The organism is Salinivibrio sp. EAGSL (genome assembly GCF_013366455.1).
GTDB lineage: Bacteria > Pseudomonadota > Gammaproteobacteria > Enterobacterales > Vibrionaceae > Salinivibrio > Salinivibrio costicola.
This window is the reverse complement of the sequence record NZ_JABWMG010000012.1, coordinates 62,102-111,175: the sequence shown is the minus strand read 5'-3', so window position 1 is coordinate 111,175 and position 49,074 is coordinate 62,102. Positions and strand designations below refer to the sequence as shown.

Below are 49,074 nucleotides of genomic sequence, written 5' to 3'. Positions count from 1 at the left end.
ATCAACCGGCCAGGATAATTGTCGGAAAACCGGCCAAGATAATTGACGCTACATAGGTTTTGATATGACCATTGATAAACGGTTATGTAGCGGAGAACAACGGTATTTTGAGATCACAGACTCGCTTATAAACGCAATTAAAGAATGCGGTATCCATATAGCTTTACAGCCGATCGTTGAGGTAAAAAGCGGAGAAATATTTAGTTTTGAAGCCCTCGCCAGGTGGACGCATCCTATCATAGGGCCAATATCTCCTGATGAGTTTATCCCTATTGCTGAACATTTGGGTCATATCCATGCACTCGGTCTAGAGGTGCTCAGTCAAGCCTGCCAATTCCTCACTGATTACGATAAGTTGTTTGAGACTCGACCAATGATTAACATTAATATCTCAGTTCAACAACTCACTTATCCTAATGTCGTTGAAGATATTCTCAATATTGTCAAAATGTACCACTTATCCCCTGAACGCATCGTATTGGAGGTCACTGAGTCTTATCCATTGGACGGAGGGATGAAAGTTAACGCAGTGCTCGAAAAGCTTAATCAATTTGGATTTAAGCTTTCGATTGATGATTTTGGTGCAGGAATGAGTGCAATCACCAGTTTGTTTAACCTTCCTCTTTATCAGGTCAAACTAGACAAAAAGCTAGTGAGTGAATCCATTGTCTCACAACCCTGTCTGGACTTTTTAACCTACCTATGTGGCTATGGTAGAAAAGAAGGGGTACAGATCGTGGCAGAAGGGGTAGAAGATGAGATGACAGTGAGTAAATTAAAAGAAATAACGATCCCCTATGTGCAAGGGTATTATATGTATCGACCACAACTCCCGCATTGGTGGTTAACGGAAGAAAATATGTAAATGTATTTTGTATTAGTAATCACAGTGTAGAAATTAGCCCCTAAGTACTATGTTTTTTGTCGTGTGTTTATGACACTTTGTATAGATATAAGGTGATAGAGAAAGCACATGACTAGCCCACTTAAAGTTTTTGAATATCATAGTGATGCTTTTAATGAAGTGGAACGCTTTTTTGATTCGTTGTTTAAAAAGAGGACGGTAGATGCTTGCTGGCACCCGAGCCGGTTTGTATATGCGCGATATTTGGTTAAACCATTATTCGAGAAGAGAGGGATTACTGACTGGGAAGACCATGTGTCGTTGTGGCGAGATAGTGATGGCAAGCTAGTGGGCATCGCTCTGTCTGAGGCTGCCGATTTCAACAGCTTTTTCTTTACAGCTTCAGAGCATCGATATGCTTCACTTAAGCAAATGCTGGGCTGGGCAATGGAGACGAATTATTGCCTAGAAGGTGGACGAAAAAGGATGACATGTTGGGCGGATCAAGATGATAACCTGCTAATAACGTTACTTAAAGAGCATGGTTTCGATCAGGATATCGGGCAGGAGTATTTACTTGTCTGTGACTTAAATCAACATACGCAGTCTTCGGCAACCAGTCATTATCTACTTAGCACCCTCGTCGATCCCTGCTTGTATGAAAGCCGGATGGAATGTGTTGCTTCGGCGTTTCAGATTCGTTCGCATTATGATTTATTATCAAGTTATACAATGACGGAAAACGCACCTAATTATCGTCAGGATTTAGATTTTTGTTTAGTCGACCCACTCTATCCAAACACAGTGATTGCCGCGTGTACTGGATGGCAAAATCATTCCGATAATAGTGTGTATCTGGAACCGTTTGCTGTCGCACCTCAATATCAAGGAAAAGGCATAGGAACGATTCTGCTGCGTTTTGTCATGACCTCGCTGAAGCATCAAGGCTTCAGGCATGTATATGTGGCAACCTATGGTGATGGGCTCAAATATTTCTATTGGCAAGCTGGGTTTTCGCATTTTAGGACGTTAAATCATTACTCGCAAAGCGAGCTTGCTTAACCGTGTTTTCATACACGCTGGTAGCAGCGGGACAAATATCTACGAATTATCAAACAGAGAGATAATTAATCGCACAATCCCGTATGCCTTCATAGCTAGACAGAGTGTTGCGCTTTATTTGAGTAATATTAATATAACTTATTGATGTTAGTTATAATTTATTGAATACTATCACTTCCATTCACGCAGATTCATATGCCTAGGAGGTAAATGCCATGACTTATTTTCCGATGAAAAAACTCGATGTCATTTTTGCCTCTGCGCGTCACTGTGCCAACGATTCGGCTCAGGATACCCGCTCACGCATCTGACTCTGCGTCCAACTGTAATTGGCCGCAGGTATAACGCGGCTAATTTGCAGTACCACCTCGCTTTATGCCTGTGGCCTCCTATAACCCAAAAGGAGAGCCATCATGACTCAACTATCTTTATTACCGTTAGCCCAAGCACTGGTTCGTTTGGATGCGATTCGTCAGCGTCGTGCGAGCACACACCGTTATCGCTACACAAATGTGGCGTTAAATCGTCACCTACAGCGTGATATTGGTATTGTGCCTGACAAGCAAGATGCCTTGCCCATTAGCACACAATTTGCGGCAAAACGTTATCTGGTGACATGGCGACGACGATGGCGGTGGCTATAATGGGCCCCAGAAAGCGGCGTATCGGTTGATACGCCGCCCCATCCTCGCATAAAACACTGCGCGGCAGCCAAGTTGGTTGCCGTTTTGCGATCTAAGGGCAGGGGTTAGGGTAGCGGTTAGCGATCTCATCAATACCGGCAAGCACATTATCACTCAGTGTCAGATCCAAGCTGTCGAGATTGCTCTCTAGCTGTTTGAGTGTGGTGGCGCCAATAATGTTAGAGGCGACAAAGGGACGCGTATTCACAAACGCCAGCGCCATTTGCGCCGGATCAAGACCATGACGCTGAGCCAGATCGACGTATTCTTGTGTGGCCTTTTGCCCTGATTCAGTAAAATAACGGGCGAAGCGTTGATGCAGTGTACAGCGTGCGCCTTTTGGACGTGCACCTTGCAAATATTTACCGCTCAGTGCGCCAAAGGCAAGCGGTGAGTAAGCCAATAACTCCACCCCTTCTTGGTGGCTGATCTCAGAGAGCCCCACCTCAAACGTCCGGTTAAGCAGGTTATACGGATTCTGAATAGAGACAATACGTGTGAGGCTGTGCTTCTCTGCCAGATGCAAATAGCGCATCACGCCCCAAGGGGTTTCATTAGAAACGCCGATATAACGGATTTTTCCCGCTTGTACTAGCTCGTTCAGTGCATCCAAGGTATCCAAAATCGTCACCCCAGAATGCTCGTCTTGATAAGGATAATTGAGCTTACCAAAACAGTTATTATGCCGTTGCGGCCAATGGACTTGATACAAATCGATATAGTCGGTTTTCAGTCGCGTCAGACTATCTTCAACGGCTTGATGCACATGACGTCGGTTGAGCGACATGTTGTCACGGATGTAAGGAACATTGCGCGGGCCAGCCACTTTAGTGGCGAGGATCACACGATCGCGCTTTCCCGACTTTTCCAGCCAGTTACCGATATATTGCTCGGTTAAACCTTGTGTCGGTTGGCTTGGGGGGACGGGGTACATCTCTGCGGTGTCGATAAAATTAACACCGCGCTCAAAAGCAAGATCGAGCTGAGCATGCGCGTCGGCTTCACTATTTTGCTCACCAAATGTCATTGTGCCAAGACACACTTTACTCACGTCTAGCGAGGAATGGGGCAAACGGTGGTATTGCATCCTGTCTCCTTGTCTGCAATCGACCTATGGCAGTCCATAGTAGAGAATTTTGCCTTTAATCGAAAGCGGTTTAACCGCACCGCTCGGCTTGACAGGTGTGCAAACTTTAACCATTACTTGTATGGGTGACGCCATGAATTGCCGGGCGATGGGGTGTATTGGGTCAGGTAGCAACAGGCGCCAAAGAAAGCGACAAGAGGAAAGTCAAATGAACTATGCACAACTCAAGGCGTGGATGCGCGCGGATCCCCAGTCATGTCCGCAATGCTACATCATGGCTCATGCGGGAGGCGCCAAGTATTCGGTAGAAGTCGAAATCAAGAAGCAGCTCGAGCCTTTACGTTCCGATCAAACCGGCGAGGTGATGCAGTTTGATCATGTGGGACAAGTGGGGGATAAGCTCAAGGCGCTTGGCATTGAACAGGGCGTGTTACGCTTAATGGATCCCTATGATGAGTTCGCGACCGGTGGGGAGCCTGGGTGTCGCGAAGACATGCCGATTCGATTTTAAGGCGCTATTATTGTGGATCGAGGAAGTAACGGGTCAGGATCTGGTGGGTAAATTGTGTCCGTAAATAAAACCCACGTGGTAGCGTTCGAATTGGCTCGCCATGAGGCCCAAAGGCGTCGGTGAGTACGCTGCCATTAGCAGCCTTGGGCCGCAATTGTAAGTATTGGCCTTGACGTGCCGTGATTTCGGTCACGCGTCCCAATGCCACCCAATCCATTAATTCTTCCCAGTCGGCGCGTAAGCATGCGTCTTCTTCTGAGCTAGGAGACCACAGCAGGGGGGTCCCTATCCGTCGCTTCGCCACGGGAATATCACGCTCGCCTTCCACTGGGACCCATAACACGCGTGATAGTTTTTGTCTTACATGGCTGGTTTCCCAACGTACCCCCGCAATCCCAGTGAGTGGTGCGACACAGACAAAGGTTGTTTCTAGAGGCTTACCGTTTTGGTTGACGGGAATGGTTTTTAGCTCAATCCCCAAATGTGCGAAGTCTTGTTCAGGCTTACTCCCCGCATTGGCACCTAAACAGGTCTCGAGTAACATACCGATCCAGCCTTTTTCCCGAGAGAGTGTTTCCGGACAGCTTATCGCTTGTGACTGGCTCACTTCACCCAGCGTCAGACCTGCAAGCTCTAGTGCTCGGTCCATCAGTATCTGTTCAGACTCAGGAGGATGTATCACAGTGGCTCGATCCTGTTTATGGGCATAACGGTCGTGCATTATCGAGAACTGTCATCAGTGCTGCAAGTGGATCCTTGGGGAGAGAATGTCATGACTGTCCTTTAGTTATCCACATGGGCATCATTTTATGCGCGTAAATGAGGCACATGATCATATATACAGTAATAAAAATCAGAGAAAAATGGATAAAAGAGCTGATCTGTCGTTTTTTTGAGCTATCGATGTGGATAATTCACTAACTGGTGGATCTTTGAGCGATCTGTGCGTATTTAATGATCGTCGGATCTTGTCAAGGATCCTATCTTAACGAATTACTTTTAAGTTTATGAATTTAAGGTCTTATTTTGTTTGTATGACAATATTTCCTTCCGTTAGATGATCGATACCTGATGCTTTAATGCACTTTTTCTAGGCTTCTTCACAAATCTATCCACAGAAAGCGTGAATAAATGTGCGCAAACTCTCATTGCTATGTTTATAACTTCCTGTTAGAGAGTGAGTTATCCTCAGATGACGACGAGAGCGCAAAAAAGAAGGTCAATCCACAATGTTTGTTTACCCTCAGCCGCTTTTTGTGAAAAAATCAGGTTCAGTAGAGATTTATCATTGAGGTTGTCCAGTGATTGATGGCGATGGCTATCGTCCCAATGTGGGGATAGTAATTTGTAACGGCCACGGTCAAGTACTCTGGGCTCGTCGATATGGTCAGCATTCATGGCAGTTTCCACAAGGTGGTATTGATGAAGGAGAAAGTCCTGAGCAAGCCATGTATCGTGAATTGTATGAAGAAGTTGGACTGACCAAAAAAGATGTGCGCATCTTGGGGACTAGTCGACATTGGTTACGTTATAAATTACCGAAACGCTTGGTGCGGTGGGATTCTAAACCCGTATGTATTGGGCAAAAGCAAAAATGGTTTTTGCTTAAGCTTGAGTGTGATGAGTCACACGTGAACGTTTTGCGTGGCGGGACACCGGAATTTGATGGCTGGCGTTGGGTCAGTTATTGGTATCCTGTGCGTCAAGTCGTGGCATTTAAGCGTGAAGTCTATCGGCGTGCAATGAAAGAGTTTGCGCCGCTTGCGATGCCTTTTAAAGAACGCAAACCTCGACGTAAAAATAAGCGAGGGTAAAGGAGAAACTCGGTGCTCACGCAGTTAAGGAATATTGTGCAAAGCGTTGCAGTGTCAGCCGATCTCGATCAGGCGCTGCATACGTTGGTGCAACAAACCTGCTTGGCAATGCGTACCGAGTGCTGCTCTGTCTATCTCGCCAACCTTGAGCAACAAAGCTTTGATTTGATGGCAACGCAGGGGCTCGATCCGTCGGCGCAAGTGTCGATGTCGTTTGGTGACGGGTTAGTTGGCGTGGTTGGTCAACGAGCTGAGCCTTTAAACCTCGCTTATGCACGACGACATCCTGCGTTTAAACCTTTTCCAGCGACAGGAGAAGATGCGTTTCAATCTTTTTTGGGTACGCCCATTATTTATCGCAAAAAGGTGCTGGGCGTATTAGTCGTTCAGCAACACCAACCGCGTCAATTTGATGAAAGTGAAGAGTCGTTTCTTGTCACCTTAGCCGCGCAGTTGGCGGTGGTATTTGCCCATGCGGATGCGCAAGGGGGGTGGCAAGGTACCCGATCGCCTATTTTACTTGAAGGGATGCCGGCGTCACCGGGGATCGGTATTGCTCAAGCTTGGTGCGACGAGTCGCAACCAAGGCTAGAGGACGTTGCTCCGGCAAGCAGTCTCGATGTGTCGCGAGAGCTCGACCGCTTAGACGCCGCGATTGATGAGGCCAGTACCGAGTTCCGGCGTTTGCGTAAGCGCTTTGATAAGGAGCTACAAAAAGACGCATTAGCGATTTTTGATCTGTTTGTACATCTGCTCAATGATCCCATGTTGCGAGAAGACATAACGGTCAGGATCCAGCAAGGTGATGAAGCGACGTGGGCCGTGCGACAAACTGTGGAGGCCTTTTCCGCGCGCTTTTCCCTGATGGACGATCCTTATCTCAAAGCGCGCGCAGACGATGTAAAAGAACTGGGTCAGCGATTACTTTATTTTTTGATGGCCCCGGCAGGCAGTGCTCCAGCGATTTCATCACCGGTTGTGTTACTGGCTCACGAGCTGACAGCCGGTATGCTGGCTTCGATTCCTCGTACCTTACTGGCAGGCGTTGTCGCCGAACAGGGAGCGGCTAATTCTCATGCTGCCATTCTCGCGCGGGCATTGGGGATCCCTGCGATCATGGGGGTCAGCTTTTCTCCCTCACGCTTGCACCACAAAACCGTTATCCTCGATGGACACAAAGGGATATTAATGATCGAGCCTGCCGAGGCCTTGATCAACGAATACCAGCAATTGGTTCAAGAAGAAGCCAGCTTACAATCGACCTTTGAGACAGCACTGGCCAGCCCGGGACAAACCCAAGACGGCACCCGGGTTGAGGTCCATTTAAATGCCGGTCTTAGTGCCGATAGTCAAATTGCGATTAATCAAGGGGTGGATGGGGTAGGACTTTTTCGCACTGAAGTCCCTTTTTTAATGTTACGCCGGTTCCCCTCTGAAGACGAACAAGTGAAACAGTATCGCGCCATTCTTGCCAGTTACCCTGATAAGCCTGTGGTGATGCGTACGTTGGATATCGGTGGAGATAAGCCGCTTCCTTACCTAAGTGTGGAAGAAGATAATCCTTTTCTGGGGTGGCGCGGTATTCGCTTCAGCTTGGATCATCCGGATATCTTTTTGATCCAAGTCCGTGCCATGTTACGCGCGAGCATAGGTTTAAATAACCTTAAGTTACTACTGCCAATGATCTCTGGCCGCAATGAGTTATTGGAAGCGAAAACCTTGGTCAGCCGCGCGTATCAAGAGGTCAGCCAAGAGGCCGAGAGCACGGGTGAGAGCGTTAATATCCCTATGCTCGGGATCATGGTCGAAGTCCCCTCTATTTTGTATCAGTTGGATAATATCGCGCGTGATATCGATTTTTTATCGGTAGGGACCAATGACTTGACCCAATATTTACTCGCCGTTGATCGCAATAATGCGCGGGTCGCGGATATTTTTGATGCCCTGCATCCTTCAGTACTCCATGCCTTATCATCCATTGCAACCATGGGTGCGCGCCATCAATTACTGGTAAGTGTCTGCGGTGAGTTGGCCGGCGATCCTGTGGGTGCAGCATTATTAGTGGGATTGGGTTACCAGCAACTGAGTATGAACACTCGGAATGTCGCCAAAATCAAATATCTGTTAAGTCGATTACCGCATGAGGCGCTAGTGGTGCAGGCGAATACTATGCTGACATTAGACGACCCTGATGCGATTCGAGCATCGACCGAAGCCTTTCTGGCCGAACATGGGCTTGAAGCGTTAGTCAAAATCGGACAAATGCGATGATCACTGGCCTAACACTGTTGTTGTTTGTGGTCTGCATGCTAGTCGGTGCGTGCGTAGGTACCTTATCAGGGCTGCTTGGCATTGGCGGTGGACTGGTGGTGGTACCCGCTTTAACGTTTCTATTGCCGGTTTTTGGCATTTCACCGACGGTGGTGATGCCCATTGCTCTGGCGACGTCGTTAGCAACGATCGTTTTGACCTCAAGTGCGTCGGCATGGCGGCATTTTCGCTTAGGTAATGTGCATGTCGAGGCGGTCAAAGCTCTTGTTCCTGGCATGCTGTTAGGCGGTAGTCTTGGGGCCGGATTTGCTGACTTGCTGCCTCCTGATTGGCTACCCCGTTTATTTGGTGTGATTGTGCTTGCGATGGCACTGCAAATGTTACTTAATCGCCGCGTCTATCAAGCGCGCCCATTGCCGCATTGGTGGCGGCTTTCTGCGGCTGGAACCTTGATTGGGACGCTTTCTAGCTTGGCAGGCATTGGTGGCGGATCCTTTACTGTTCCATATTTACACTGGCGTGGGGTCAGCATGCATCAAGCAATAGGTAGTGCATCAGCGGGGGGAGCGGTATTAGCGTTCGGTGGCATGATTAGCTTTGTGTGGTTGGGCTGGCGACAGACGGAACCCTTACCGCCACTCAGTGTCGGATACTTGTATTTACCCGCGTTGCTCGGGGTGGTTTCCACGTCTGTGTGGATGACACGGGTAGGCGCGCAGCTTGCGGTGAAGTTACCTACTGAGCAAATAAAACGTATTTTTGCCGTCTTTCTTGTTATTGTCGGCGCTAGCATGTTGTTGAAATAAAGGATCAAATTCATGGCTGAAGGTTATTTCACCTTTCCGTCAATCGACCCGGTATTAATCGAGTTAGGCCCCATAGCGGTACGCTGGTACGGGTTGATGTATTTGTTAGGGTTTGTGTTTGCTCTTTGGCTGGCAAACCATCGTGCGACAAAACCCAACAGTGGTTGGAACAAAGAAGAAGTCAGCGATCTGCTGTTTGCCGGCTTTCTTGGCGTGGTATTGGGTGGACGCATTGGCTATGTGCTTTTTTACCAATTGGATGCTTTTATCGCCGACCCCTTGTTTTTGTTCAAAGTATGGACAGGAGGCATGTCGTTCCATGGTGGTCTGTTGGGTGTGATCACCGCCATGGCATGGTATGCACGTAAAACGCAGCGTCACTTTTTTACCGTGGCTGACTTTATTGCGCCGTTAGTACCATTTGGCCTTGGCGCTGGCCGGTTGGGCAACTTTATGAACGGTGAGCTATGGGGGCGCGTCACGGATGTGCCTTGGGCAATGGTCTTTCCAACCGGGGGCCCGTGGCCACGCCATCCCTCGCAGCTTTATGAGTTTGCATTAGAAGGCGTCGCGTTATTTGTGATCCTCAATATGTACATTAAAAAGCCACGCCCAATGGGGGCGGTCTCGGGGCTTTTCTTGGCCGGTTACGGCACATTCCGCTTTACCGTGGAGTATTTCCGCGAGCCAGATGCACATCTTGGACTGTTTGGTGATCTGTTAAGCATGGGGCAGCTACTCTCGTTGCCAATGATTGTGGCAGGCGCATTGATGATTCTATGGGCTTACAAGCGCAGGCCTGCACCATGATTAATGTCGCGTAATCAGATATACTGTTTATCACACCAAGGCACCCTATGCGGTGCCTTTTGTTTGTTCGGTCAATGATAGGAAACACTATGAAGCAGTATCAGGCGTTGATGCAGGATATTCTCGATAATGGGACAGATAGGGGAGATCGCACTGGTGTCGGAACGCGATCGATATTTGGACGCCAACTACGGTTCGACCTTGCTGAAGGCTTTCCACTGTTAACGACCAAAAAACTCTATACCCGAGCGATTATCCACGAGCTTTTGTGGTTTCTTAACGGCGAGACTAACATCCAGTACTTACAAGACAACAAGGTACGTATTTGGGATGAATGGGCCACCGAGCAAGGTGATCTCGGTCCCGTCTATGGTGCTCAGTGGCGCTCTTGGGCGTGTCCAGATGGTTCAACCGTGGATCAGATTGCGCAATTGATCGAGCAAATTAAAACCAAACCCAACTCGCGTCGCCATATTATCACAGCGTGGAACCCTGCCGATTTGCCGGATGAGTCCATCAGCCCGTCAGAGAACGCGGAGCAAGGCAAAATGGCCTTGGCCCCTTGCCATTGTTTGTTTCAGTTCTACGTGGCGGATGGCAAGCTCTCATGCCAGCTTTATCAGCGTAGTGCAGACTACTTCTTGGGTGTGCCGTTTAATATTGCCAGCTATGCGCTGTTCACCCATATGGTGGCGCAACAGTGCGACCTAGCGGTCGGTGATTTTGTCCATACTTTCGGTGATGTTCACCTTTATCATAACCATCTGACCGATGATATTGTCCATGAACAGCTAAAGCGTGAACCGCGTGCGTTGCCGACATTGACTATTAAACGCAAGCCTGCCTCTATCTTTGAATATAAAATCGATGACTTTGAGATTGCAGGCTACGATCCGCATCCGACCATTAAAGCGCCGATTGCGGTTTAACACATAGCTGTTTAACGCATTGCTGTTTGATAGGCAGTAACGTTAACGAGGCGATACGACTTGGTGTCATCTTGAGCCAATTTTCAATAAAAAAACGCAGCCAGCTGGCTGCGTTTTTTGTGTGTGACCTAAATCTCAGGCTTATTGGGATAAGAAGACAATGCTGCCTGGAATCACAACAAAGACTAAACTGATATAAACGAGGACGGCCATTTTTGATTTGGCGGCCATTTTGCCCAACAAGTCTGCACCTTTGAGCGGTAATTCGCGTAAAAACGGCACACCAAAGATAAGCGCGGTGGCTAGGATATTAAAACTAAGGTGTACTAATGCAATTTGCAGCGCAAAGACGGCGAACTCGCCCGTGACGGCTGTGGCGGCAAGTAACGCGGTAATGCAGGTACCAATGTTTGCGCCCAATGTGAATGGATAAATATCACGCACCTTTAACACGCCTGAGCCGACCAATGGCACCATCAAGCTAGTGGTCGTTGATGAAGATTGCACCAACACAGTGACGATTGAGCCTGAGAAAATACCGTGCAATGGACCGCGACCGATAGCATTTTTAAGCATGTCTTTTGCCCGACCCACCATCAGTTTTTTCATCACGCGACCCATCACGGTGATGGCAACGACAATAGTAACAATCCCCATGGCAATCATCACGAAGCCACCAATGTTGCCCGGAAAGATAGCATCCAAGGGCGATTGCACAGCATTAACGACGGGTTTGGTCAATGGCTTAATAAAGTTTAACCCCTTGATACTCATATCGTTCGCTTGTGCCAGTGGAGACACCAACCAGCCAGAAATTTTATTCAGTATTCCAAACGCCATTTCGAGTGGGAGAAAAATAGCTACGGCAAAGAGATTAAAGAAGTCATGAACAGTGGCACAACTAAAGGCACGACTAAACTCTACTTTACAGCGGGCATGGCCTAAACTGACGATAGTATTAGTCACTGAGGTACCCACGTTGGCTCCCATTACCATGGGAATCGCCGCTTCAACCGGCAAGCCACCCGCGACCAGGCCGACGATAATAGACGTCACGGTACTTGAAGACTGAATCAATGCAGTGGCAACAATACCAATCATTAAGCCAGCTACGGGATGAGACGCAAACGCAAAGAGCGTCTTCGCTTCGTCGCCTACGGCCCATTTAAAGCCGCTTCCTACCATGGCAACGGCCACGAGCAGGAGGTAAAGCATGACGGCAAGCTTGGTCCAACGGAACCAATTTGAGGAGCTCTGAGTTGCCTCTACTGCTGTAGCATGGGGAGTCATAAGATATCTCCGTGACAATTCGATGTCAGTTTAGTGTCAAAGCAAAATCTGAGGCGATAGTAAAAAGGGAATATTTCAGAAATATGACATAAATACTGCAGTGAGTTGAAAATACGATCTTGGCACGGATATGCCGCAGTAAAAGCGCTGTTACCCCCCTGATTCCTAGCGTTATTTGTCTCTAAATACACGGCTGGAAAAAACAGAGATAAAAATGTAACAACAAGGTTGAAATCGACACTATGCTAGAGAGAAAGCGTTAAGCTATAAATCGGTAAACAGGATATAAAAGCGTTAGACTACGAATAAATCAATGGTAAGTTAGTTTTAACATCGGTTTTCCCGATGTTTACTATCAGAACAAACGATTTTTCTAAAAGTGGTCTGACTGTCTAGACTACTGAAATCCACTTTTATTGTATGGAGTGCTCTAAATGACTGATGTCATTCGTCAGTTTCTGAAAATGGAATCCGCAGGAGGTATTGTGCTGATTGTAGCGGCGGTATTAGCGATGTTCGTAGCGAACTCGGATTTACAGCCTTTATATGACAGCACGCTTCATACCTATGTAGCAGGCTTATCCGTTGGTCATTGGATCAACGATGGCCTGATGGTGATTTTTTTCCTGCTGATTGGTTTGGAAGTTAAACGTGAGTTGGTTCAAGGTGCCCTAAACTCAAAAGACAAAGCCACCTTCCCTGCGGTTGCAGCGATCGGAGGTATGCTTGCTCCCGCACTGGTTTACTTGGCGTTCAACTGGGGCGACCCACTGGCCGTGTCTGGTTGGGCTATCCCAGCTGCTACGGATATCGCGTTTGCGCTCGGTGTGTTGGCGTTGTTGGGTAATCGTGTCCCGCTTGCGTTAAAAGTATTCTTACTGGCATTGGCGATCATTGATGATCTCGGGGTGATTGTGATCATTGCCCTGTTTTACAGTAGCGACTTATCGCTGGTAGCCCTAGCGTCAGCCTTTATAGCCACTGTGGTACTGGTGGCGATGAATATGCGCAAAGTGACCAGTATTCCTGCGTACGTCGTGGTTGGACTGATTTTATGGTTCAGCGTGTTGCAATCGGGCGTTCATGCGACGCTTGCCGGTGTGGTGCTTGGTTTTGCCATCCCGCTTAAAGGTAAAACGGATGATGCACCCTCGCCATTGAAAAAAATGGAACATGCGCTGCATCCATACGTGTCGTATCTGATTCTGCCGATTTTTGCGTTCGCGAACGCTGGGGTATCGCTTGACGGTGTATCACTGGCTAACTTGACGGAAATGTTGCCGCTAGGTATTGCCTTAGGCTTGCTTCTGGGTAAACCACTTGGGATCTTTACCTTTAGTTGGGCCGCAGTGAAATTAGGTATTGCCAAACTGCCAGCACGCGTGAATTTCACCCATATCTTTGCCGTGTCAGTGCTCTGTGGTATTGGTTTCACCATGTCTATCTTTATCTCATCACTGGCCTTTGTTGGTGTGAATGGCGAGTTCGTCACACTCTCTCGTCTTGGTATCTTGATAGGATCGACCTTGGCGGCCGTGATTGGCTACGTAGTGTTGCACTTTGCACTGCCACCAGCCAGCGCGCTTGCAGATGAACAAGGAGACGAGTATGAAGAAGGTAATACTGGCGTTGATTACTAGCCTGGTTACCGTCTCTGGCTCTGCCATGGCGGTAAACCAAGATATGTATTGCAACGGAAAGCAAGACCAAAGCGATGTTTGCCAAGCCTATCGCGCAGGTGTCGCGGCCGGAAAGGCGATGGTGACATCGAACGTTGATAAGGTTGACAGAGAAGAACAAGATAAATCCTCAAGCTTCTCAGAGCGTGCTTTAGAGCATCGAGCGGGTGAGCGGGTAAGAAAGCCGCTTGATAAAGACGATGTGAAAAACTAAAACGCGTATGCCACTTGAAGGCGCCAGAGAGGCAGCGTAAGCTGCTTCGTCTGGCGTTTTTTTATCTATCAGCATGGCTCACCTAAATTACAACCACCTGTACTACTTCTGGATGGTCTGCAAGCAAGGTTCAATCACCCAAGGGGCGGATAAGCTTTGTTTAACACCACAAACCGTTACTGGGCAAATTCGGGCTCTGGAACAGCGCTTAAATGGTAAGCTCACTAAACGCAATGGGCGCTACGTGGAGCCCACTGAGCTCGGCCAGCTGGTTTTTAAATATGCTGATCGTATGTTTGGTCTGAGCTACGAAATGCTAGATATTGTCAATTACAGTCAGCAAGAGAATATCTTATTCGATGTTGGGGTTGCTGATGCATTATCGAAGCGGCTGATTAGCCAAATTCTCTTGCATGCGATACCTCACGATAACGCCATCCACCTGCGCTGTTTTGAATCCACGCATGAAATGCTACTTGAGCAACTCGCAGAGCATAAATTAGATATGATCCTTTCAGACTGCCCGATAGATTCGACCCAACAGGCCGGCTTATTTAGCGTCAAGTTAGGTGAAAGTAGCATGAGCTTATATTCCTCAAACCCTGCAGAAGACCCCGATGTGCCGTTACCCATACGTTTAGCGACACAGAAAGTCTTAATTCCTAGCAAATCGACCGCAATGGGACGTAAGTTAACGCAGTGGTTTGATCAACAAGGCATCGTACCTAATATTCTGGGAGAATTTGACGATTCCGCCTTAATGAAAGCGTTTGGGATTAGTCATCAAGCGTTATTTATTGCACCTACGACCTATGCTGAGGAAGTCACCCGTTTGGGTCAAGCGATACAAATTGCTGAGCTGAGTGTGGTAAAAGAGGAATATTTCGTTATCTTTGCGGAACGTATGATTCAGCACCCAGCGGTCAAAAGGATTTGTGAAGCAGATTACAGTCACTTGTTTGTTTAGTTACAAGCTAGCATAAAGATCGTGCTAGACTCGTGCCATTGAGTATTAACTGATGATGGAAGTTGAATGGATTTAGCCCGCATGCAGCAGAATGGGCCTAAGGCAGTCAGCCTGCTAAAAGCCATGGCCAATGAAAAACGCCTTTTTATTCTGTGTTATTTACTACAAGGTGAATTGTCGGTGGGGCAGTTAGTGGAGCGGGTTCCTCTGAGCCAGTCAGCCTTATCGCAGCATCTCGCTTGGTTACGAAAAGATGGTCTGGTGACAACGCGCAAAGAGGCGCAGACGGTATATTATTCGCTAAAAAGTGATGAAGTCGTCGCTGTCATTCAGCTTTTACATGATCTCTACTGCAGCGAAACCGTGAGTTAGCACCTGGGTAAGCAACAAGTGATAAGCAAAAAAAAACCGGCCAAGGCCGGTTTTTTTATCTCTATGCAAAGAGCAATCTTACAGCGCTTTAATTTGTGCTGAGAATGCTGCTTTGTAACGAGCTGCTTTATTCTTGTGGATCAGGCCTTTAGTGGCTGAACGATCAAGAATAGGCTGAACTTGTGCAAAAGCAGCAGTTGCCGCTTCTTTGTCGCCTGCAGCAATTGCTGAAGCAGTTTTCTTCATATAGGTGCGCATCATAGAGCGACGGCTTGCGTTGTGCTGGCGACGCTTTTCAGACTGGATCGCACGCTTCTTAGCAGATTTGATATTCGCCAAGGGTCTAACTCCCAAATCTTTTTGTTCGGTGACATTTCAAGGCGGAGGACTATGCCTCTTTTTGCCTCTATTGTCAATTCATTTGTGCAAAGATCCGCCGCTCCAAGGTAGTGTTGGCGCTGCGGGGTTATCACAGTTAATATGGCGGCTGATTCTATCAGCATTTCAGCCCCGACGTCACCTATATTTCGATTTGTTCTCCCTTTCGGCGTATCGCCAGGGGCGAAAAAGTAGAAGCAACGCGCGCATCGGGCACGTGTTTTCAAGAGGTAACCGTGAGTAAGCGACTTTTACGCTCTGGGCTCATCGTGAGCACCATGACATTAGTGTCCCGTGTTTTAGGATTGGTGCGCGATGTTGTCATTGCCAACTTAATGGGCGCGGGTGCGGCCGCCGATGTCTTTTTCTTTGCCAATAAAATCCCTAATTTTTTGCGTCGTCTATTTGCCGAAGGGGCATTTTCACAAGCGTTTGTGCCGGTATTAACCGAATACCAGGCGCTTGATAAAGATGATACCACCCGAGCCTACTCACGCGAGTTGGTGGCCAATGTGGTCGGCACGCTTGGTGGGCTGGTCACTGTTGTGACATTGCTAGGTGTGGTCGGATCGCCCGTTTTAGCCGCGTTGTTTGGTACCGGTTGGTTTGTCGATTGGCTAGACGGCGGGCCTGATGGTGCAAAATTTGAGTTGGCCAGCTTGATGTTGAAAATCACTTTCCCCTATTTGTGGTTTATTACCTTTGTTGCGCTATCGGGGGCTATCCTTAACACGCTGAATAAATTTGCAGTTTCCAGCTTTACGCCGGTGTTTTTAAACGTTGCGATTATTGCTGCGGCGATCGGTCTATCCCCGCATTTGGCACAACCTGAAATAGGTCTTGCGATCGGTGTGTTTGCAGGCGGTGTGATCCAACTTTTGTTCCAACTGCCTTTTTTAGCGCAAGAGGGGATGCTCGTGCGGCCTAAATGGGGATGGCATCATCCCGGCGTTGTCAAAATTCGACAGTTAATGATCCCAGCATTGTTTGGGGTATCCGTCAGTCAGATTAATCTGTTATTCGATACCTTTATTGCTAGCTTCTTAATGACGGGTTCTATCAGTTGGCTGTATTACTCCGATCGTTTATTAGAGTTCCCACTGGGGTTATTTGGCATTGCGATTGCGACGGTGATCTTGCCCGCGTTATCCAAAAAACATGTCGATAAATCGGCGGATCAGTTTGCTGCGACCATGGATTGGGGCGTACGTATGGTTCTGCTACTCGGGATCCCCGCCATGGCTGGATTAATTGTGCTCGCCAAGCCCATGTTGATGGTGCTGTTTATGCGGGGTGAATTTGGTGTACCTGACGTGGAGGCGGCCAGTCTTTCTCTGGTGGCTTATGCTTGTGGTTTAGTCAATTTTATGGTGATCAAAGTCCTGGCGCCTGGTTATTATGCTCGCCAAGATACTAAAACACCGGTCAAATACGGTGTCATCGCAATGGTCAGCAATATGGTCTTTAACGCGATCTTTGCCTATTTCTTCAGCTACGTGGGGCTAGCAATGGCCACGGCCTTATCGGCGCTGATTAATGCAGGCCTGTTGTATCAAGGGCTACACCGTCGTCATATTTATCGCCTTTCTCGGGAAACAGTGATGTTTATTGTTAAGTTACTGGTGGCTGTTTGTGCCATGGTTATTGGGCTTTATGTTTTAATGCCAAGTTTGTCACAATGGGTGGCTATGCCATTATTCTCTCGCAGCATTAGCTTGGCTGGCTGTATTCTTGGCGGAGGGAGCCTCTATCTGATCACGGCAGTGATGTTTGGTGTGAGATTAGGCGATATCCGCCACCGAGGATGATGGTAAGCGCGGAATATCAATCCAGGGCTGATTGCCAGCGCTGACTAGTATATAATCCGCCAGTTTTTATAGTTCAAATAGTCAGCAGGCGATGGAATTAATTCGAGGCATTCACAATATCCGGGCCAAACACCGAGGCTGTGTACTCACCATCGGTAACTTTGATGGTGTCCACCTTGGGCACCAAGCGGTCTTGCGCCAAGTGGTCGAGAAGGCCAGGGCCCTCGATTTGCCTGCGACTGTCATGCTGTTTGAGCCTCAACCGCTCGAATTGTTTCAAGGCGATCAGGCCCCTGCACGTTTATCCCGGCTGCGCGACAAATATACTCAGCTGGCTAAGTTAGGCGTGGATAGGCTGTTGTGTGTCAGCTTTACACCAGCATTTGCCGCCATGAGCCCGGATGCCTTTGTTGATCGCTTGTTGGTCAATCAATTGGGTGTTAAGTTTCTGGTAGTGGGTGACGACTTTCGCTTTGGCCTCAAGCGTGCCGGTGACTTCTCTCGATTAGAGCAAGCCGGGAAAGAGCATCACTTTGCGGTGGTGAGTACCGAAAGCTTTTGTGTCAGCGACCGACGGGTGAGTAGCACCGCAATACGAGATGCGCTTCTCGCGGGCCAGTTAGAGGCGGCAGCCGATATGTTGGGGCGACCCTACAGTATTTGCGGGCGGGTCGCGCATGGGCGAAAGCTTGGACGTACGATCGGCTTTCCTACCGCGAATGTGCTGCTTAAGCGGCGAGTCTCTCCTGTATCGGGTGTGTACGCGGTAACCGTGTCCGGTGCGCGTGCAGGGCAATCTTTGCCGGGCGTTGCCAACGTGGGTAATCGACCGACGGTCAATGGCACCCATCAGCAGTTAGAAGTGCATCTATTCGATCAAACGCTCGATTTATACGGCAAACAATTAGAAGTTAGCCTACTGCACAAATTGCGTGATGAAACCAAATTCGCGTCAGTAGACGCATTAAAAATGCAAATTCAACGAGATGCATCGGCAGCGCGTGCGTGGCTGGCTGATGGCAATAATGTCTAGAGTAACCTCCATACGGAATCAATAATCAATGAGTGACTACAAAGATACCTTAAACCTGCCGGAAACTGCGTTTCCGATGCGAGGTAATCTTGCTAAGCGCGAGCCTGATATGCTCAAGCGTTGGTATGATGAAGATCTTTACGGTGCAATCCGTCAAGCGAAACACGGCAAAAAAACATTTATTTTGCACGACGGCCCTCCGTACGCGAACGGCAACATTCATATTGGTCACTCTGTTAATAAAATTCTCAAAGACATTATTATTAAATCGAAAACGCTGGCGGACTATGACGCACCGTATGTCCCTGGCTGGGACTGCCACGGTCTACCTATCGAATTGATGGTAGAGAAAAAAGTGGGCAAGCCGGGTCAGAAAATCTCCACCGCCGAGTTCCGTGAAAAATGTCGTGAATACGCGGCCAAGCAAGTGGAAGGTCAAAAAGCCGACTTCAAACGTCTTGGCGTGTTAGGTGAGTGGGATAAACCCTATCTCACCATGGACTTTAAGACTGAGGCTAGCATCATTCGTGCCTTGGGTAAGATTGCGGATAATGGCCACTTGCACAAAGGGTTTAAACCGGTTCACTGGTGTACGGATTGTGGTTCAGCCCTTGCCGAAGCCGAAGTCGAGTATCAAGACAAGACGTCTCCATCGATTGACGTCATGTTCCGTGCGGTGGATGAGCAGGCGCTCGTGAACACCTTTACCCTTGCTGGTGAGCATCAAGGCGAAGGGCCTGTTTCGGCGGTGATCTGGACGACGACGCCTTGGACTCTGCCGGCTAACCGCGCCGTTGCTGTGTCCGCGGATCTGGAATATGTGCTGGTTCAAGTCGAAGGCGAGCAGCCACAGCGCTTAATTCTGGCGGCAGAGTTGGCCAAAGACGTGATGGATCGTGCTGGTATCGAGCACTATCACAACCTTGGTTTTTGTAAAGGTGAAGCGTTAGAGCTGCAACGTGTTCAACACCCATTTTATGATTTTGACGTGCCGGTGATCCTTGGCGATCACGTGACAACTGAGTCGGGTACGGGGGTTGTCCACACTGCGCCTGGACACGGCCAAGAAGACTTCGTGGTGGGGAAAAAATACGACCTAGAAGTGGCCAATCCTGTGGGGAGCAATGGTGTGTATTTACCTGATACACCACTGTTTGCCGGTCAGCACGTGTTTAAAGCCAATGATAATGTCATTGAGACGCTTAAAACGCATGGCGCGCTGCTGCATCATCATGCCTATGAACACAGCTATCCGCACTGCTGGCGCCACAAAACGCCGATTATTTTCCGAGCGACGCCACAGTGGTTTATCGGCATGGATAAAGCCGGTCTGCGAGATAAAGCCTTACAAGAGATCAAAAACGTTGAATGGATCCCTGACTGGGGGCAAAGCCGCATTGAATCCATGGTTGAAGGCCGTCCAGACTGGTGTATTTCTCGTCAGCGTACCTGGGGCGTACCCATTGCCTTGTTCGTTCACAAAGAAACGTCAGAGCTTCACCCCGATACGATTAACCTGATTGAGCAGGTTGCACAGCGGGTAGAGCAATCGGGCATTCAAGCGTGGTGGGATTTGGATCTTAACGAGCTGCTTGGCGATGAAGCAGACCAGTACGAGAAAGTGCTGGATACGCTCGATGTATGGTTTGATTCAGGCGCGACGCACTATGCGGTGGTTAACCAGCGTGACGAGTTCAACGGCCAAGAAGCTGACATGTACCTCGAAGGGTCGGATCAGCACCGTGGTTGGTTCCAATCATCGTTAATGACCTCGGTCGCCATCAAAGAAAAGGCCCCGTATCGAAAAGTGCTGACTCATGGTTTCACCGTTGACGGCAAAGGCCGCAAGATGTCGAAATCTTTGGGGAACACCATCGCGCCGCAAGACGTGATGAACAAGCTGGGTGCCGATATTTTGCGTTTATGGGTGGCATCAACCGATTACACCGGTGAGATCACCGTCTCGGATGAGATCCTAAAACGCAGCGCCGATGCGTATCGTCGTATCCGCAACACCTCGCGTTTCTTGCTGGCTAACCTACATGGTTTTGATCCTAAAACCGACTTGGTTGCCCCAGACGATTTGGTCGCGGTTGATCGTTGGGCGGTGGGACGTGCGTTGGCGGCACAGCAAGAAATTACAGAAGCATTTGAAGCTTGTAATTTCCACCAAGTCACGCAACGCTTGATGCAGTTCTGCTCGATTGAGATGGGCTCTTTTTATCTCGATATTATTAAAGATCGCCAATACACCGCGAAAGCCGGCAGCCATGCGCACCGAAGCTGCCAAACGGCACTGTTCCACATTGTCGAAGCCTTGGTCCGTTGGATGGCTCCTATTATGTCGTTCACGGCGGATGAAATTTGGAATGAAATGCCGGGTGAGCGTAGCAAGTTTGTCTTTACCGATGTCTGGTATGACGGCCTATTTGATCTAGAAGACAGTGCAGCCCTTAACCAGGCGTTCTGGGCGAAATTGTTAAACGTACGCGATGCGGTCAATAAAACGCTTGAACAGGCCCGTAACGAAAAAGTCATTGGTGGCTCACTAGAAGCCGAAGTGACCCTGTATGCGCCCGCCGATTTTGCCGAAAAACTGCGCTTAATGGGCGATGAACTTCGCTTTGTGCTGTTAACGTCAAAAGCAACTGTGGTCGCCGGTGAATCCCCAATATCTGCGACGAAAACGGATGTTGAAGGCCTTGCTGTTGAGGTGACGGCTTCAAGTGCGGCGAAGTGCGAACGCTGCTGGCATCACGTCGCCGACGTGGGCACCATTGCTGGCCATGAAGAGATCTGTGGCCGTTGTGTGACCAACATTGCAGGAGAAGGCGAAACTCGCCAATTTGCGTGATGCAGACTCTTTCCTTCTCGCAATCAGGATGGCGCTGGCTTTGGCTGGCGCCTCTGGTGTTTGCGCTCGATATTGGTAGTAAGTGGCTGGTGATGCAAACCATGGAATACGGGTTTGCTAACCGCATTGAACTGTTGCCTTTTTTTAATCTTACCTACGTGCATAACCATGGCGCAGCCTTTAGTTTTTTGAGTGATGCTGGAGGCTGGCAGCGTTGGCTATTTAGCGTGATAGCACTAGGAGTCAGTGGATTACTGGCTTATTGGATGCGGACCACCCCAGCAAGCCAACGGCTGATCAATATTGCCTATGCGATGATCATCGGCGGCGCATTGGGTAATTTATTTGATCGGCTTGTTCATGGTTATGTCATCGACTTTTTAGATTTTTACATTGGCACGTCGCATTGGCCGGCGTTTAACTTGGCGGATTCCGCGATTTGTTTGGGGGCGGCGTTGGTGATTCTGGAAAGTTTTCGTCAGGACGCGTCATCGACCAAGCAGGGATAATGCGTATCTATCTGCACACTCCGACTTTCAAAAAGGATGAATCATGAAAGCGATCAGCGCCGCTAGCGAAGTGATTATGCATTTTACCATCAAGCTTGAAGATGGCTCGGTGGCCGATACCACCCATAATGCGGGGAAGCCTGCGAAATTGGTGATGGGAGACGGCAGTCTGACCGAAAACTTTGAAAACTGCTTACTGGGCTTAAAAGAAGGCGCCTCGAGTAGCTTTACCTTAGCGCCTGAAGATGCCTTTGGGCAGCCAAACCCTGATAATATTCATTATATGGATCGCCGCCATTTCGGAGGAGAAACACCCGCCGAAGAAGGTGCGATCATTGCGTTTAGTGGTCCTCAAGGGCAAGAAATTCCGGGGATTATTACCGCGGTCTCTGGCGACTCAGTCACCGTTGACTTTAATCATCCTTTGGCGGGTAAAACCGTCATTTTTGACGTTGAAATTATAAGTGTGCAATAAGGCGTAGTCATGAAGATCCTACTTGCCAATCCCCGTGGCTTTTGTGCGGGCGTCGATCGTGCAATCAGTATTGTTGAACGAGCGTTAGAAATCTATCAACCGCCGATTTATGTGCGTCATGAAGTGGTGCACAACCGTTTCGTCGTGGAAGGGTTAAAGCAGCGTGGGGCGATTTTTGTTGAGCAGATCAGCGAAGTGCCTGACGACAGTATTGTGATCTTCTCTGCACACGGTGTATCACAAGCGGTGCGGAACGAGGCGAAATCGCGTCAATTGACCGTGTTTGATGCCACCTGTCCATTGGTGACCAAGGTCCATATGGAAGTGGCGCGCGCAAGCCGCAAAAACATGGAAGTGGTGCTGATAGGCCATGCGGGCCACCCAGAAGTGGAAGGCACCATGGGTCAATACGCCAGCGAAACGGGTGGCATGTATTTGGTCGAAACCCCAGACGATGTCTATACCCTCAAGGTCAACGATCCAGATAACCTACACTATGTCAGTCAAACCACACTGTCTGTGGATGAAACGGCAGATGTGATTGATACCTTGCGGCAGGTATTTCCCAATATCCAAGGCCCGCGCAAAGATGATATTTGTTATGCCACACAGAACCGCCAAGATGCAGTACGCGATCTTGCGCAAAGCTGTGATGTGATGATTGTCGTTGGGTCGAAAAATAGCTCAAATTCAAATCGCCTCCGTGAGCTTTCTGAAAAGCTAGGTACGCCTGGGTATTTGGTTGATACAGCACAAGACATTGCCCCCGCTTGGTTAGACGGCAAGCATACCGTTGGGATCACGGCAGGGGCATCGGCGCCTGAAGAGCTGGTGGATCATATTATCGAGCGCATCAAGCAGCTTGGTGCCACAGAGGTTAAAAATCTCTCTGGACGAGAAGAAAACATGTTCTTTGAAGTGCCGAAGGAATTACAAATTCGTGAAGTCACTTAACCGTGATGATCCAGACCAAAAAGGGAAGCGAAAGCTTCCCTTTTTTTCGCCAATATACAAGTGCCAGGGAACGCGCTAGAGTGGTCAGTTACGATCAAGGAGCCAATTTGCTGGCAAAGTGACAAAGGGGAAAATCATGGTACGTATTGCCATTGCAGGCGCGGCTGGACGAATGGGCCGCAACCTTATTCAAGCGGTTGCACAATACTCGGGCGCAACATTGGGCGCGGCGAGTGAGCGCCCTGAATCTAGCCTAGTAGGCACAGATGCGGGTGAGTTGGCAGGAATTGGCCGTTTAGGGGTTAACGTGGTGGACGACCTTGCTAATGTCAGTGATGACTTCGACGTGATTATCGACTTTACCGCACCATCGGCCACGATGGCGCATTTGGCGTTATGCCAACAACAAGGTAAACAATTAGTCATTGGCACCACCGGGTTTGACGAGGCGCAAAAACAAGTCATTCATGAGGCCGCTGAGTCAACTGCCTTAGTCATGGCGCCCAACTACAGTGTGGGGGTGAACCTAGTGTTTAAGTTGCTCGAGCAAGCCGCCAAAGTGATGGGGGAGGAATGCGATATTGAAATTGTTGAAGCCCACCACCGCCATAAAGTGGATGCCCCTTCAGGCACAGCGCTAGGTATGGGCGAAGCGATTGCGGGGGCAATGGGTAACAACCTCAGCGATGTGGCTGTCTATGCGCGAGAAGGGAATACGGGCGAGCGCAGCAAAGACGAGATTGGTTTTGCCACCCTTCGTGCCGGTGACATTGTTGGCGAACATACTGCGATGTTTGCCGATATCGGTGAGCGTGTTGAGATCACGCACAAGGCCTCAAACCGTAATACCTTTGCCAAAGGCGCGGTCCGTGCAGCGGTTTGGCTCAATCAGCACCCGTCGGGTTTTTATACCATGCAAGATGTCCTCGATTTAAAATAACTATTCATCGCGCTTCGGCGCGATGTTTTTTGCTTATACGTAAAACGCCCTCTCTGTTTGTGTTGCTCCTCCAGCTTTATCTATTTTTTACTGGGCTCATATCGCTATTTTTGCACGAGACTGTATTTATCAGGTGTTAAAAGTAAAGGTAAACGTTTGCTAATGAGCTTTTATTTTTTTAGACAGATATTGTGTCTTACGTAATGATGCTGGCAGTGATTTGGGTGTTTTTTGTACCGTAAAGTCGATTTAAGCTGTGTTTTATGGCGGCTTAGATAAGGAAATCTATTGAGTGGTGAATAAAGAAAACAAAAAAACGCGGGTTTGATTGACAGCTTCTCCATGCATCCCTAGAATGCGCGCAATTTGTCAAAATTCAGCTTGACGCGGGTTTTGATCTTAGATGGAATACGTAAATGCAGCGTTAGTCGTTAAAAGTGCATTTTTATATAAACTGGAGGTTGTCTTGAGCAAGTTTGCGCTCTTAGTCCTAGAAGATGGGACAGTGTTCCACGGTACCCCGATCGGCGCGGATGGCTCCGCGGTGGGAGAAGTGGTTTTCAATACCTCGATGACGGGGTATCAAGAAATTGTCACCGACCCCTCTTATTCCCGTCAAATAGTCACTCTTACTTATCCCCACATTGGCAACACCGGCACCAATACCGAAGACGAAGAATCCTCCCAAGTTCACGCTCAAGGCCTCGTGATTCGTGATCTCCCTCTCTTAGCTAGCAACTTCCGCAATCAACAATCCCTTTCTGATTACCTCAAGCAACACAACATTGTTGGCATTGCCGACATTGATACGCGTAAGCTCACCCGTTTGTTGCGTGAAAAAGGGGCGCAAAATGGTTGCATTGTCGCTGGCGACAGCGTGGATGAAGCATTGGCTTTGGCTAACGCGCAAGATTTTCCTGGCCTCAAGGGCATGGATCTCGCCAAAGAAGTGACCACTCAGGAAAGCTATAGCTGGACACAAGGCTCTTGGCAACTTCATCAAGGCTTACCCGATGCTTTACCTGATAGTGAATTGCCTTATCACGTAGTGGCGTATGACTTTGGTGCCAAACGTAACATTTTACGTATGCTGGTTGACCGTGGCTGTCGTTTGACGGTGGTGCCTGCCACCACACCCGCAGACGAGGTGCTGGCGATGAATCCGGATGGAGTTTTCCTATCCAACGGTCCTGGCGATCCAGCCCCGTGTGACTACGCGATTGCGGCGACGCAAACCTTCTTAGCGAAAGGCGTGCCTTTATTTGGTATTTGCTTGGGCCACCAAATTTTAGCACTGGCGAGCGGTGCTAAGACGGTGAAAATGAAATTTGGCCATCATGGTGCCAATCACCCGGTGAAAGATTTAGACCGAGACGTGGTGATGATCACCAGCCAAAACCATGGCTTTGCGGCCGATAAAGATAGCTTGCCAGACACATTGCGGGCGACCCATGTGTCTTTGTTCGATGGCAGCTTACAAGGCATTCATCATATTGAAAAACCCGCCTTTAGCTTCCAAGGCCACCCAGAGGCAAGTCCAGGACCGCATGATGCGGCGCCTCTTTTTGACCATTTTATCGACCTTATCAAACAACATCGCGCCTAATCGGAGTCGTTGAGCATGCCAAAACGCACAGACATAAAAAGCATTCTAATCCTGGGCGCAGGCCCGATTGTCATCGGCCAAGCCTGTGAATTTGACTACTCAGGGGCACAAGCGTGTAAAGCGCTACGCGAAGAGGGGTACCGGGTTATTCTCGTGAACTCGAACCCAGCGACTATCATGACTGATCCCGAAATGGCCGATGCGACCTATATCGAGCCGATTCAGTGGCAGGTAGTGAAACATATTATTGAGAAAGAGCGCCCCGATGCGGTGTTACCGACCATGGGCGGTCAAACGGGATTAAACTGTGCACTTGATCTCGAGCGTCACGGCGTACTGGCGGAATTTGGCGTAGAGATGATTGGTGCAACAGCCGACGCCATTGATAAAGCAGAAGACCGACACCGTTTTGATGAAGCGATGCGCAGCATTAACCTTGAGTGTCCGCGTGCGGGCATTGCCCACAGTATGGATGAGGCTCACAAGGTACTCGATGAAGTGGGTTTCCCTTGTATTATCCGCCCTTCATTTACCATGGGCGGCACTGGTGGCGGTATTGCCTACAACCAAGAAGAATTTAAAGACATTTGCGAGCGAGGTCTGGATTTGTCGCCAACCAACGAGCTGTTGATTGATGAATCCTTGATTGGTTGGAAAGAGTACGAAATGGAAGTGGTGCGGGATAAAAACGATAACTGCATCATTGTCTGCTCGATTGAAAACGTCGATGCGATGGGTGTCCACACTGGTGATTCGATCACCGTCGCACCCGCTCAAACATTGACCGATAAAGAATACCAATTGATGCGCAATGCCTCTGTGGCTGTGCTGCGTGAAATCGGTGTCGAAACCGGTGGGTCAAACGTTCAGTTTGGGATCAACCCTAATAATGGGCGCATGGTGATCATTGAAATGAACCCGCGTGTCTCGCGTTCATCAGCCTTAGCATCAAAAGCAACCGGTTTCCCGATTGCCAAAGTAGCGGCCAAATTAGCGGTTGGCTTTACCCTTGATGAGCTGATGAATGATATTACCGGCGGCGCCACACCGGCTTCATTTGAGCCGACCATTGATTACGTGGTCACGAAAATCCCACGCTTTAATTTTGAAAAATTTGCTGGCGCCAATGATCGACTGACGACCCAGATGAAATCCGTGGGCGAGGTGATGGCCATTGGCCGTAACCAACAAGAATCGTTACAGAAAGCATTACGCGGTCTAGAAACCGGCGCGTCTGGTTTTGATGAGATGGTCAACCTGGATGACGATACCGCATTGACGCGTATTCGCCATGAGCTGAAAGAGCCGGGCGCCGAGCGGATTTGGTATGTCGCGGATGCCTTCCGTGCAGGCATGTCGGTCGATGGGGTTTTCAACCTCACCAATATTGATCGCTGGTTCTTGGTGCAAATCGAAGACATCGTCAAACATGAACAACAAGTCCGAGATAATGGGTTTGCTGGTCTTAATGCGGTCGCGCTACGCCAATTAAAACGTAAAGGTTTTTCCGATGTGCGCTTGGCGAGTCTTCTCGGGGTGTCTGAAATTGAAGTGCGCAAACTACGGGATAAATTCAACATCCATCCGGTCTACAAACGCGTTGATACGTGCGCAGCTGAGTTTTCCTCTGATACCGCGTACATGTACTCAAGCTATGATGATGAATGTGAATCGCAACCAACCGATAAAAAGAAAATCATGGTTATCGGTGGTGGGCCGAACCGTATCGGACAGGGCATCGAATTTGATTATTGCTGCGTCCATGCTTCGTTAGCGCTGCGCGAAGACGGCTATGAGACCATCATGGTGAACTGTAACCCTGAAACCGTCTCTACCGACTATGATACTTCCGATCGCCTCTACTTTGAGCCGGTGACCTTGGAAGATGTGTTGGCGATTGTTCGGGTCGAAAATCCTGAAGGGGTAATTGTTCAGTATGGTGGCCAAACCCCACTTAAACTGGCTCGAGCGCTAGAAGCGGCTGGGGTGCCGATCATTGGTACCAGTCCTGATGCAATTGACCGCGCGGAAGACCGTGAACGTTTCCAAGATGCGGTAGAGCGCCTAGGGCTGAAACAACCTGCCAACGCCACCGTGACGGCATTAGAGCAGGCGGTGGAAAAAGCGAAAGAGATTGGCTACCCGCTAGTGGTGCGTCCATCTTATGTGCTTGGGGGACGGGCGATGGAAATCGTGTATGACGAAACGGATTTGCGTCGCTACTTTAATGAGGCCGTGAGTGTGTCGCATGAATCTCCCGTCTTGCTCGATCACTTCCTTGATGACGCGACCGAAGTAGATATTGATGCCGTGTGTGACGGTGACATCGTTGTCATTGGTGGCATTATGGAGCACATTGAGCAAGCGGGAGTGCACTCGGGCGATTCGGCGTGTTCACTACCAGCGTATACGTTGAGCGATGACGTTCAAGATCGGATGCGTGAACAAGTACGTAAATTAGCCTTAGAGCTTGGTGTACGCGGCTTGGTGAATACCCAGTTTGCGGTGAAAGATGATGAAATTTATCTGATTGAAGTAAACCCGCGGGCTGCACGAACGGTTCCATTTGTGTCTAAAGCGACAGGAGTGCCGCTGGCGAAAATTGCTGCTCGAGTGATGGCAGGACAATCACTTGCCGAGCAAGGGTTCGTGAACGAAGTGATTCCACCTTACTATTCCGTGAAAGAGGTGGTACTCCCGTTTAATAAGTTCCCAGGCGTGGATCCTTTACTTGGGCCCGAAATGCGCTCAACCGGTGAAGTGATGGGTGTGGGCGATACCTTTGCTGAAGCGTTTGCTAAAGCGGATTTAGCCTGTGGCAAAGCCTATAGCGAAAGCGGGCGAGCTTTGTTGTCGGTTCGCAATAATGATAAGCAGCGCGTGGTCGACCTGGCCGCGAAGTTGCTGAAACTTGGCTTTGAGCTTGATGCCACCCACGGCACTGCCGTTATTCTGGGAGAAGCGGGGATCAATCCGCGCCTTGTCAACAAAGTGCACGAAGGACGTCCGCACATTCTTGACCGCATCAAAAACGGTGAGTATAGCTATATTGTCAATACCACCGAGGGGCGCCAAGCGATTGAAGATTCAAAAGTCTTACGTCGTGGTGCGCTGGCCGCCAAGGTCAATTATACCACCACACTGAATGCGGCCTTCGCCACGTGCATGGCGTTAACGGCGGCCGACACCACCAAAGTGAATCCGGTGCAATCGCTGCACGCACGAGTACTGACCAAGTCTTAACCCGATGAGACGTCAATAAGCAGCCATCAGACCCGCCTTTTTGGCGGGTCTTTCTTATCGCGCGTTCATGGCTGAGCGCGAGCGAAAGCAGGTACGAGCTGGCCACGGATCAATGCGTGATAAAACTCACGTTCAAATTGGGTGATCGGTGCGGGTACATTGTCAGGTAACGCGTCTTCATCCGGGTGATAATGACTGACTAACTGCACCACAATATGCGCCTGCCCGGTGTCATCCTCTAGTAAACCGGCCAAGTTAAAACTGCCATAAAGCGAGCCGCTCTTGGCTTTTAATCGCCCTTTAATCGGCGCGTGTCGGACACTTTGCCGATACTTAAGTGTGCCATCCATGCCTGCCGTGGGGAGCATATCAATCAGTCCCAGCTCAGGGTGCGTCGAGATATAGTGAAGAACACTGGCCAACTGGCGCGCGCTTAAACGGTTGTTTCGGGATAAACCGGATCCATCCACTAAGATCGCGCGGGATAGGTCGATCCCTGCCTTTTGCAAGATGGCTTTAACTGCCGCGACGCCATTGCGGTAAGATCCCGGCTGCTGAAAATAGCGCCGCCCGAGCGCTTTCAAAAGGTTATCCGCAATCAAGTTGTCTGAGTCTCGCAGCATGGTGGTCAGCAGTGACGGTAACGGGACAGAGTGATGGCGGGCAAGTTCACGATGTTGGCTAGGAGCCGGTGCGACCAGAATTTGACCATTGAGGTGCACATTCAATCGTGCGAGCTCATCGGCAACAATGGCTTTCACATAGGCGGAAGGGGTTTGAACCGCAAAATTTAATGGCAGCGGCCTGTCCCGGTGGGCAAGACAGCCAGAAAAGTGATACTGATTATCCGCGGTGGCGGTTAAATCAAGCCCGCAGTGACGCGCTGTTTGCTGTTCTTCTGTCACCGTAAGGGCGTCGCTAGTCACTGAAATTGGCTGATGACGAGGAACATGAACGCGTGTTTGTACTTGATCGGGCTGGCTGTATATTGCCCCCTGCACACAATTATGATCCAGTGTTATTGCAGTTGAGGGAGCGCTGTAACAGACGGCGAGAATATCCCAAGGCCATCCGGGGGCGCGAGAGCGACCGGCGAAGGCTTGGCCGTCCAGGTAAAGATGATTGATATTATCCAGCCCTCGACGAGGCAGTTGACTAAGTAGCTGACGAATATCTTTGCGAGTTAATAAGGGATCGCCATTAAAAATAAGCGCGATGTCATCGCCAGCTTGTACCAGCCGTGTCGAGAAACGGAAGGTACTCGGTAAATAAAGGCGAGCGGCGAGCCCGGTGAGTAGCTTTTGTGTACTCGCAGGGGGAAGCAATGCATCCACTTGCTGACTAAGCTGCGGTTGTGTGTGTTGGGGATCGCTGACCCACAAGGCGGCCTGACTGCCTTTGGGCAATAAAGGGGTCAGCTGTTCAATCGTCAGCTGATTCGATGCATAAGCTAGTGATGTCGTGAATAATACGCTAAGTGCGAGGCAGAAAATAACCGCTAGGCAACGTATCGGTGCTAGGCAGCGAAAAAGAGCGCGAATCATGAGTGAGAGCCTTTGTGTTATTGCATCGTGTTTATCCTACCCTGTCCAGCCTTGAAGACAAGCCGCACGCAGGCCTGATACACCTCACCTGCTGGACAATCACCGGCTGGTCGGTCACGCTATTGCCGGATCAGAGATGATTTTGCGCCAATTCTTGTTTACAATCGAAAAAAAGCGTTGAATTCCGCCGCGCCCAAATTTTTGTTTGGGCGTGGCTTTGTTTTGCCAAAATCCCTTTGCTGTGGATTGAAAGAGGTAATGTCATTTATGGATAAAGTGCCAATGACCGTACGCGGCGAGCAGCTGCTACGAGAAGAGCTGGACAAGTTGACCAAACGTCGCCCAGAGATCTCTAACGCCATTGCAGAGGCGCGTGAGCTGGGTGATTTAAAAGAAAACGCGGAATATCATGCTGCGCGAGAAGAGCAGGGGATTTGTGAAGCGCAAATCCGCGATATTGAATACAAACTATCGGTCGCTCAAGTGATTGATGTCACCAAAATGCCGAATAATGGCAAAGTGATTTTTGGTGCTACCGTGACTGTGATTGACATCAATACCGACGAAGAACTGACCTATCGTATCGTGGGTGATGATGAGGCGGACATTAAAGCCAACCTTATTTCAGTGAACTCACCGATTGCCCGAGGCTTAATTGGTAAAGAAGAAGGCGAAGAAGTGAGCATCACCACACCGGGTGGTGTGAAAGAATTTGAGATTGGCAGCGTCGATTACGTCTAAGTAAAGTGTTACGAGATGTAACTTTTCGCTGAGTTTTCAACAGTAAAAAGGCCGCGACGCGGCCTTTTTTGTTATGCTTCAGCGCAAGTGCGGCAAACCACTAAGGCCACCCAAACTATTTGCGTGGTAATGTGATTTTACGCTCTTCGCTTTGACGGTAAATCACCAGTGTTTTGCCGATAACCTGCACTTTTTCGGCGCCAGTTTCACGAATGATAGCGTCGACAATCAGGTTTTTGGTCTCGCGGTCTTCTGATGCGACTTTCACTTTGATCAATTCATGGTGGTCAAGCGCAAGCTCAATTTCAGCGACCACGGCTTCGGTTAAGCCATTGGCGCCCATTAAGACTACAGGCTTAAGCTGGTGAGCCAGTCCTTTGAGATACTGTTTTTGTTTGGTGCTGAGTTTCATGTTGGCTCGATTTCTATTTGCTAGGGGTTGAAAACATGCCATTCTAACGCCATCTCATCACAAACTGAAACAGTATAAAGACGCTCCATGGCAACCGAATTATCTAGATAGCCGCTTTTGAGCTACCTTTAATAATAACATTCAGTGCGCAATCGATTGAATTTTATGATAATGCGTTGCCAATAATAGGGTTTGGTTAGGAACAACATGGCGAACAAAAAGCATTCAGCTAGCTCAGGACGTTGGCTGAAAGAACACTTTGACGATAAGTATGTGCACGAAGCGCAAAAAAAAGGTTATCGCTCACGCGCTATCTTTAAACTGGAAGAAATCCAGCAAAAAGATCGCATCTTAAAGCCCGGTATGACAGTGGTCGATTTAGGGGCCGCGCCTGGCGGATGGTCGCAGTATGCGGCGACGCAAGTCGGCGATGAAGGCCAAGTGATCGCGTGCGACATCTTACCGATGGATTCGATGCCAGGCGTCAGCTTTCTCCAAGGCGATTTTCGTGAACAAACCGTTCTTGATGCCCTTCTTGATCGTATACAACCTGACATGGTTGACGTGGTGATGTCTGACATGGCGCCGAACATGAGTGGCAACCAGGCGGCAGACCAACCGCGTGCGATGTATTTGGTGGAGCTGGCGTTGGATATGTGCCGGGAAGTGTTAGGCCCCAAAGGCTGCTTCGTGGTAAAAGTATTTCAAGGAGAAGGCTTTGATCATTATCTGGCCGAAGTCCGTAAAATGTTTACAGCGGTCAAAATTCGTAAACCCGACTCATCCCGCGCACGGTCGCGAGAGGTCTACATTGTGGCTACAGGTTATAAACTGTAGTACCCTTACATTTATCTATCTCAGTTATGCGAGGCTAACACCTTGAGTGACATGGCAAAAAACTTGATTCTGTGGCTGGTTATCGCCGTTGTCTTAATGTCTGTGTTCCAAAGTTTTGGACCAGGTGACAACGCCGGTCGTCAAGTCGACTATACCTCTTTCGTACGCGAAATCGGCAACGATCAAATACAGGAAGTAAAATTTGACGATCGCGAGCTGAGTGTCACCCGACGTGACGGCTCGAATTATGTCACCTACATGCCTGTTATGAACGATCCAAAGTTGTTAGATGACTTGCTTAACAAAAATGTCAGTGTCAAAGGGACACCACCAGAAGAGCCAAGCATGTTGGCATCTATCTTCATCTCGTGGTTCCCTATGCTGTTGCTTATCGGGGTATGGATATTCTTCATGCGTCAGATGCAAGGCGGGGGCGGCAAAGGCGCTATGTCATTTGGTAAATCAAAAGCCAAAATGATGAGCGAAGAGCAGGTCAAAACATCGTTCACCGATGTCGCTGGTTGTGACGAAGCAAAAGAAGACGTCAAAGAGCTGGTAGATTACCTGCGTGATCCAAGCCGATTCCAAAAACTGGGCGGTAAAATTCCAACCGGTGTATTGATGGTAGGGCCTCCGGGTACGGGTAAAACCTTGCTGGCGAAGGCCATTGCAGGCGAAGCGAAAGTGCCTTTCTTCACCATTTCCGGCTCTGACTTCGTCGAAATGTTCGTGGGTGTCGGTGCATCACGTGTCCGTGATATGTTTGAGCAAGCCAAGAAAGCGGCGCCGTGTATTATCTTTATCGATGAGATCGATGCGGTGGGTCGTCAACGTGGCGCTGGCTTAGGCGGCGGTCACGATGAGCGTGAACAAACCCTTAACCAAATGCTGGTCGAAATGGACGGCTTTGAAGGGAACGAAGGGGTGATTGTTATCGCCGCGACGAACCGTCCTGATGTCTTGGATCCTGCTTTATTACGTCCGGGGCGTTTTGACCGCCAAGTCGTGGTGAGCTTGCCTGATGTCCGCGGCCGTGAGCATATTCTAAAAGTGCACATGCGCAAAGTCCCCCTCGGCAATGATGTCGATGCATCGCTTATTGCACGTGGTACCCCAGGGTTCTCAGGGGCCGATTTAGCTAACTTGGTCAACGAGGCGGCATTGTTCTCGGCTCGCGGTAACAAGCGTGTGGTCTCCATGGTCGAGTTTGAACTGGCTAAAGACAAAATCATGATGGGTGCAGAGCGCCGTTCGATGGTGATGTCAGAAGAAATCAAAGAGTCGACTGCCTATCACGAAGCAGGCCATGCCATTGTTGGACGTTTAGTGCCGGAACATGATCCTGTCTACAAAGTCTCGATCATCCCACGTGGACGCGCATTGGGTGTAACCATGTACCTGCCTGAGCAGGACCGCATCAGCATGTCGCGTCAGCACCTGAACTCGATGATCTCAAGCCTTTATGGCGGTCGTTTAGCCGAAGAGCTGATTTACGGAAAAGACAAAGTCTCGACCGGGGCATCCAATGACATTGAACGCGCAACAGAAATTGCTCGTAAAATGGTCACGCAATGGGGCTTTTCAGAGAAACTAGGTCCATTGCTCTATGCGGAAGAGGAAGGCGAAGTTTTCCTTGGCCGTTCAATGGCACAGACCAAGCATATTTCGGACGAAACGGCGCGCTTGATTGATGGAGAGATCCGTCAAATCATTGACAGTAACTACGACCGTGCAAAACAAATCTTGGCAGACAATCTCGATATCATGCATTCGATGAAAGATGCGTTGATGAAATACGAGACCATCGATGCGGCACAAATCGATGACTTGATGGCCCGTCGTGATGTTCGCGAGCCTGCAGGTTGGGAAGGCGGTGACGGGGGGTCTTCATCGGATGACACGCCCAAAAAACCGGATGAATCAGCGACGAAAGCATCTGATGAACAATCAGATGATAAAAAACAAAAGCCGTTAGATTCAGAAAACCAATCTGAAGCGTAAACCAACAGTAATACAAACCCCGATACGTCGGGGTTTTTTTGATCGTGCTTGGAAGTAAACGCATGGAAATAACACACCAGAATAAAACCCTGTCTCTTGATAGCCCCGTCGTTATGGGGATCCTCAATGTCACGCCGGACTCTTTCTCTGATGGCGGATTGTTTCAACAACAAAGCAAAGCTGTTGAGCGGGCACGACAGATGCTGGCTGATGGCGCGACGATTATCGATATTGGGGGCGAGTCGACCCGTCCTGGTGCCGCTGATGTGGCAGAGCAAGACGAAATTAATCGTGTTGTGCCAGTGATAAAAGCTATCCGCGAGCGATCGGATTGTTGGATCTCGATTGATACCAGCAAAGCTGCGGTCATGCGCGCCGCTGTCGAAGCTGGCGCGAACCTGATTAATGATGTTCGCGCGCTCAGAGAGCCTGGCGCATTGACTGCCGCTGCCGATCTCCAGGTACCTGTGTGCATCATGCACATGCAGGGCCAGCCTAGAACCATGCAAGCGGCACCCGACTACACGGATGTTATCCAAGACGTAATACAATTTCTAAACCAGCGAATAGATGCTTGCCTGGATGCTGGCGTTATCAGGCAAAATATCATTTTGGATCCGGGCTATGGATTTGGTAAAACCTTGGCACACAACTATCAGTTGCTCGCACAATTAGATCATTTCCATCACTTTGGTTTGCCGATCTTGGCGGGGATGTCGCGCAAATCTATGATTTACAAAGCGCTAGATAAAACACCTCACGACGTGCTAGGTGGCAGCATCGCTTGTGCCACGTTAGCGGCAGTGAAAGGCGCACAGATTATCCGTGTTCACGATGTTAAAGAGACGGCCGATGCGCTCAAGGTCGTGGCGTTGACGATGCAAGAAAATGAAGCACCAGGAGAATAAAAACAATGGCAGAACGTAAATACTTTGGCACAGATGGTGTGCGCGGTAAGGTGGGTGAATTTCCGATCACCCCAGAGTTTATGCTCAAACTAGGTTGGGCCGCCGGGCGCGTCTTGTCGCAACAAGGCACCCGCAAAGTGCTGATTGGTAAAGATACTCGAATATCGGGCTACATGCTTGAGTCTGCACTCGAATCAGGCTTATCCGCAGCAGGCTTAGAAGCTGCCTTCACTGGCCCTATGCCAACGCCGGCGATTGCGTATCTGACTCAAACGTTTCGCGCTGAAGCAGGGATCGTTATTTCTGCCTCACATAACCCGCATTACGACAACGGCATTAAATTCTTCTCCTCAGAGGGCACCAAACTTCCCGATGATGTTGAGCTTGCGATCGAAGCGGAACTCGAAAAAACACTCACTTGTGTCGAATCTGCCGAATTGGGCAAAGCAAGCCGCATCAACGATGCGGCCGGACGTTACATCGAATTCTGTAAAGGCACCTTCCCCAGTGCGTTAAGCCTGAGTGGCTTAAAAATTGTCCTTGATTGCGCCCATGGTGCGACGTATCACATTGCCCCCTCTGTTTTTCGTGAATTAGGGGCAGACGTGCTGACCATTGGCTGTGCGCCAAACGGGACCAATATCAATGATGAAGTGGGGGCTACCGATGTACGCGCGCTGCAGCAACGCGTGTTGGAAGAAAAAGCAGACCTTGGGGTAGCCTTTGATGGTGACGGTGATCGTGTGATCATGGTTGATCATCTTGGCAATAAAATCGATGGCGACCAAATTGCCTACATCATCGCGCGCGAAAGTTTACGCCGTGGTGAGCTGAAAGGCGGCGTGGTTGGCACTTTGATGACCAACATGGGCATGGAGTTGGCATTACAATCGCTCGGGATCCCATTCGCACGTGCCAAAGTCGGCGATCGCTATGTGATGGAGCTACTCCAAGAAAAAGGCTGGCGAATTGGTGCGGAAAATTCAGGCCATGTGATTGTCTTGGATAAAGTCACCACCGGAGACGGCATTGTGGCGGCATTGCAGGTACTGGCCAGTGTTGCCGCCACGGGAATGGATTTAAAAGCGTTAAGCGATGGCATGACGTTATTGCCACAAGTACTAGAAAACGTGCGCTTTAGTGGCAGTGTCGACCCACTACAAAGTGAGCCCGTACTGGCTGCCAAAGCCGCAGTGGAAAATAAACTGGGTGAGCAGGGGCGCGTGTTGCTGCGCAAATCAGGCACTGAGCCTTTGATTCGGGTGATGGTCGAAGGACCGGATGCCGATAACGTGAACGCCTACGCACTTGAAATCGCAGAGGCGGTGAAGGCGAACTGTTAATAATAAAGGGCGGGTGGTCATAGATTGCGCAAACGACGTCGAAATCAAGGTTTTTTGTAAATTTCTCTTGTTTCATCACCGCGCTTTCGCTAGTATTCACCCGCTCCCAACAAAGGGGGCTGCGCTGGCTGAGAAGTAACACTGCCGGCTCAACAACCTGGAGCATAGGTGGAACCATGTACGAAATTCTACTTGTGATTTATCTGTTGGCCGCAATCGGTGTAATTGGCCTGGTTCTGGTTCAGCAAGGTAAAGGCGCAGATATGGGAGCCTCATTCGGGGCTGGGGCATCAAACACCGTGTTTGGCTCTGGCGGCTCTGGAAACTTTTTAACCCGAATGACAACCGGTTTTGCAATCGCGTTTTTCGCACTGAGTCTTGTGCTCGGCAACTTGACAGCGCATGACCCTAAAGCAAAAAGCGGTTTTGAAGATTTAAGCGAGCCTGCTACACAACAGCAAGCTGCGCCAAAAGAGGATGAAATCCCTGTTGATAACAGTGAGATTCCTCAGTAAGAATTGAGCCGAGGTGGTGGAATTGGTAGACACGCTATCTTGAGGGGGTAGTGCCTTTATAGGCGTGCGGGTTCAAGTCCCGCTCTCGGCACCAAGTTCACAAAGGGCAATCACTTGCACCTTTGTTGTAAAAAGCGATATAATTATCGCGAATCGGACGCGGGATGGAGCAGTTTGGTAGCTCGTCGGGCTCATAACCCGAAGGTCGGCGGTTCAAATCCGTCTCCCGCAACCAATTTTAAGTTTGTTGTTTAAATAACGGCTAAACTGAATAACGCGTCAGCGTTTGTTGTCAAAGCCACGCTGACCGGGCTAGCCACGTGCTAGCCTTTTTGCCCTCGGGGCAGCACGAAGCGGACCAATAAGCCTTTGTGTAGAGAGTTACTCTCTCGTTATTGTTGCGATGATTCCGACACCAGCAATAACGGCTATGCTAACGACTTATGTTGATGGCATAGCATCAGGGTCCAGTTACATTAAACCCCGATTTTCGGGGTTTTTTGTTATCTGAAGAAGACCATTCGGATAGTAACTGGGCTTTTAAGCCCTTTTTTTATTTCTGGGGTTTGGAATGACAGGATTAGAGAAACAACTGGCTGAACTTTTAACCGCGCCTGTTGAGGCGTTGGATTATGAGTTGGTTGGGCTTGAATTTGTTCGAGCTGGCCAGCATTCAACACTGCGTATCTTTATTGACCATGAAAATGGTATCACGGTGGACGATTGTGCCGATGTGAGCCGTCAAGTGAGCGCGGTAATGGATGTGGAAGACCCAATCACAGTGGCGTACAACCTAGAGGTGTCATCTCCAGGTGTTGATCGTCCACTGTTCACCGCTGATCACTATCAGCAATTCATCGGGCATGAAGTGAACATCGTGCTGAAAATGGCTATGCAAAACCGCCGTAAGTGGAAAGGCGAAATCCTTTCTGTCGATGGCGATACCATCACGGTTCGCGTGGACGGCCAAGATGAGGCGTTTGCCTTGAGTAACATCGCCAAAGCAAACCTGGTTCCTTCATTTTAAGAGTAAATGAGGCATTAGTAGATGAATAAAGAAATCTTGGCTGTTGTCGAAGCGGTCTCAAACGAAAAAGCCGTTCCACGAGAGCGTATTTTCGAAGCACTGGAAACCGCGCTGGCAACGGCAACCAAAAAGAAGTACGAGGCCGAAATCGATGTGCGTGTCGCCATTGATCGCAAATCCGGTGAATTCGACACCTTCCGTCGTTGGCTTGTCGTCGATGAAGTCACCCAGCCAACGCGTGAAATCACGTTGGAAGCGGCCCAATATGATGATGAAACCCTCGAACTAGGCGGGTTTGTAGAAGATCAAATTGAATCGGTTGTCTTCGACCGCATTACCACCCAAACCGCTAAGCAAGTGATCGTACAAAAAGTGCGTGAAGCTGAGCGTGCACAAGTGGTTGAGCAGTTCATGGACAACGAAGGTGAGCTTGTCACCGGTGTGGTCAAAAAAGTCAATCGCGATGTTATCATTGTCGACTTAGGAAACAACGCGGAAGCGGTTATCCAACGTGATGATCAACTCCCTCGTGAAAACTTCCGTCCTGGCGACCGAGTACGTGGTCTGTTGTATGCTGTGCGTCCTGAAGCGCGAGGCTTCCAATTGTTCATGACGCGCTCCAAGCCAGAAATGCTCAGTGAGCTATTCCGCATCGAAGTGCCAGAAATTGGCGAAGAGATGATTGAGCTGATGGGCGCTGCCCGCGATCCTGCTTCACGCGCTAAAATTGCTGTGAAAACCAACGACAAACGTATCGATCCCGTCGGTGCGTGTGTGGGGATGCGTGGTGCACGTGTACAAGCGGTATCAACTGAACTGGGTGGCGAGCGTATTGACATCGTACTTTGGGACGATAATCCTGCCCAATTCGTGATCAATGCCATGGCGCCTGCAGACGTCGCCTCTATCATCGTCGATGAAGATACCCACTCCATGGATATTGCCGTCGAGGCTGATAACCTGGCGCAAGCGATTGGGCGTAACGGACAAAACGTGCGTTTGGCCTCTCAACTGACCGGTTGGGAACTGAACGTGATGACGGTTGAAGACCTCCAGAAAAAACACCAAGAAGAAGCACAAGCTTCGTTAGAGCTGTTTGTTAAATATCTCGATATTGACGAAGACTTTGCACAAACCTTGGTGGAAGAAGGTTTCACCACCCTTGAAGAAGTGGCCTATGTGCCAACCAGCGAAATGCTCGAAATTGACGGCTTAGACGAAGATACTGTCGACATTTTGCGCGCACGTGCGAAAGAAGCGTTGACCACCATCGCGCTCGCACAAGAAGAATCGCTGGGAGACGCTGAACCTGCCGAAGATCTGCTGGCATTAGACAGCCTTTCTCGTGAGATGGCCTTTAAACTGGCCGCGAAAGGCGTGAAGACGCTGGAAGATCTTGCTGATCAAGGCACTGACGATCTGTTAGATATTGATGGATTGGACGAAACCAGTGCAGGCGAGCTTATTATGGCAGCGCGTAATATCTGCTGGTTCAGCGACGAAGCGTAAAGACGGCAAAGGAGGAGCAGAATGTCAGAGGTTACAGTACATACACTGGCGAAGGAAATTGATACGCCGGTTGATCGTCTGCTGAAGCAGTTTAAAGAAGCTGGTATGCAAAAATCGGCGGACGATCAGGTAAGCCAAGATGAAAAACAAGCTTTGTTGACGCATTTAAAGCGTGAGCATGGTGACAACGGCAATGCTCCGACGCGTCTGACGCTTCAGCGCAAGAAACGTAGCACACTGAGCGTGTCAGGGGCTGGCGGAAAAAACAAAGATGTCCAAGTTGAAGTGCGTAAAAAGCGCACTTATGTGAAGCGTAGCGAGCTTGAAGACCAAAAGTCAGCGCAAGAAGCGGAAGAGCAAGCCCAACGCGAAGCCGAAGAAAAAGCGCGTCTAGAAGCTGAAGAGCAAGCAAAACGCGAAGCAGAAGAGAAAGCGAAACGTGAGGCCGAAGAAAAAGCCAAGCGTGAAGCACAAGAGAAAGCCAAACGCGAAGCTGAAGAAAAAGCTAAGCGTGAAGCCAAGCCGCAAGCGCAACCAAAATCTGAGCAGCCTGAAGACGACGCAGCGGATACTGCTGCCACTCGTGCTGCTGATGCGCAAGCGAAGAAAGAAGCTGATGAACTTAAGCGTCGCCAGGAAGAGGAAGCCAAGCGTAAAGCTGAAGAAGAAAGTCAGCGGCAGTTAGAAGAGGCACGCAAAATGGCAGAAGCAAATCAAGAGCGCTGGTCAGATCAAGACAAAGCGCTAAGTACCATGGAGGCGGCTGACCACCATACGGTTACCTCCGAATATGCCCGCGAAGCGGAAGACGAAGCGGATCGCCGCGAAGAAACGGCCGCGCCGCGTCGTAAGAAAAAGAAAAAAGCCACTGCAACAGAAGACAAAAACCCCCGAGGCCGTCGTGGCAAAGGTGGTAAAGGCAAAGGCCGTATGGCTAAGCCGTCTTCGATGCAGCATGGCTTTAAAAAACCTGCCCAGAAAGTAAACCGCGAAGTCGAGATCGGTGAAACCATTACGGTTGCTGAGCTCGCGAATAAAATGGCGGTGAAAGGTGCAGAAGTCATTAAAACCATGATGAAAATGGGTGCAATGGCGACCATTAACCAGGTGATTGACCAAGAAACCGCACAGCTTGTCGCGGAAGAAATGGGTCACAAAGTTATCCTGCGCAGAGAGAATGAGCTGGAAGAGGCCGTACTCTCTGATCGTGATAACGATGCACCTATGGCACCGCGTGCACCGGTTGTTACTATCATGGGTCACGTTGACCACGGTAAGACATCCTTGCTCGACTACATCCGTAAAGCACACGTTGCAACGGGTGAAGCTGGCGGTATTACTCAGCATATCGGTGCGTACCATGTACAAACTGATAACGGTATGATCACCTTCCTGGATACGCCAGGACACGCAGCGTTTACCGCGATGCGTGCACGTGGTGCGGGTGCGACGGATATCGTTGTGTTGGTGGTTGCGGCCGATGATGGTGTGATGCCACAAACCAAAGAAGCGATTCAACACGCCAAAGCCGCGGGTGTACCTTTGATTGTTGCCGTCAACAAGATGGACAAAGAAGGTGCTAACCCTGACAGCGTCAAGAATGAGCTCGCGCAGTATGATGTTATCCCAGAAGAGTGGGGCGGTGAGAACATCTTTGTTCACGTCTCTGCGAAACAGGGTGAAAACATTGATACCTTGCTCGAGTCCATCTTGTTGCAATCAGAAGTCCTTGAGCTGAAAGCGGTTGAGAAAGGCATGGCGCGTGGCGTTGTGGTTGAATCTCGTCTGGATAAAGGCCGTGGTCCTGTTGCGACTGTCTTGGTTCAAGAAGGTACCTTGAATAAAGGCGATATTGTACTTTGTGGCCTTGAATACGGTCGTGTTCGTGCGATGCGTGATGAGAACGGCCAAGACATCGAACATGCTGGTCCATCCATTCCGGTTGAGATCTTAGGTCTGTCAGGTGTCCCTGCCGCCGGTGATGAAGCTACGGTTGTACGTGACGAGAAGAAAGCCCGTGAAGTGGCACTTTATCGTCAAGGTAAATTCCGTGATGTGAAACTGGCGCGTCAGCAAAAAGCCAAACTGGAAAACATGTTCTCGAACATGGAAGAAGGTGAAGTCTCTGAGCTCAACATCGTTCTGAAAGCCGATGTACAAGGTTCGATTGAGGCAATTGCCGATTCACTGGTTAAACTGTCAACTGACGAAGTCAAAGTGAAGATTGTTGGTTCCGGCGTGGGCGGTATTACTGAAACCGACGCGGTACTGGCAGCGGCATCGAACGCGATCATTTGTGGCTTTAACGTGCGTGCCGATGCGACCGCACGTAAGACTATCGAGAATGAAAGCTTAGATCTTCGCTACTATTCTGTTATCTACACCATGATTGATGAAGTGAAACAAGCGATGAGCGGTATGCTTGCGCCTGAGTTCAAACAAGAAATCATTGGTTTGGCAGAAGTTCGCGATGTCTTTAAGTCACCAAAACTAGGCGCAATTGCCGGGTGTCAGGTGTCTGAAGGCTTGATTAAGCGTAACAACCCAATTCGTGTTCTGCGTGATAACGTGGTTATCTACGAAGGGGAGTTGGAATCACTGCGTCGCTTTAAAGATGATGTGAACGAAGTGAAGAAAGGCTACGAGTGTGGTATTGGCGTGAAGAACTACAATGATGTTCGCGTTGGTGACCAAATCGAAGTCTTTGAAACGGTTGAAATTCAGCGCTCAATTGACTAATTAAGCGTTTAAAAACAGCCAGGTCGTTTGGATACACCGTGGGGGGAGGCGCATGCGCTTACCCCCATTTTGTTGAGAGAAAAGAAAATGGGTAAAGATTTTAGCCGGACGGACCGCGTCGCCCATCAGTTGCAAAAAGAAATTGCACTGATCTTGCAGCGTGAAGTGAAAGATCCACGTATCGGTATGGTGACCGTCTCTGACGTCCAAATCTCGCGTGACCTTGCTTACGCCAAAGTCTTCGTCACCTTTTTAACCGTTGACGAACAAGCACCAACCGAGAGCCTAAAGGCACTCAATGAAGCGAGCGGATACATTCGCTCATTGGTCGGTAAGGCAATTCGTTTACGTATCACGCCGGAACTGACTTTTGTATTTGATGAGTCGCTGACTGAAGGTATTCGTATCTCGAACCTGGTGAGCAAAGCGGTGCGCAGTGATAATGAGCGCCGTGATGATGATGACAAAGGTGAGGAATAAAAGATGGCGCGTCGTCAACGTCGTCGAGGTCGCCCCGTTGATGGGATTATCCTACTCGATAAACCCACGGGCATAACCTCTAATGATGCTCTGCAGAAAGTAAAACGTATCTTTTTTGCCGAGAAAGCAGGACACACTGGAGCCTTGGATCCGCTTGCAACGGGCATGTTGCCAATTTGCCTAGGTGAAGCGACCAAGTTCTCTCAGTTTTTGCTGGATGCCGACAAACGTTATCGGGTGGTGGCAAAATTGGGTCAGCGCACCAATACCTCAGACGCCGATGGTGAAGTGGTAGAAACCCGCGATGTAAAAGTCAATTTAGGATTGCTGGAGCGCTGTATTGCTAAGTTCCGCGGTGAAACCCAGCAGATCCCATCGATGTTCTCCGCGCTCAAATATCAAGGTAAGCCTTTGTATGAATATGCGCGTCAAGGCATTGAAGTACCGCGTGAAGCGCGTACGATTCATGTTCATCAAATTGAATTGTTGCGCTTTGAAGGTGATGAGATTGAGATGGAAGTCCATTGTTCTAAAGGCACTTACATTCGAACCATCGTCGATGATCTTGGGGAAATGCTAGGCTGTGGTGCCCACGTCACCGCACTGCGTCGCACGGGTGTTTCTGGCTATCCGACGCGCCAGATGGTGACATTAGAGCAGCTCGAAAGCTTGTTGAATGAAGCCAGAGAACAAGATATCCAACCTAAGCAGTTGCTGGATCCTTTGTTACTCCCACTTGATACCGCGGTACAAGACTTGCGAGAAATCAACTTGTTGCCGGTAATGGCCAGCTATGCCTTACAAGGCCAAGCGGTACAGGTGCCGAATGCACCTACCAGTGGCTTTGTTCGCTTAACCGCGGGCGAGGAACGTCACTTTATTGGTGTTGGTGAAATTGACGCCGATGGCTTGGTGGCGCCACGTCGTTTAGTGGCCAGTCGCCAGCCGGAAGCAGGCTAAAAAACACGCTGCCATTTGCGCGTGTTTAACGGAAAAAGCGGCGTGGATAGATTGCTACCTTAGACGAAAGTCAGTAGAATACGCGCCTTCGGGCACCGGCTGAATCAGAGATTGGCTGGTGCATGATAATCACACACTCTTATTAGGAGAGCATTATGTCTCTGACTGCAGAAGCAAAAGCACAAATCGTTGCTGATTTTGGCAAAACCGAGAACGACACGGGTTCACCGGAAGTTCAAATCGCCCTTTTGACCGCATCAATCAACGATCTGCAATCGCACTTCGCTGAGCACAAAGGTGACCACCACAGCCGCCGTGGCCTGCTACGCATGGTTTCACGTCGTCGTAAGCTGCTGGACTACCTGAAAAAGAACAGTGTTGACCGTTACTTGGACGTTATCAAGCGTCTAGGCATCCGTCGCTAAGATTCTGGAGAAAAGGGAGCTCAGGCTCCCTTTTCTTTATATAAAAAACGCGCCACCGGAGCAATCCGTGGCGCGTTTTTTGTTTGACGATGTTTTGATCTTCGCGCTACTGATGCAGCGTCACTGACGAAGCGCTTTCGCCGCTGCAACCATGTTTTCTAATGCCGGGATAACCTCATCCCATTGGCGGGTTTTTAGGCCGCAATCTGGGTTCACCCACAATCTTTCTGCAGGAATACGGGCGGCGGCTTTTTCCATTAACCCAACAATTTGCGCTTGGCTTGGCGTATTGGGGGAGTGAATGTCATACACGCCAGGGCCAATGTCATTGGGATAGTCAAAGTGATCAAATGCGTCCAACAGTTCCATATCCGAGCGAGAGGTTTCTATGGTGATCACGTCGGCGTCCATATCCGCGATGGATGCGATGATATCGTTAAACTCGGAATAACACATATGGGTATGGATTTGCGTCTCGTCACTCACACCGTTGGCGGCAATTTTAAACGCGTTGATTGCCCAATCGAGGTAATTTTGCCACTCACTGCGACGCAAAGGTAAACCTTCACGCAGCGCCGCTTCATCTATTTGAATGATTTGAGTGCCAGCTTTCTCAAGATCCTGCACTTCTTGGCGGATCGCCAGCGCCAGCTGGTCACAGGTCTGTGATCGTGGCTGATCATCACGCACAAATGACCAATTAAGTATGGTGACCGGTCCGGTAAGCATGCCTTTCAGCGGCTTATCAGTCAGAGATTGCGCGTACTGGGTCCATTCCACTGTCATCGCTTTCGGACGTTCAATATCACCAAACAAAATCGGCGGCTTCACGCAGCGAGAGCCATACGATTGCACCCAGCCAAACTGACTGAACACATACCCATCTAGCTGTTCGCCAAAGTACTCCACCATATCATTACGCTCAGCCTCGCCATGCACTAACACATCGAGCCCTAACGCTTCTTGCTTTTCCACCGCATGGGCGATCTCTTTGCGCATAATGTCTTGATAAGTGGCGGCATCAATGTCGCCCTTCTTGTATTGCAAGCGCGTTTGGCGAATGGCACTGGTTTGTGGAAATGAGCCTATGGTGGTGGTCGGGAAGCGTGGCAGGTTGAGCTGCTCGTGTTGCAAGCGAATGCGCTCTGCAAACGGACGCTGCCGTGTCCCTAATTGTGGTGTAATCGCTGCTAATGCGGCTTGCACCTTAGGGTTGTGTACACGTGGTGATTGCTGACGGCTTTCGATTGCCTCACGGTTATTGTCCAGCGCGGGCTGAACGGTTTGACGGCCGTGATTAAGGGCGCGCGCGAGTACATCCAGCTCCTCTAGCTTTTGATGGGCAAAGGCGAGCCAGTTTTTTACTTCAGGATCGAGCTTTTGTTCGCTCGCCAAATCGACTGGCACATGAAGCAAAGAGCAAGAAGGCGCGAGCCAGAGGCGATCCCCCAGAGATTGATGAATCGGTTCGAGCCATTCTAACGTGGCATCAAGGTTAGTTTTCCAAATATTACGACCGTTGATTATACCCAGAGACAGGACGTGCTGATCGCTAAGCGTTTCACGGTATGCATCCACATCCCCTCGGCCACGAATAGCATCTAGGTGCCAGCCGTCAACGGGCAACGATTGCGCCAATGGACGATTTTCAGCTTGCTCGCCGAAGTAGCTCGCCAGCAATAACTTGACCCTGGTTTGGCTTAATGCACGATACGCGGTTTTTAGTGCCGTCTGCCATTCAGGCGCGAGCTCCGTGACTAAGATCGGTTCGTCGATTTGGACCCACTCAATGCCTTTTTCTGCCAGTTTGCTCAGCAGTGTTTGATACACGGGCAAGAGCTTATCGAGCAGATCCAGTTTGTTCGATGCATCTTTTTCTTTGCCCAGCCAAAGGTAAGTCACGGGGCCGACTAAAACTGGCTTGGTGTTTATACCGGTTATTTTGGCTTCTTCTATTTGTGTCAATAGATTTTCAGCATGAAGACTAAACGTTGTTTGCGCGGTAAACTCTGGCACGATGTAGTGATAATTGGTATCGAACCATTTGGTCATCTCACCGGCATGCACGCACTGGCAAGCACTATCGTTTGCCGAGCGGCCACGAGCGACGCGGAAGTAGTTATCCAGGGTGTTATCTTGATGGTCAGCCACACGGTCAGGGACATTGCCGACTAAAAAGCTGGTGTCGAGTACATGGTCATAAAATGAAAAGTCGCCAACGGGAGCGATGTCGAGTTCACTTTGTTGTTGCCAGTGACTGCGGCGCAGATCTTTCGCAAGATCGGTTAAGTCTTGTTGGGATGATTCGCCACGCCAGTAACGCTCGAGTGCAAATTTAAGTTCGCGCTGGGCGCCGATACGTGGAAAGCCGAGATTATGAGTTTTAGCCATCTATACGTCCTCCTTTTTGATTGAATTCAGCATAGGGCTTTCTCGTTATGAACTAAAATGGCATTATTTCATCAATCAATGAATTTTAGTCATGGAATAGACATGTTAGAACGTCACCACCTTCATATTTTGCGAGCGATCAAAGAGCAAGGGTCGCTTACCGCAGCCGCAGAGACGCTTTATCTCACCCAGTCCGCGATTAGCCATGCGATGAAAAAGCTAGAAAGCCAGCTCGGGATTAGCTTGTGGCAAAAATCCGGACGGCAGCTTCATTTCACGCGAGCGGGTGAGTACTTGCTTACGCTATCTGAGCGTATGCTTCCTCAGTTCGAGCACGCTGAACAGCAGCTTAAACAATTTGCTCAAGGCCAGCGCGGTACATTGCGCATCGGCATGGAGTGTCACCCTTGTTATCAGTGGTTGCTTAAGGTGGTTGAGCCTTTCTTACATCAATGGCCGGATGTGGATGTTGACGTCAAACAAAAGTTCCAATTCGGTGGTTTGGGCGCATTGTTTGGCCATGAGATTGATGTGCTCGTCACGCCCGATCCCTTACTTAAACCAGGCATAGAATACGTATCCGTGTTTGATTACGAACAGGTGCTGGTGGCGAGCGGACGAAGTGCACTCGCGGCGTTTGACCATGTTGATCCTCAGCAAGTAACACAGGAAGTGCTGATTACCTACCCTGTTGATCAATCGCGTCTAGATGTCTTTACCCAGTTTTTGGCGCCGGCGCACTGTGCACCGCGCAAACACAAAACCATAGAAACAACCGATATCATGCTGCAAATGGTTGCCGCTGAGCGCGGGATCGCGGCACTCCCCAAATGGCTGGCTTTGGAATATCAACAGCGTTTAAACCTACATATTCTTCGCATGGGCAAAACAGGCATTCATAAATCGATCCATTTGGGTGTACGCGAGGGACAAAGAGATGATTACATCCAGAACTTCATCGAAAAAGCCAGTTCAACCGTCATGCAGCGATATGACTAAGAGATAAAACACTCAATCCCGTTAATAGTGATATTTAAGCGCATACTTTAAGGGCATGGTTTGAGAGCATAGTTTCGCGCCGTTTCAAACTCCCACCTATACTTACGTATTGTCTCAATTTTGAGCCGTACAAAGTGCACATTTCGGCGTAAAATTACTTTCGAAGAAGTCTAATTCCTTAGATAATGCAAGTGATAGACTTTGAATGCATCTCACATTTTTATGGATAAAGAGTCCCGGCTATGAAATCAATCTCGCTCTCTCGCAATGTAAACGTCGAAAGTATCCAGGGAAATGGTGTACTGCTTGTCAATGGCACGCCAATGACAGTGACCGAAGGCACGTCCTTTCCGTCTGGAACCGAGCTGGTTCTGCCAGATAACAGTGAGGCTGTTATTGTACTCAGCGACGGAACGTTACTCGCCGTTGAGGCTCAGGGAGAGCAGCCCGGCGCCGTGCTCGATGGATTGCCGCAAGATGTTCAAGATGAAATAGCCGAGATTCAGCAACAAATCCTTGATGGTGAAGGCGAGATCACCATTGAAGATGACCAAGCGACCGCCGCTGGTGGTGACGCTGCAGCTGGCAGTGGCTCATGGAGTTATGTCAATGTTGAGCGTGATGGAAGCGAGACCATTGCAAGCTCAGGATTTGATACTGATTCGCTTGCAACCAACGATGGGGCGATTGGTAGCGATGCAGAAGGAGAAGCGGGGCTGGCGATTGACACCACCGCTCCCGGAATCCCTAGCGTGACCATTGTTAATGATGCTAACAACGATGGCATTATTAGTGGGCAAGAGCTTGGTGATGGGATCCAGGTATTGATCGATCTGTCCGATACCGGTGCTAATCCGGGTGATGTATTAACCATAAATGGTCAAACCTCGACGATTACCGCGCAAAATATCATAGACGGCACCGTCACCATCACACTGCCAGACACTCCTGCAGACGGAGAAACATTAACCGTAGAAGCCACCATTACCGACACCTCCGGCAACACCTCCGCGCCGGGGAGTGATCAAGCTGAGGTTGATACTAGCGCCGATGCCGGCACGGTCAGCGTGAACAACATCACCAGCGATGACGTGATCAACGCGC

Annotated in this window: 42 protein-coding genes, 2 tRNA genes and 1 pseudogene; 38 read left to right on the top strand and 7 right to left on the bottom strand. The window is 49.4% G+C overall.

The window, feature by feature from the left end; all coding sequences use genetic code 11:
• Positions 1-64 precede the first annotated feature (64 nt).
• The 3 genes from HLG76_RS09365 (at position 65) to HLG76_RS09355 (ending at position 2,550) form a co-directional block, all read left to right on the top strand.
• On the top strand, positions 65-865 hold the full coding sequence (locus tag HLG76_RS09365; RefSeq protein WP_175993530.1) for an EAL domain-containing protein: 801 nt from the start codon (positions 65-67) through the stop codon (positions 863-865).
• 108 nt (positions 866-973) lie between these two features.
• Positions 974-1,906 carry a GNAT family N-acetyltransferase gene (locus HLG76_RS09360; protein ID WP_175993529.1) on the top strand — a complete coding sequence of 311 codons (933 nt, stop codon included), beginning with the start codon at positions 974-976 and terminating at the stop codon, positions 1,904-1,906.
• 413 nt (positions 1,907-2,319) lie between these two features.
• Positions 2,320-2,550 carry a hypothetical protein gene (locus tag HLG76_RS09355; RefSeq protein WP_175993528.1) on the top strand — a complete coding sequence of 77 codons (231 nt, stop codon included), beginning with the start codon at positions 2,320-2,322 and terminating at the stop codon, positions 2,548-2,550.
• Positions 2,551-2,641: 91 nt separating this feature from the next.
• Here HLG76_RS09355 and HLG76_RS09350 read toward each other — a convergent pair whose 3' ends face one another.
• Positions 2,642-3,676: an NADP(H)-dependent aldo-keto reductase gene (locus HLG76_RS09350; protein ID WP_021023317.1), complete on the bottom strand. Its 1,035-nt coding sequence runs from the start codon at positions 3,674-3,676 to the stop codon at positions 2,642-2,644.
• 208 nt (positions 3,677-3,884) lie between these two features.
• Between HLG76_RS09350 and HLG76_RS09345 the strand changes: the two genes are divergently transcribed.
• A complete protein-coding gene (locus HLG76_RS09345; protein ID WP_077461734.1) occupies positions 3,885-4,187 on the top strand; it encodes a DUF6482 family protein in 303 nt (100 codons plus the stop codon).
• A 7-nt stretch (positions 4,188-4,194) separates the two neighbouring features.
• Here the strand turns inward: HLG76_RS09345 and mutH are convergent, their stop codons facing one another.
• A complete protein-coding gene (gene mutH / locus HLG76_RS09340; RefSeq protein WP_368656354.1) occupies positions 4,195-4,866 on the bottom strand; it encodes a DNA mismatch repair endonuclease MutH in 672 nt (223 codons plus the stop codon).
• Positions 4,867-5,488: 622 nt separating this feature from the next.
• Between mutH and rppH the strand changes: the two genes are divergently transcribed.
• From rppH to HLG76_RS09315, 5 genes are all read left to right on the top strand, one after another.
• Complete coding sequence (gene rppH, locus HLG76_RS09335; protein WP_021023314.1) at positions 5,489-6,001, top strand: RNA pyrophosphohydrolase; 513 nt, start codon at positions 5,489-5,491, stop codon at positions 5,999-6,001.
• 12 nt (positions 6,002-6,013) lie between these two features.
• The gene (gene ptsP, locus HLG76_RS09330) at positions 6,014-8,272 is read left to right on the top strand and encodes a phosphoenolpyruvate--protein phosphotransferase (protein ID WP_077679359.1); all 2,259 of its coding nucleotides are present in this window, start codon (positions 6,014-6,016) and stop codon (positions 8,270-8,272) included.
• On the top strand, positions 8,272-9,078 hold the full coding sequence (locus HLG76_RS09325) for a sulfite exporter TauE/SafE family protein (protein ID WP_101494559.1): 807 nt from the start codon (positions 8,272-8,274) through the stop codon (positions 9,076-9,078). Before ptsP ends, HLG76_RS09325 begins: the two co-directional genes overlap by 1 nt.
• A 12-nt stretch (positions 9,079-9,090) precedes the next feature.
• Complete coding sequence (gene lgt, locus HLG76_RS09320) at positions 9,091-9,888, top strand: prolipoprotein diacylglyceryl transferase (protein WP_021023311.1); 798 nt, start codon at positions 9,091-9,093, stop codon at positions 9,886-9,888.
• A gap of 89 nt (positions 9,889-9,977) precedes the next feature.
• Entirely contained in the window at positions 9,978-10,817 is an 840-nt protein-coding gene (locus tag HLG76_RS09315; protein WP_021023310.1) for a thymidylate synthase, read from the top strand.
• A gap of 141 nt (positions 10,818-10,958) precedes the next feature.
• On the opposite strand, the gene HLG76_RS09310 is transcribed toward HLG76_RS09315, so the two are convergent.
• The gene (locus HLG76_RS09310) at positions 10,959-12,107 is read right to left on the bottom strand and encodes a Na/Pi symporter (RefSeq protein ID WP_077669395.1); all 1,149 of its coding nucleotides are present in this window, start codon (positions 12,105-12,107) and stop codon (positions 10,959-10,961) included.
• A 434-nt stretch (positions 12,108-12,541) separates the two neighbouring features.
• On the opposite strand from HLG76_RS09310, the gene nhaA reads away from it, so the two are divergent.
• From nhaA to HLG76_RS09290, 4 genes are all read left to right on the top strand, one after another.
• Positions 12,542-13,747 (top strand): Na+/H+ antiporter NhaA, encoded by a 1,206-nt coding sequence (gene nhaA / locus HLG76_RS09305; protein ID WP_077461730.1) that lies wholly within the window; start codon positions 12,542-12,544, stop codon positions 13,745-13,747.
• Entirely contained in the window at positions 13,716-14,000 is a 285-nt protein-coding gene (locus HLG76_RS09300) for a hypothetical protein (RefSeq protein WP_021023307.1), read from the top strand. The genes nhaA and HLG76_RS09300 overlap by 32 nt, the downstream gene beginning before the upstream one ends.
• A gap of 73 nt (positions 14,001-14,073) precedes the next feature.
• A complete protein-coding gene (nhaR, locus tag HLG76_RS09295) occupies positions 14,074-14,967 on the top strand; it encodes a transcriptional activator NhaR (RefSeq protein WP_077661339.1) in 894 nt (297 codons plus the stop codon).
• Between the two features lie 66 nt (positions 14,968-15,033).
• Positions 15,034-15,339 carry a metalloregulator ArsR/SmtB family transcription factor gene (locus HLG76_RS09290; RefSeq protein ID WP_021023305.1) on the top strand — a complete coding sequence of 102 codons (306 nt, stop codon included), beginning with the start codon at positions 15,034-15,036 and terminating at the stop codon, positions 15,337-15,339.
• A 78-nt stretch (positions 15,340-15,417) separates the two neighbouring features.
• Here the strand turns inward: HLG76_RS09290 and rpsT are convergent, their stop codons facing one another.
• On the bottom strand, positions 15,418-15,678 hold the full coding sequence (gene rpsT / locus HLG76_RS09285) for a 30S ribosomal protein S20 (protein ID WP_077646827.1): 261 nt from the start codon (positions 15,676-15,678) through the stop codon (positions 15,418-15,420).
• 275 nt (positions 15,679-15,953) lie between these two features.
• Here rpsT and murJ point away from each other — a divergent pair, with 275 nt between their 5' ends.
• From murJ to carB, 9 genes are all read left to right on the top strand, one after another.
• Positions 15,954-17,525, top strand: coding sequence for a murein biosynthesis integral membrane protein MurJ (murJ, locus tag HLG76_RS09280; protein ID WP_175993526.1), 1,572 nt, complete (start codon positions 15,954-15,956; stop codon positions 17,523-17,525).
• A 91-nt stretch (positions 17,526-17,616) separates the two neighbouring features.
• Positions 17,617-18,558 carry a bifunctional riboflavin kinase/FAD synthetase gene (ribF, locus tag HLG76_RS09275; protein ID WP_175993525.1) on the top strand — a complete coding sequence of 314 codons (942 nt, stop codon included), beginning with the start codon at positions 17,617-17,619 and terminating at the stop codon, positions 18,556-18,558.
• A 28-nt stretch (positions 18,559-18,586) separates the two neighbouring features.
• Complete coding sequence (gene ileS / locus HLG76_RS09270; protein ID WP_175993524.1) at positions 18,587-21,412, top strand: isoleucine--tRNA ligase; 2,826 nt, start codon at positions 18,587-18,589, stop codon at positions 21,410-21,412.
• Positions 21,412-21,921: a signal peptidase II gene (gene lspA, locus HLG76_RS09265; RefSeq protein ID WP_175993523.1), complete on the top strand. Its 510-nt coding sequence runs from the start codon at positions 21,412-21,414 to the stop codon at positions 21,919-21,921. The genes ileS and lspA overlap by 1 nt, the downstream gene beginning before the upstream one ends.
• Before the next feature lie 43 nt (positions 21,922-21,964).
• The gene (gene fkpB, locus HLG76_RS09260) at positions 21,965-22,396 is read left to right on the top strand and encodes an FKBP-type peptidyl-prolyl cis-trans isomerase (RefSeq protein ID WP_077669400.1); all 432 of its coding nucleotides are present in this window, start codon (positions 21,965-21,967) and stop codon (positions 22,394-22,396) included.
• Positions 22,397-22,405: 9 nt separating this feature from the next.
• Positions 22,406-23,350 carry a 4-hydroxy-3-methylbut-2-enyl diphosphate reductase gene (gene ispH, locus HLG76_RS09255; protein ID WP_175993522.1) on the top strand — a complete coding sequence of 315 codons (945 nt, stop codon included), beginning with the start codon at positions 22,406-22,408 and terminating at the stop codon, positions 23,348-23,350.
• Positions 23,351-23,486: 136 nt separating this feature from the next.
• A complete protein-coding gene (dapB, locus tag HLG76_RS09250; RefSeq protein ID WP_021023297.1) occupies positions 23,487-24,290 on the top strand; it encodes a 4-hydroxy-tetrahydrodipicolinate reductase in 804 nt (267 codons plus the stop codon).
• Between the two features lie 466 nt (positions 24,291-24,756).
• Positions 24,757-25,896 (top strand): glutamine-hydrolyzing carbamoyl-phosphate synthase small subunit, encoded by a 1,140-nt coding sequence (gene carA / locus HLG76_RS09245; RefSeq protein ID WP_077669408.1) that lies wholly within the window; start codon positions 24,757-24,759, stop codon positions 25,894-25,896.
• A 15-nt stretch (positions 25,897-25,911) separates the two neighbouring features.
• Positions 25,912-29,139: a carbamoyl-phosphate synthase large subunit gene (carB, locus tag HLG76_RS09240; protein WP_175993521.1), complete on the top strand. Its 3,228-nt coding sequence runs from the start codon at positions 25,912-25,914 to the stop codon at positions 29,137-29,139.
• Between the two features lie 65 nt (positions 29,140-29,204).
• Here carB and dacB read toward each other — a convergent pair whose 3' ends face one another.
• Positions 29,205-30,683, bottom strand: coding sequence for a D-alanyl-D-alanine carboxypeptidase/D-alanyl-D-alanine-endopeptidase (dacB, locus tag HLG76_RS09235; protein WP_175993520.1), 1,479 nt, complete (start codon positions 30,681-30,683; stop codon positions 29,205-29,207).
• 267 nt (positions 30,684-30,950) lie between these two features.
• Here dacB and greA point away from each other — a divergent pair, with 267 nt between their 5' ends.
• Positions 30,951-31,424, top strand: coding sequence for a transcription elongation factor GreA (gene greA, locus HLG76_RS09230; protein WP_021023293.1), 474 nt, complete (start codon positions 30,951-30,953; stop codon positions 31,422-31,424).
• A 115-nt stretch (positions 31,425-31,539) separates the two neighbouring features.
• Here greA and yhbY read toward each other — a convergent pair whose 3' ends face one another.
• Complete coding sequence (gene yhbY, locus HLG76_RS09225; protein ID WP_021023292.1) at positions 31,540-31,836, bottom strand: ribosome assembly RNA-binding protein YhbY; 297 nt, start codon at positions 31,834-31,836, stop codon at positions 31,540-31,542.
• 207 nt (positions 31,837-32,043) lie between these two features.
• On the opposite strand from yhbY, the gene rlmE reads away from it, so the two are divergent.
• The 13 genes from rlmE to rpsO all read left to right on the top strand — a co-directional run bounded on the left by rlmE (position 32,044) and on the right by rpsO (position 44,580).
• Positions 32,044-32,673 (top strand): 23S rRNA (uridine(2552)-2'-O)-methyltransferase RlmE, encoded by a 630-nt coding sequence (rlmE, locus tag HLG76_RS09220; RefSeq protein ID WP_077461719.1) that lies wholly within the window; start codon positions 32,044-32,046, stop codon positions 32,671-32,673.
• A gap of 51 nt (positions 32,674-32,724) precedes the next feature.
• A complete protein-coding gene (gene ftsH, locus HLG76_RS09215) occupies positions 32,725-34,674 on the top strand; it encodes an ATP-dependent zinc metalloprotease FtsH (protein ID WP_077661332.1) in 1,950 nt (649 codons plus the stop codon).
• A gap of 62 nt (positions 34,675-34,736) precedes the next feature.
• Positions 34,737-35,582, top strand: a complete 846-nt coding sequence (gene folP / locus HLG76_RS09210) for a dihydropteroate synthase (RefSeq protein WP_077461717.1) — start codon at positions 34,737-34,739, stop codon at positions 35,580-35,582.
• A gap of 5 nt (positions 35,583-35,587) precedes the next feature.
• Positions 35,588-36,925, top strand: a complete 1,338-nt coding sequence (gene glmM / locus HLG76_RS09205; RefSeq protein WP_077461716.1) for a phosphoglucosamine mutase — start codon at positions 35,588-35,590, stop codon at positions 36,923-36,925.
• A 176-nt stretch (positions 36,926-37,101) separates the two neighbouring features.
• Complete coding sequence (gene secG / locus HLG76_RS09200; protein WP_021023287.1) at positions 37,102-37,440, top strand: preprotein translocase subunit SecG; 339 nt, start codon at positions 37,102-37,104, stop codon at positions 37,438-37,440.
• 7 nt (positions 37,441-37,447) lie between these two features.
• Positions 37,448-37,534, top strand: a tRNA-Leu gene (locus HLG76_RS09195).
• 64 nt (positions 37,535-37,598) lie between these two features.
• A tRNA-Met gene (locus HLG76_RS09190) sits at positions 37,599-37,675 on the top strand.
• Positions 37,676-38,011: 336 nt separating this feature from the next.
• Positions 38,012-38,467, top strand: a complete 456-nt coding sequence (gene rimP, locus HLG76_RS09185; RefSeq protein ID WP_021023286.1) for a ribosome maturation factor RimP — start codon at positions 38,012-38,014, stop codon at positions 38,465-38,467.
• A 21-nt stretch (positions 38,468-38,488) separates the two neighbouring features.
• The gene (nusA, locus tag HLG76_RS09180) at positions 38,489-39,976 is read left to right on the top strand and encodes a transcription termination factor NusA (protein WP_077461715.1); all 1,488 of its coding nucleotides are present in this window, start codon (positions 38,489-38,491) and stop codon (positions 39,974-39,976) included.
• A gap of 21 nt (positions 39,977-39,997) precedes the next feature.
• A complete protein-coding gene (gene infB, locus HLG76_RS09175) occupies positions 39,998-42,715 on the top strand; it encodes a translation initiation factor IF-2 (protein ID WP_077661330.1) in 2,718 nt (905 codons plus the stop codon).
• An 87-nt stretch (positions 42,716-42,802) separates the two neighbouring features.
• A complete protein-coding gene (rbfA, locus tag HLG76_RS09170; RefSeq protein WP_077461713.1) occupies positions 42,803-43,195 on the top strand; it encodes a 30S ribosome-binding factor RbfA in 393 nt (130 codons plus the stop codon).
• A 3-nt stretch (positions 43,196-43,198) separates the two neighbouring features.
• On the top strand, positions 43,199-44,155 hold the full coding sequence (gene truB, locus HLG76_RS09165; RefSeq protein WP_175993519.1) for a tRNA pseudouridine(55) synthase TruB: 957 nt from the start codon (positions 43,199-43,201) through the stop codon (positions 44,153-44,155).
• A 155-nt stretch (positions 44,156-44,310) separates the two neighbouring features.
• On the top strand, positions 44,311-44,580 hold the full coding sequence (rpsO, locus tag HLG76_RS09160; RefSeq protein WP_025673889.1) for a 30S ribosomal protein S15: 270 nt from the start codon (positions 44,311-44,313) through the stop codon (positions 44,578-44,580).
• Between the two features lie 120 nt (positions 44,581-44,700).
• Here rpsO and metE read toward each other — a convergent pair whose 3' ends face one another.
• Positions 44,701-46,971 (bottom strand): 5-methyltetrahydropteroyltriglutamate--homocysteine S-methyltransferase, encoded by a 2,271-nt coding sequence (metE, locus tag HLG76_RS09155; RefSeq protein ID WP_175993518.1) that lies wholly within the window; start codon positions 46,969-46,971, stop codon positions 44,701-44,703.
• Positions 46,972-47,073: 102 nt separating this feature from the next.
• Here metE and HLG76_RS09150 point away from each other — a divergent pair, with 102 nt between their 5' ends.
• Entirely contained in the window at positions 47,074-47,970 is an 897-nt protein-coding gene (locus HLG76_RS09150; protein WP_175993517.1) for a LysR family transcriptional regulator, read from the top strand.
• A gap of 242 nt (positions 47,971-48,212) precedes the next feature.
• Positions 48,213-49,074, top strand: a pseudogene (locus tag HLG76_RS09145) (hypothetical protein); the annotation flags it as partial.

Excerpts from the sequence above, each read along its gene's own strand:
- HLG76_RS09365 (WP_175993530.1), top strand. The coding sequence starts at position 65 with ATGACCATTGATAAACGGTTATGTAGCGGAGAACAACGGTATTTTGAG.
- HLG76_RS09360 (WP_175993529.1), top strand. The coding sequence starts at position 974 with ATGACTAGCCCACTTAAAGTTTTTGAATATCATAGTGATGCTTTTAAT.
- HLG76_RS09355 (WP_175993528.1), top strand. The coding sequence starts at position 2,320 with ATGACTCAACTATCTTTATTACCGTTAGCCCAAGCACTGGTTCGTTTG.
- HLG76_RS09350 (WP_021023317.1), bottom strand. The coding sequence starts at position 3,676 with ATGCAATACCACCGTTTGCCCCATTCCTCGCTAGACGTGAGTAAAGTG.
- HLG76_RS09345 (WP_077461734.1), top strand. The coding sequence starts at position 3,885 with ATGAACTATGCACAACTCAAGGCGTGGATGCGCGCGGATCCCCAGTCA.
- lgt (WP_021023311.1), top strand. The coding sequence starts at position 9,091 with ATGGCTGAAGGTTATTTCACCTTTCCGTCAATCGACCCGGTATTAATC.
- HLG76_RS09315 (WP_021023310.1), top strand. The coding sequence starts at position 9,978 with ATGAAGCAGTATCAGGCGTTGATGCAGGATATTCTCGATAATGGGACA.
- HLG76_RS09310 (WP_077669395.1), bottom strand. The coding sequence starts at position 12,107 with ATGACTCCCCATGCTACAGCAGTAGAGGCAACTCAGAGCTCCTCAAAT.
- nhaA (WP_077461730.1), top strand. The coding sequence starts at position 12,542 with ATGACTGATGTCATTCGTCAGTTTCTGAAAATGGAATCCGCAGGAGGT.
- HLG76_RS09300 (WP_021023307.1), top strand. The coding sequence starts at position 13,716 with ATGAAGAAGGTAATACTGGCGTTGATTACTAGCCTGGTTACCGTCTCT.
- nhaR (WP_077661339.1), top strand. The coding sequence starts at position 14,074 with ATGGCTCACCTAAATTACAACCACCTGTACTACTTCTGGATGGTCTGC.
- HLG76_RS09290 (WP_021023305.1), top strand. The coding sequence starts at position 15,034 with ATGGATTTAGCCCGCATGCAGCAGAATGGGCCTAAGGCAGTCAGCCTG.
- ribF (WP_175993525.1), top strand. The coding sequence starts at position 17,617 with ATGGAATTAATTCGAGGCATTCACAATATCCGGGCCAAACACCGAGGC.
- ileS (WP_175993524.1), top strand. The coding sequence starts at position 18,587 with ATGAGTGACTACAAAGATACCTTAAACCTGCCGGAAACTGCGTTTCCG.
- lspA (WP_175993523.1), top strand. The coding sequence starts at position 21,412 with ATGCAGACTCTTTCCTTCTCGCAATCAGGATGGCGCTGGCTTTGGCTG.
- fkpB (WP_077669400.1), top strand. The coding sequence starts at position 21,965 with ATGAAAGCGATCAGCGCCGCTAGCGAAGTGATTATGCATTTTACCATC.
- ispH (WP_175993522.1), top strand. The coding sequence starts at position 22,406 with ATGAAGATCCTACTTGCCAATCCCCGTGGCTTTTGTGCGGGCGTCGAT.
- dapB (WP_021023297.1), top strand. The coding sequence starts at position 23,487 with ATGGTACGTATTGCCATTGCAGGCGCGGCTGGACGAATGGGCCGCAAC.
- carB (WP_175993521.1), top strand. The coding sequence starts at position 25,912 with ATGCCAAAACGCACAGACATAAAAAGCATTCTAATCCTGGGCGCAGGC.
- dacB (WP_175993520.1), bottom strand. The coding sequence starts at position 30,683 with ATGATTCGCGCTCTTTTTCGCTGCCTAGCACCGATACGTTGCCTAGCG.
- greA (WP_021023293.1), top strand. The coding sequence starts at position 30,951 with ATGGATAAAGTGCCAATGACCGTACGCGGCGAGCAGCTGCTACGAGAA.
- yhbY (WP_021023292.1), bottom strand. The coding sequence starts at position 31,836 with ATGAAACTCAGCACCAAACAAAAACAGTATCTCAAAGGACTGGCTCAC.
- rlmE (WP_077461719.1), top strand. The coding sequence starts at position 32,044 with ATGGCGAACAAAAAGCATTCAGCTAGCTCAGGACGTTGGCTGAAAGAA.
- ftsH (WP_077661332.1), top strand. The coding sequence starts at position 32,725 with ATGGCAAAAAACTTGATTCTGTGGCTGGTTATCGCCGTTGTCTTAATG.
- folP (WP_077461717.1), top strand. The coding sequence starts at position 34,737 with ATGGAAATAACACACCAGAATAAAACCCTGTCTCTTGATAGCCCCGTC.
- glmM (WP_077461716.1), top strand. The coding sequence starts at position 35,588 with ATGGCAGAACGTAAATACTTTGGCACAGATGGTGTGCGCGGTAAGGTG.
- secG (WP_021023287.1), top strand. The coding sequence starts at position 37,102 with ATGTACGAAATTCTACTTGTGATTTATCTGTTGGCCGCAATCGGTGTA.
- rimP (WP_021023286.1), top strand. The coding sequence starts at position 38,012 with ATGACAGGATTAGAGAAACAACTGGCTGAACTTTTAACCGCGCCTGTT.
- nusA (WP_077461715.1), top strand. The coding sequence starts at position 38,489 with ATGAATAAAGAAATCTTGGCTGTTGTCGAAGCGGTCTCAAACGAAAAA.
- infB (WP_077661330.1), top strand. The coding sequence starts at position 39,998 with ATGTCAGAGGTTACAGTACATACACTGGCGAAGGAAATTGATACGCCG.
- rbfA (WP_077461713.1), top strand. The coding sequence starts at position 42,803 with ATGGGTAAAGATTTTAGCCGGACGGACCGCGTCGCCCATCAGTTGCAA.
- truB (WP_175993519.1), top strand. The coding sequence starts at position 43,199 with ATGGCGCGTCGTCAACGTCGTCGAGGTCGCCCCGTTGATGGGATTATC.
- rpsO (WP_025673889.1), top strand. The coding sequence starts at position 44,311 with ATGTCTCTGACTGCAGAAGCAAAAGCACAAATCGTTGCTGATTTTGGC.
- metE (WP_175993518.1), bottom strand. The coding sequence starts at position 46,971 with ATGGCTAAAACTCATAATCTCGGCTTTCCACGTATCGGCGCCCAGCGC.
- HLG76_RS09150 (WP_175993517.1), top strand. The coding sequence starts at position 47,074 with ATGTTAGAACGTCACCACCTTCATATTTTGCGAGCGATCAAAGAGCAA.